This is a genomic window from Acidovorax sp. NPDC077693 (assembly GCF_044542805.1).
Taxonomy (GTDB): Bacteria; Pseudomonadota; Gammaproteobacteria; order Burkholderiales; family Burkholderiaceae_C; genus Acidovorax.
Genome location: NZ_JBITVD010000018.1, coordinates 57,672 through 113,898 on the forward strand (window position 1 = coordinate 57,672; position 56,227 = coordinate 113,898).

General features: G+C 67.3%; 49 protein-coding genes and 1 pseudogene (2 of these 50 only partly in view). 23 read left to right on the forward strand and 27 right to left on the reverse strand.

All coding sequences use genetic code 11. The features are described 5' to 3' along the window. From ACIGHN_RS22600 to ACIGHN_RS22615, 4 genes are all read right to left on the reverse strand, one after another. Positions 1-775, reverse strand: partial view of an efflux transporter outer membrane subunit gene (locus ACIGHN_RS22600; protein ID WP_396506217.1) — the 5' portion only. 749 nt of this gene lie to the left of the window's left edge; 775 of the gene's 1,524 nt are visible here — the first part of the coding sequence; it begins with the start codon at positions 773-775; its stop codon lies beyond the left edge, outside the window. Between the two features lie 76 nt (positions 776-851). Continuing rightward, positions 852-4,085 carry an efflux RND transporter permease subunit gene (locus tag ACIGHN_RS22605; RefSeq protein ID WP_396506219.1) on the reverse strand — a complete coding sequence of 1,078 codons (3,234 nt, stop codon included), beginning with the start codon at positions 4,083-4,085 and terminating at the stop codon, positions 852-854. Between the two features lie 34 nt (positions 4,086-4,119). Further along, positions 4,120-5,373, reverse strand: coding sequence for an efflux RND transporter periplasmic adaptor subunit (locus ACIGHN_RS22610; RefSeq protein WP_396506221.1), 1,254 nt, complete (start codon positions 5,371-5,373; stop codon positions 4,120-4,122). A 479-nt stretch (positions 5,374-5,852) separates the two neighbouring features. Then, positions 5,853-6,737: an alpha/beta hydrolase gene (locus ACIGHN_RS22615; RefSeq protein WP_082486161.1), complete on the reverse strand. Its 885-nt coding sequence runs from the start codon at positions 6,735-6,737 to the stop codon at positions 5,853-5,855. A 189-nt stretch (positions 6,738-6,926) separates the two neighbouring features. Here ACIGHN_RS22615 and ACIGHN_RS22620 point away from each other — a divergent pair, with 189 nt between their 5' ends. Both ACIGHN_RS22620 and ACIGHN_RS22625 read left to right on the forward strand, forming a co-directional pair. Continuing rightward, complete coding sequence (locus ACIGHN_RS22620; protein ID WP_056411800.1) at positions 6,927-7,844, forward strand: LysR family transcriptional regulator; 918 nt, start codon at positions 6,927-6,929, stop codon at positions 7,842-7,844. Positions 7,845-7,999: 155 nt separating this feature from the next. Next, the gene (locus tag ACIGHN_RS22625) at positions 8,000-8,314 is read left to right on the forward strand and encodes a VF530 family DNA-binding protein (RefSeq protein WP_082486162.1); all 315 of its coding nucleotides are present in this window, start codon (positions 8,000-8,002) and stop codon (positions 8,312-8,314) included. A gap of 72 nt (positions 8,315-8,386) precedes the next feature. Here the strand turns inward: ACIGHN_RS22625 and ACIGHN_RS22630 are convergent, their stop codons facing one another. The 3 genes and pseudogenes from ACIGHN_RS22630 to ACIGHN_RS22640 form a co-directional block, all read right to left on the reverse strand. After that, positions 8,387-9,346: an alpha-E domain-containing protein gene (locus ACIGHN_RS22630; RefSeq protein ID WP_056411801.1), complete on the reverse strand. Its 960-nt coding sequence runs from the start codon at positions 9,344-9,346 to the stop codon at positions 8,387-8,389. Position 9,347: 1 nt separating this feature from the next. Then, positions 9,348-10,901, reverse strand: coding sequence for a circularly permuted type 2 ATP-grasp protein (locus ACIGHN_RS22635; protein ID WP_396506224.1), 1,554 nt, complete (start codon positions 10,899-10,901; stop codon positions 9,348-9,350). Positions 10,902-10,992: 91 nt separating this feature from the next. Beyond that, positions 10,993-13,522 (reverse strand): annotated as a pseudogene (locus tag ACIGHN_RS22640) (DNA internalization-related competence protein ComEC/Rec2). Positions 13,523-13,754: 232 nt separating this feature from the next. On the opposite strand from ACIGHN_RS22640, the gene ACIGHN_RS22645 reads away from it, so the two are divergent. Further along, the gene (locus ACIGHN_RS22645) at positions 13,755-14,213 is read left to right on the forward strand and encodes a RidA family protein (RefSeq protein ID WP_056173733.1); all 459 of its coding nucleotides are present in this window, start codon (positions 13,755-13,757) and stop codon (positions 14,211-14,213) included. 53 nt (positions 14,214-14,266) lie between these two features. Here the strand turns inward: ACIGHN_RS22645 and ACIGHN_RS22650 are convergent, their stop codons facing one another. The 4 genes from ACIGHN_RS22650 to ACIGHN_RS22665 form a co-directional block, all read right to left on the reverse strand. Then, entirely contained in the window at positions 14,267-16,054 is a 1,788-nt protein-coding gene (locus tag ACIGHN_RS22650) for a methyl-accepting chemotaxis protein (protein WP_396506226.1), read from the reverse strand. 255 nt (positions 16,055-16,309) lie between these two features. Further along, positions 16,310-18,670 (reverse strand): DNA topoisomerase IV subunit A, encoded by a 2,361-nt coding sequence (gene parC / locus ACIGHN_RS22655; protein WP_396506228.1) that lies wholly within the window; start codon positions 18,668-18,670, stop codon positions 16,310-16,312. Next, positions 18,667-19,506: a lytic transglycosylase domain-containing protein gene (locus ACIGHN_RS22660; RefSeq protein WP_396506230.1), complete on the reverse strand. Its 840-nt coding sequence runs from the start codon at positions 19,504-19,506 to the stop codon at positions 18,667-18,669. Before ACIGHN_RS22660 ends, parC begins: the two co-directional genes overlap by 4 nt. After that, on the reverse strand, positions 19,484-21,469 hold the full coding sequence (locus ACIGHN_RS22665) for a DNA topoisomerase IV subunit B (RefSeq protein ID WP_396506232.1): 1,986 nt from the start codon (positions 21,467-21,469) through the stop codon (positions 19,484-19,486). Before ACIGHN_RS22665 ends, ACIGHN_RS22660 begins: the two co-directional genes overlap by 23 nt. A 261-nt stretch (positions 21,470-21,730) precedes the next feature. On the opposite strand from ACIGHN_RS22665, the gene ACIGHN_RS22670 reads away from it, so the two are divergent. The 6 genes from ACIGHN_RS22670 to ACIGHN_RS22695 all read left to right on the forward strand — a co-directional run bounded on the left by ACIGHN_RS22670 (position 21,731) and on the right by ACIGHN_RS22695 (position 26,752). Beyond that, positions 21,731-22,948, forward strand: a complete 1,218-nt coding sequence (locus ACIGHN_RS22670; RefSeq protein WP_056411813.1) for an MFS transporter — start codon at positions 21,731-21,733, stop codon at positions 22,946-22,948. A gap of 2 nt (positions 22,949-22,950) precedes the next feature. Further along, a complete protein-coding gene (locus ACIGHN_RS22675) occupies positions 22,951-23,130 on the forward strand; it encodes a hypothetical protein (RefSeq protein ID WP_396506234.1) in 180 nt (59 codons plus the stop codon). Between the two features lie 92 nt (positions 23,131-23,222). Further along, positions 23,223-23,777, forward strand: coding sequence for a class I SAM-dependent methyltransferase (locus tag ACIGHN_RS22680; protein ID WP_396506236.1), 555 nt, complete (start codon positions 23,223-23,225; stop codon positions 23,775-23,777). Between the two features lie 30 nt (positions 23,778-23,807). Continuing rightward, positions 23,808-24,704 (forward strand): 4-hydroxy-tetrahydrodipicolinate synthase, encoded by an 897-nt coding sequence (gene dapA, locus ACIGHN_RS22685; RefSeq protein WP_056411817.1) that lies wholly within the window; start codon positions 23,808-23,810, stop codon positions 24,702-24,704. Between the two features lie 40 nt (positions 24,705-24,744). Further along, positions 24,745-25,839, forward strand: coding sequence for an outer membrane protein assembly factor BamC (gene bamC / locus ACIGHN_RS22690; protein ID WP_082486169.1), 1,095 nt, complete (start codon positions 24,745-24,747; stop codon positions 25,837-25,839). Positions 25,840-25,951: 112 nt separating this feature from the next. Beyond that, positions 25,952-26,752, forward strand: coding sequence for an MBL fold metallo-hydrolase (locus ACIGHN_RS22695; protein ID WP_396506237.1), 801 nt, complete (start codon positions 25,952-25,954; stop codon positions 26,750-26,752). A 707-nt stretch (positions 26,753-27,459) separates the two neighbouring features. On the opposite strand, the gene ACIGHN_RS22700 is transcribed toward ACIGHN_RS22695, so the two are convergent. Further along, positions 27,460-27,987: a hypothetical protein gene (locus ACIGHN_RS22700; protein WP_396506239.1), complete on the reverse strand. Its 528-nt coding sequence runs from the start codon at positions 27,985-27,987 to the stop codon at positions 27,460-27,462. Positions 27,988-28,024: 37 nt separating this feature from the next. Continuing rightward, positions 28,025-29,161: a JmjC domain-containing protein gene (locus ACIGHN_RS22705; protein ID WP_396506241.1), complete on the reverse strand. Its 1,137-nt coding sequence runs from the start codon at positions 29,159-29,161 to the stop codon at positions 28,025-28,027. Positions 29,162-29,216: 55 nt separating this feature from the next. Here ACIGHN_RS22705 and ACIGHN_RS22710 point away from each other — a divergent pair, with 55 nt between their 5' ends. Beyond that, positions 29,217-29,741: a peptidylprolyl isomerase gene (locus ACIGHN_RS22710; protein WP_396506243.1), complete on the forward strand. Its 525-nt coding sequence runs from the start codon at positions 29,217-29,219 to the stop codon at positions 29,739-29,741. Positions 29,742-29,804: 63 nt separating this feature from the next. Here the strand turns inward: ACIGHN_RS22710 and ACIGHN_RS22715 are convergent, their stop codons facing one another. The 4 genes from ACIGHN_RS22715 to coaBC all read right to left on the reverse strand — a co-directional run bounded on the left by ACIGHN_RS22715 (position 29,805) and on the right by coaBC (position 32,710). After that, positions 29,805-30,311, reverse strand: a complete 507-nt coding sequence (locus ACIGHN_RS22715; RefSeq protein ID WP_056411827.1) for a glycine zipper 2TM domain-containing protein — start codon at positions 30,309-30,311, stop codon at positions 29,805-29,807. A gap of 195 nt (positions 30,312-30,506) precedes the next feature. Then, the gene (gene dut, locus ACIGHN_RS22720; RefSeq protein WP_056173698.1) at positions 30,507-30,953 is read right to left on the reverse strand and encodes a dUTP diphosphatase; all 447 of its coding nucleotides are present in this window, start codon (positions 30,951-30,953) and stop codon (positions 30,507-30,509) included. Beyond that, positions 30,950-31,447 carry a hypothetical protein gene (locus tag ACIGHN_RS22725; protein ID WP_396506245.1) on the reverse strand — a complete coding sequence of 166 codons (498 nt, stop codon included), beginning with the start codon at positions 31,445-31,447 and terminating at the stop codon, positions 30,950-30,952. The genes dut and ACIGHN_RS22725 overlap by 4 nt, the downstream gene beginning before the upstream one ends. A 39-nt stretch (positions 31,448-31,486) precedes the next feature. After that, entirely contained in the window at positions 31,487-32,710 is a 1,224-nt protein-coding gene (gene coaBC, locus ACIGHN_RS22730; protein WP_396506246.1) for a bifunctional phosphopantothenoylcysteine decarboxylase/phosphopantothenate--cysteine ligase CoaBC, read from the reverse strand. Between the two features lie 91 nt (positions 32,711-32,801). Here coaBC and ACIGHN_RS22735 point away from each other — a divergent pair, with 91 nt between their 5' ends. The 7 genes from ACIGHN_RS22735 to ACIGHN_RS22765 all read left to right on the forward strand — a co-directional run bounded on the left by ACIGHN_RS22735 (position 32,802) and on the right by ACIGHN_RS22765 (position 38,846). Beyond that, positions 32,802-34,460, forward strand: coding sequence for a CTP synthase (locus ACIGHN_RS22735; RefSeq protein WP_056411832.1), 1,659 nt, complete (start codon positions 32,802-32,804; stop codon positions 34,458-34,460). A 10-nt stretch (positions 34,461-34,470) separates the two neighbouring features. Further along, the gene (kdsA, locus tag ACIGHN_RS22740; protein WP_396506249.1) at positions 34,471-35,325 is read left to right on the forward strand and encodes a 3-deoxy-8-phosphooctulonate synthase; all 855 of its coding nucleotides are present in this window, start codon (positions 34,471-34,473) and stop codon (positions 35,323-35,325) included. A gap of 142 nt (positions 35,326-35,467) precedes the next feature. Continuing rightward, positions 35,468-35,791, forward strand: coding sequence for a hypothetical protein (locus tag ACIGHN_RS22745; RefSeq protein WP_396506251.1), 324 nt, complete (start codon positions 35,468-35,470; stop codon positions 35,789-35,791). Positions 35,792-35,894: 103 nt separating this feature from the next. Further along, on the forward strand, positions 35,895-36,185 hold the full coding sequence (locus ACIGHN_RS22750) for a DUF1330 domain-containing protein (RefSeq protein WP_056173684.1): 291 nt from the start codon (positions 35,895-35,897) through the stop codon (positions 36,183-36,185). 172 nt (positions 36,186-36,357) lie between these two features. Further along, positions 36,358-37,644, forward strand: a complete 1,287-nt coding sequence (eno, locus tag ACIGHN_RS22755) for a phosphopyruvate hydratase (protein ID WP_056411840.1) — start codon at positions 36,358-36,360, stop codon at positions 37,642-37,644. Positions 37,645-37,842: 198 nt separating this feature from the next. Beyond that, positions 37,843-38,121, forward strand: coding sequence for a septum formation initiator family protein (locus tag ACIGHN_RS22760; protein ID WP_056411842.1), 279 nt, complete (start codon positions 37,843-37,845; stop codon positions 38,119-38,121). Between the two features lie 212 nt (positions 38,122-38,333). Continuing rightward, entirely contained in the window at positions 38,334-38,846 is a 513-nt protein-coding gene (locus ACIGHN_RS22765; RefSeq protein ID WP_396506253.1) for a hypothetical protein, read from the forward strand. Positions 38,847-38,952: 106 nt separating this feature from the next. Here ACIGHN_RS22765 and ACIGHN_RS22770 read toward each other — a convergent pair whose 3' ends face one another. From ACIGHN_RS22770 to ACIGHN_RS22780, 3 genes are all read right to left on the reverse strand, one after another. Further along, on the reverse strand, positions 38,953-39,435 hold the full coding sequence (locus ACIGHN_RS22770) for a CZB domain-containing protein (protein WP_396506255.1): 483 nt from the start codon (positions 39,433-39,435) through the stop codon (positions 38,953-38,955). A gap of 254 nt (positions 39,436-39,689) precedes the next feature. After that, the gene (locus tag ACIGHN_RS22775; RefSeq protein WP_056411848.1) at positions 39,690-40,682 is read right to left on the reverse strand and encodes an Hsp33 family molecular chaperone HslO; all 993 of its coding nucleotides are present in this window, start codon (positions 40,680-40,682) and stop codon (positions 39,690-39,692) included. Positions 40,683-40,890: 208 nt separating this feature from the next. After that, positions 40,891-41,415: a gamma carbonic anhydrase family protein gene (locus tag ACIGHN_RS22780; RefSeq protein ID WP_056411851.1), complete on the reverse strand. Its 525-nt coding sequence runs from the start codon at positions 41,413-41,415 to the stop codon at positions 40,891-40,893. A gap of 117 nt (positions 41,416-41,532) precedes the next feature. On the opposite strand from ACIGHN_RS22780, the gene ACIGHN_RS22785 reads away from it, so the two are divergent. The 3 genes from ACIGHN_RS22785 to ACIGHN_RS22795 all read left to right on the forward strand — a co-directional run bounded on the left by ACIGHN_RS22785 (position 41,533) and on the right by ACIGHN_RS22795 (position 45,067). Beyond that, positions 41,533-42,336 (forward strand): ferritin-like domain-containing protein, encoded by an 804-nt coding sequence (locus tag ACIGHN_RS22785; protein ID WP_396506257.1) that lies wholly within the window; start codon positions 41,533-41,535, stop codon positions 42,334-42,336. An 89-nt stretch (positions 42,337-42,425) separates the two neighbouring features. Next, positions 42,426-43,694 (forward strand): EAL and HDOD domain-containing protein, encoded by a 1,269-nt coding sequence (locus ACIGHN_RS22790; protein ID WP_056411854.1) that lies wholly within the window; start codon positions 42,426-42,428, stop codon positions 43,692-43,694. A 92-nt stretch (positions 43,695-43,786) separates the two neighbouring features. Beyond that, positions 43,787-45,067, forward strand: a complete 1,281-nt coding sequence (locus ACIGHN_RS22795) for an EAL and HDOD domain-containing protein (RefSeq protein WP_056411855.1) — start codon at positions 43,787-43,789, stop codon at positions 45,065-45,067. 250 nt (positions 45,068-45,317) lie between these two features. Here the strand turns inward: ACIGHN_RS22795 and ACIGHN_RS22800 are convergent, their stop codons facing one another. The 4 genes from ACIGHN_RS22800 to ACIGHN_RS22815 form a co-directional block, all read right to left on the reverse strand. Next, on the reverse strand, positions 45,318-46,286 hold the full coding sequence (locus tag ACIGHN_RS22800) for a Bug family tripartite tricarboxylate transporter substrate binding protein (RefSeq protein ID WP_396506260.1): 969 nt from the start codon (positions 46,284-46,286) through the stop codon (positions 45,318-45,320). 85 nt (positions 46,287-46,371) lie between these two features. Continuing rightward, positions 46,372-47,295, reverse strand: coding sequence for a site-specific tyrosine recombinase XerD (gene xerD / locus ACIGHN_RS22805; RefSeq protein WP_396506262.1), 924 nt, complete (start codon positions 47,293-47,295; stop codon positions 46,372-46,374). Between the two features lie 278 nt (positions 47,296-47,573). After that, the gene (locus ACIGHN_RS22810; protein WP_396506264.1) at positions 47,574-49,106 is read right to left on the reverse strand and encodes an aldehyde dehydrogenase family protein; all 1,533 of its coding nucleotides are present in this window, start codon (positions 49,104-49,106) and stop codon (positions 47,574-47,576) included. A gap of 18 nt (positions 49,107-49,124) precedes the next feature. Further along, on the reverse strand, positions 49,125-50,120 hold the full coding sequence (locus ACIGHN_RS22815) for an NAD(P)-dependent oxidoreductase (RefSeq protein ID WP_396506266.1): 996 nt from the start codon (positions 50,118-50,120) through the stop codon (positions 49,125-49,127). Positions 50,121-50,126: 6 nt separating this feature from the next. On the opposite strand from ACIGHN_RS22815, the gene ACIGHN_RS22820 reads away from it, so the two are divergent. Continuing rightward, positions 50,127-51,071 carry a LysR family transcriptional regulator gene (locus ACIGHN_RS22820; protein ID WP_396506267.1) on the forward strand — a complete coding sequence of 315 codons (945 nt, stop codon included), beginning with the start codon at positions 50,127-50,129 and terminating at the stop codon, positions 51,069-51,071. Between the two features lie 79 nt (positions 51,072-51,150). On the opposite strand, the gene ACIGHN_RS22825 is transcribed toward ACIGHN_RS22820, so the two are convergent. Together ACIGHN_RS22825 and ACIGHN_RS22830 are read right to left on the reverse strand one after the other, a co-directional pair. Further along, positions 51,151-52,515 (reverse strand): DUF3100 domain-containing protein, encoded by a 1,365-nt coding sequence (locus ACIGHN_RS22825; RefSeq protein ID WP_396506269.1) that lies wholly within the window; start codon positions 52,513-52,515, stop codon positions 51,151-51,153. 244 nt (positions 52,516-52,759) lie between these two features. Next, on the reverse strand, positions 52,760-53,725 hold the full coding sequence (locus ACIGHN_RS22830; RefSeq protein ID WP_056173646.1) for a tripartite tricarboxylate transporter substrate binding protein BugE: 966 nt from the start codon (positions 53,723-53,725) through the stop codon (positions 52,760-52,762). Positions 53,726-53,856: 131 nt separating this feature from the next. On the opposite strand from ACIGHN_RS22830, the gene ACIGHN_RS22835 reads away from it, so the two are divergent. Both ACIGHN_RS22835 and ACIGHN_RS22840 read left to right on the forward strand, forming a co-directional pair. Beyond that, complete coding sequence (locus tag ACIGHN_RS22835) at positions 53,857-54,762, forward strand: AEC family transporter (protein ID WP_056173642.1); 906 nt, start codon at positions 53,857-53,859, stop codon at positions 54,760-54,762. Further along, entirely contained in the window at positions 54,759-55,460 is a 702-nt protein-coding gene (locus ACIGHN_RS22840) for a GDSL-type esterase/lipase family protein (RefSeq protein WP_396506271.1), read from the forward strand. The genes ACIGHN_RS22835 and ACIGHN_RS22840 overlap by 4 nt, the downstream gene beginning before the upstream one ends. Before the next feature lie 60 nt (positions 55,461-55,520). Here ACIGHN_RS22840 and queG read toward each other — a convergent pair whose 3' ends face one another. Then, positions 55,521-56,227 carry the 3' portion of a tRNA epoxyqueuosine(34) reductase QueG gene (gene queG / locus ACIGHN_RS22845; protein WP_396506272.1) on the reverse strand. Its footprint extends 385 nt past the window's final position, so the window shows 707 of its 1,092 coding nt (coding positions 386-1,092); its start codon lies off the right edge, out of view — the gene reads right to left on this strand; it ends in the stop codon at positions 55,521-55,523.

The window sequence follows — 56,227 nt, forward strand, 5'->3', positions numbered from 1 at the left end:
ACACCTCGGTCTGCACGCGGGCCACGTCCAGCTCGGCCACATCGCCGGCCTGCAGGCGGCGCTGCGTGAGGCGCAGCGTGTCCTGGTAGGCAGCCAGGCTCTCGTTCACCAGGATCTGCTCGGCCTGCACCGAGCGCAGTTGCAGGTACGTCTGCGCCACATCGGCCTGCACCAGGAGGCGCGTGCTCTGCAGCAGGGCGTCGCGGGCATCGGCATCCAGGCGCGCGGCATCGCTGGTCTGCGACAGGCGGCCGAACAGGTCCAGTTCATACGATGCGTTGAGGCCTGCCGTGCCCAGCGTGGACGGCGATGAGCTGCCCGTGCTGCTGGCACCGGCCTGGCGCGACACGCCCGCCGACGCGCCGATCTGCACGGACCGTGCTGCGTCGGCCGAGCGCAGCAGCGAGCGCGCTTCGGCCAGCCGCGCGGCCGCCTGCTGGATGCTGGTGTTGGCCGTGCCTGCGCGCTGCACCAGGTCGGCCAGCACGGGGTCCTGAAAGCCCAGCCACCATTCGCCGCGGGGCTGCGCCTCGGCGGGTGGGGCCACGGTCCAGGGTGCGACGGGCAGGGCTGCGCCGCCGGCGCTGAAGCTCTCGGGCACGGCCACGCCGGCATGGGGTGCGGGTGCCACGGGCTGGGTCATGCACCCGGCCAGCACCAGGGCTGCGGCCAGGGGGGCCAGCAGGCTGAGCCTGCGCGAAGGCGCTGGCGCTGGCGCTGGCGCCGTCACCGCGTTGGCGGCATCAGCGTTCTTGTTCGACAAAAAATCCATCATGGTCGGTCTCCTGCCCGCCCTGCTGCCAGGGGCAGCGCGGCGCGGGCGGTGGTATTGAAAATGGCCAGGGAGCCCATCACTCGTGCTCTTGGCGGGGCGCTGCCAGCACGGGGTGGGCGCTGCCGCCGCCGTGCGGGTTGTGCGAGATGGGCGCCACGTGCGTGCCGTGCTCCACCAGCGGGCGGTTGCCGGCCAGCTTGCGCAGCAGCACGTAGAAGACGGGCGTGAGGAACAGGCCGAAGGCCGTCACCCCGATCATTCCGGAGAACACGGCCACGCCCATGGCGCTGCGCATCTCGGCGCCGGCACCGCTGGAGAGCACCAGGGGCAGCACACCCATCACGAAGGCCAGCGAGGTCATCAGGATGGGGCGCAGCCGCAGGCGGCTGGCCTCGATGGCGGCCTGCACGGGGGTGCGCCCGGCAAACTCCAGCTCGCGCGCAAACTCCACGATCAGGATGGCGTTCTTGGCCGACAGACCCACCAGCACGATGAGCCCGATCTGCGTGAACACGTTGTTGTCGCCCTTGCTCAGCCACACCCCGGTCATGGCCGCCAGGATGCCCATGGGCACGATCAGGATGATGGCAATGGGCAGCGTCAGGCTTTCGTACTGCGCGGCCAGCACCAGGAACACCAGCAGGATGGCCAGCGGGAACACCAGCACGGCGGAGTTGCCGGCCAGGATTTCCTGGTAGGTGAGCTCGGTCCACTCGAAGGTGATGCCCTGGGGCAGCGTCTCTGCGGCAATGCGCTCGATGGCGGCCTGGGCCTGGCCCGACGAGTAGCCGGGTGCAGGGCCGCCGTTGATGTCCGCGGCCAGGTAGCCGTTGTAGCGCATGGCACGCTCGGGGCCGAAGCTCGGCTCCATCTTCATCAGCGCCGACAGGGGCACCATCTCGCCGGTGGCAGAGCGCACCTTGAGCAGGCCCACGTCTTCAGCCCGCGCGCGGTAGGCCGCATCGGCCTGCACACGCACGCTGTAGGTGCGGCCAAACTGGTTGAAGTCGTTGGCGTACAGGCTGCCCAGGTAGATCTGCAGCGTGTCGAAGATGTCCGTCACCGGCACACCCAGCTGGCGCGCCTTGGTGCGGTCGATGTTGGCGTACAGCTGCGGCACGTTGACCTGCCAGCTGGTGAACAGGCCGGCCAGCTCGGGCGTCTGGTAGGCCTTGGCCATGAAGGCCTTCACGGCGCTGTCCATGGCCTGGAAGCCCAGCGACGCGCGGTCTTCGATCTGCAGCTTGAAACCGCCGGTGGTGCCCAGGCCCGCCACGGGAGGTGGCGGGAACATGGCGATGAACGCATCCTGGATGCTGCCGAACGACTGGTTCAGCTGGCCTGCCACGGCGCCGCCGCTCTGGTCGGCGCGGGTGCGCTCGGCAAAGGGCTTGAGCGTGGCGAACACGATGCCCGAGTTGGAGCTGTTGGTGAAGCCGTTGATCGACAGGCCGGGGAAGGCGATCGCGTCTTCGACGTTCGGGTTCTCCTTCATGATCTCGCCCATGCGGCGGATCACGTTCTCGGTGCGGTCCAGCGTGGCGCCGTCAGGCAGCTGGGCAAAGCCGATCAGGTACTGCTTGTCCTGCGCGGGCACGAAGCCGCCGGGCACGATCTTGAACAGGCCCACCGTGGCACCCACCAGCGCAAGGTAGATCACGAACATCAGTGCCTTGCGGCCGATGACGCGCTTGACGCCGCCGCTGTAGGCCTCGGAGCCGCGGTGGAACAGGCGGTTGAAGCCGCGGAACAGGCCGCCGAACACCTTGTCCATGCCGCGCGTGAGCGCGTCCTTGGGCTCGTTGTGGCCCTTGAGCAGCAGCGCGCTGAGCGCGGGCGACAGCGTCAGCGAGTTGATCGCCGAGATCACCGTGGAGATCGCAATCGTGACCGCGAACTGCTTGTAGAACTGCCCCGTGAGCCCGCTGATGAAAGCCAGCGGTACGAACACCGCCACCAGCACCAGGGCGATGGCGATGATGGGGCCGGACACTTCCCGCATGGCGCGGTAGGTGGCCTCGCGCGGGGTCAGGCCCGCCTCGATGTTGCGCTCGACGTTCTCCACCACCACGATGGCGTCGTCCACCACGATGCCGATGGCCAGCACCAGGCCGAACAGGGAGAGCGCGTTGATCGAGAAACCCAGCAGGTGCAGCACCGCGAACGTGCCCACTACCGACACCGGCACAGCCAGCAGCGGGATGATGGATGCGCGCCAGGTCTGCAGGAACAGGATCACCACCAGCACCACGAGGGCGATGGCTTCGAGCAGCGTGTGGATGACCGACTGGATCGACGCCCGCACGAACTGCGTGGGGTCGTACGCAATGCGGTACTCCACGCCTTCGGGCATGTTCTTCTGGATCTCGTCCATGGTCTTGCGCACGTTGGACGAGATGTCCAGCGCGTTGGAGCCCGGCGCCTGGAACACGCCCATGCCCACGGCCGGGTCGTTGTTGAGCAGCGATCGCAGCGAGTAGTCGGCTGCGCCCAGCTCCAGGCGGGCGATGTCGCGCAGGCGCGTCACCGCGCCGTCGGCACCGGTCTTGACGATGATGTCGCCGAACTCTTCTTCGGTCTGCAGGCGGCCCTGGGCGTTGATGGACAGTTGCAGGTCCACGCCGGGCAGGCCGGGCGATGCGCCCACCACGCCGGCGGCGGCCTGCACGTTCTGGCCGCGGATGGCGGTCACCACGTCGCTGGCCGACAGGCCGCGCTGCGCGACCTTTTGCGGGTCGAGCCACACACGCATGGAGTAGTCGCCGCCGCCGAAGATCTGCACCTGGCCCACACCGCCGATGCGGGCGAGACGGTCCTTCACATTGAGCACCGCGTAGTTGCGCAGGTAGTCGATGTCGTAGCGGTTGTTGGGCGAGACCAGGTGGACCACCATGGTCAGGTCCGGCGCGCTCTTGACGGTGGTGACGCCCAGGCGGCGCACTTCCTCGGGCAGGCGCGGCTCGGCCTGCGACACGCGGTTTTGCACCAGCTGCTGGGCCTTGTCGGGGTCGGTGCCCAGGGCAAAGGTCACGGTCAGCGTCATGACGCCGTCGGTGGTGGCCTGGCTGCCCATGTAGAGCATGCCTTCCACGCCGTTGATGGATTCCTCCAGCGGCGTGGCCACGGTCTCGGCGATCACCTTGGGGTTGGCGCCCGGGTACTGTGCGCGCACCACCACGGAGGGCGGCGCGACTTCAGGGTATTCGGAGATGGGCAGACCGCGCAATGCGATGAGCCCCCCGAGGAAGATGAGCACCGACAGCACCCCGGCGAAGATGGGGCGGTCGATGAAGAAGCGGGATAGATTCATGGATGCAAATTCCTGGTGTCGCTCTGGCCCGTGCTCACGCGGCAGGCGACTTGGTGTTGTTCTTGGCTTCCTTGCGATCACCCGCAATCTCGGCCTTGGCGGTCATGGGGACGGACTGGGGCGCCACCACGGCACCGGGGCGCACGCGCTGCAGGCCGTTGACGACGATGTTCTCGCCCGCCTTCAGGCCCGACGTGACCACGCGCAGGCCGTCGATGGGCGCGCCCAGCGTGACTTCGCGGTACTCCGCCTTGTTGCCTTCGCCCACCACCATCACGAACTTCTTGTTCTGGTCGGTGCCTACGGCACGCTCGTTGATCAGCAGGGCCTGGGTGTCGCGCGCCTGGCCCATGCGGATGCGGGCGAACTGGCCGGGGATGAGTGCGCCGTCTTCGTTGTCGAACACGGCACGCACGCGCACCGTGCCGCTCTTGGCGTCCACCTGGTTGTCGATGAGCTGCAGGCGGCCGGTGTGCGGCGTGCTGCCCGCGGTGCCAGTGCCCATCTGCACAGGAATGCGCTCGATGAGTTGGCGCGCGCTGTGGCCCCGTTGGCTGCTTTGCAGGTCGGCCAGCGCCTTCACCACGATCTGCTCGTCGGTGTCGAAGCTGGCGTAGATGGGGCTCACCGACACCAGCGTGGTCAGCACCGGCGCGCCGGCACCGGCAGCCACCAGGTTGCCCACGGTGACTTCGATGCGGCCTACGCGGCCCGCCACGGGTGCACGCACCTGGGTGTAGCCAAGGTTCAGCTTGGCGGTCTGCAGCGCGGCCTGGGCGGCGCGCAGGTTGGCGTCGGCCTCCCTCTGGGCGTTCAGGCGCTCGTCGTGCTCACGCTGGGCAATGGCGCGTTCTTCGAGCAGGCGCGTGGCACGCTCCATCTCGCTGCGGGTGTAGGACACGCGGGCCTGGGCGGCGACCACCTGGGCTTCGGCGCGGTCGACTTCGGCCGCATACGGCGCGGGGTCCACGGTGACGAGCAGGTCACCCTGCTTGACCAGCGAGCCTTCGCGGAAGTGCACGGCCTGCACGGCGCCCGAGACGCGCGGTCGCACGTCCACACGCTGCACGGCCTCGAGGCGGCCGGAGAATTCATCCCACAGCGAGATGTCCTTTTGCACCACGGCAGCGACCGACACCGGCATGGCGGGCGGCGTGGCGCCTTCGCCGTTGGCCTGGGCCGTGGGCGCCTGGAAGACGAGGACCAATGCAGCCACGGCAGCGGTGACGGCGGTGGCGATGGTGGCCAGGCCCAGGGGGCGGTTCTTGGAGAGCGGGTTGGTGGTCATGGTCGTTTCAATCAATCGTTGAGGCGGGCGTTGCAGGCGCGCCAGGGAAGTTGTTGTCTGCGCCACGCGGTGCAGACGCGCAAGAGGCAAAGGTCACGGCGGGATGGACGGGCAGTCTCGGCAATGACACGGTGGAAAGGTCAAGGCCCCGGCCGGCACGCCCGGGGCGTCGGCCCGCCTGTGTCACAAGACGCTGCGGCGCAGCGTTCTGTGACCGGCGGGGTGGCTGCAGGCAGCCGTTGAAAAGTGCGTTGTGTTGTTCACGTTGTTATTTCCTCCGTATCGTTGACGTCAGTAGCTCCGCGCGCCGTCCAGCCCCTCACGGGCACGGCGTGCAGAAATGCGCGGGCAAAGCTGTTCCCTCCGGCACGGCGTGCCGGAAAAATCAGCGTTGAAAACCAGGGGGTCGGTAGAGAGACTGCAGTATCGGACCTCAACTTACGTTGAGGTCAACACCTTTTTGCAGCCGGGGGGTGCGGTCAGGAAGGCACCGGACATCGGGTGGCCTCGAAGAACTGGCGGAACTGCTCCTGCGCACCAGCGGCACAGGGGCATTCGTGCGGGCCTGTCTGCGTTTGCAGCAGGGCATCGGGCCACTGCGCGGCCTTGGCAAACACATGGCAGGTGACCTGGAGCCCGGCAGCTTCCAGCCGGGCGGCATAAGCCACCGCCTCATCGTGCATGGGGTCGGTGTCGCCCACCAGCACCAGCGTGGGCGGCAGGCCCGCCAGGCGGCGCGCTGCACCGGGCACGGCGTAGGGGTGGTCCGCATCGCGCGGGCAGCTCAGGAAATTGCGCCACCCCTCGGACCACTTGCAGCCGGTGGCGTCGCCCGTGGCTTCGCGCAGCGACGCCGTGCCCACGCAGGGGTCCAGCATGGGCGACAGCAGGATCTGTCCGGCCAGCGGCGGGTGCGACTGGTCGCGCGCCATCAGGCTCACGGCTGCGGCCAGGTTGCCGCCCGCCTCTTCACCGGCCAGGTACACCAGCGAGCCCTGCCCGCCCAGCTTGGTCCGGTTGCGGTGCACCCACTTGAGGACGCTGTAGCCGGTGTCCACCGGCTGGGGGAACGGGGTGAGCGGGTAGGCGACCGACACCACCACAGCGCCCACGCTCTCCAGCAGCGACGCCACGGTGCAGCCATTGTCCAGGTCGCCCGAGGTGAATGCGCCGCCGTGAAAATGCACCACCACCGGAGACACCTTGCCCGTTTTCTTGCGGCCATACATGCGCACGGCCACGTCCTGCCCCGCCGCCACCTCAATGGTGGAATCGGTGCACACGGACGCCGCCTTGGACACCTTGGCAGGTGCGGCGGTCGGCTGCGATGTAGAGGATGGCGAAGACGGTCTGTCGGGCTGCATGGCATGTACCCAGGGAATGGAGGATGGGATAAATGTAGTGGTTCAGGCCCACGGGATAAACAGGCCAAACACCACTGCACTGTTTCCAAAAGCTCAACAATCAAACGGCGGCTTGCGTGTGAGAATTCCTCAGCACCCACTGGTGGGTGCTGCAGTCCGGATTGCAGTTTCAGATTTCAAGGAGAAGCCATGGACCAGATACAGGCCATGCGCATATTCGTGCGGGTGGTGGAGGCCGGCACGTTCACCCGGGCAGCGGATTCGCTTTCGCTGCCCAAGGCCACGGTCACCAAGCATGTACAGGCGCTGGAGGAGCGCCTGCGCGTGAAACTGCTCAACCGCACCACCCGCCGCGTGACGGTGACGCCCGACGGCGCCGCCTACTACGACCGCACGGTGCGCCTGCTGACCGACCTGGACGACATCGAGGCCAGCATGACCAACGCGCGCGCCAATCCGCGCGGGCGCTTGCGCATCGACGTGGGGACGTCGGTGGCGCAGTTGCTGCTGATCCCGCACCTGGCGGAGTTCCATGAGCGCTACCCGGACATCCAGCTCGACCTGGGGGTGAGCGACCGCATCGTGGACCTGATCGGCGACAACGTGGACTGCGTGATCCGCGGCGGCGAGCTGAGCGACCAGTCGCTGGTGGCGCGGCGCATCGGCAACCTCGAATTCATCACCGTGGCATCGCCCGACTACCTGGCGCGCAAGGGCACGCCCGCGCACCCGCTGGAGATCGAGGAAAAGCACACCAGCCTGCTGTACTTCTCGCCGCACTCGGGGCGGCACTACCCGCTGGAGTTCCGCAAGGACGCCGAGTCCATCGACATCTCCGGCCCCTACCAGCTGAGCGTGAACGAAGCCAATGCGTATGTGACGTCGCTGGTGGCGGGGCTGGGCATCGGGCAGATCACGAGCTTTCAGGCCGAGAGCCACCTGCAGGGCGGCACGCTGGTGCAAGTGCTGCCCGAGTGGACGCAGCCCCTGCTGCCGGTGTATGTGGTGTACCCGCCCAACCGCCATTTGAGCGCCAAGGTGCGCGCCTTTGTCGACTGGGCGGCCGAGCTGTTCCAGCGCGAAGCCCAGATGCAGCGCAAGGGGTAGACCCGCCTGCGCCGGCCTGCGGGCTGGGTGCCGCATTACCCGGCGCCTGAAGGGGCTCCACCGGCCAGCGGGCCCGCCGGCTCCCATGCCGCGATGGCAGGCCACCAGCCCGCTCCCAGGCGCTGCGGGCATCTGCGGTCTGTATGCTTCAGGGGATGAGCATTTCTGAGACCCCACCGCCCGCCACGCCGGGAACCCCGGCACCCGACGAAGCCCCCGCCCCGGTTGCCAAGCCCGTCCAGCCCCGCAACCCGCTGCACGGCGTGACGCTGGAGGCCATGGTGGTGGCCCTGGCGGACTATTTTGGCTGGGATGAACTGGGCCAGCGCATTCCCATCCGCTGCTTCCAGAGCGACCCCAGCGTGGGATCGAGCCTCAAGTTCCTGCGCAAGACGCCCTGGGCGCGCGAAAAGGTCGAAAGCCTGTACCTCTTCATGCTGCGGGATCAAAAGCGCAACAACGAGGGCTGAGCCGGAGGGTTGCCGGCCTGCCGCGCCGGCAAAGCCACGGCGGCCAGCCCCTCCCCTGGCCTGCCTCGACCGTCAGTCGCCCGCCGCCACCAGGAAGTCGCGGCTGATGCCCCCGCCCAGGTCGTTGACCCGGTCGAGGAACTGCGTGAGGAACGCATGCAGGCCCGTCGACAGGATCTCGTCGATGCGCCCGTACTGCAGGTCGGCCAGCAGGCGGCCCGCGCGGCGCTGGGTTTCGGCCGACTGCTGGTTGGCCACCACGCTGAGGTTGTCCACCACCTCGCGCATGCAGGCGTGCAGGGACCTGGGCATGTCGCGGCGCAGCACCAGCAGGTCGGCCACACGGCCCGGGGTGATCACGTCGCGGTAGACCTTGCGGTACACCTCGAACGCCGAGACGCTGCGCAGGATGGAGCTCCAGTGGTAGAAGTCGGCCTCCTGGTTGCGCTCGCTTGCGCGGCCGAAGAAGTCGTTTTCCACCGCGTGGAACTTCACGTCCAGCAGCCGCGCCGTGTTGTCGGCGCGCTCGAGGAAGGTGCCCAGCCGCAGGAAGTGAAAGGCCTCGTCCTGCAGCATGGTGCCCAGCGTCACGCCGCGCGACAGGTGCGAGCGGTATTTCACCCACTCGAAGAACTGGCCGGGCTCACGCTCGAAGGCGCCGCTTTCCAGCACGCGGTGCAGCTCCAGCCAGGTCTGGTTCTGCGTCTCCCACACCTCGGTGGTGAGCGCCCCGCGCACGGCCCGCGCGTTTTCGCGCGCAGCGCGCAGGCACGACAGGATGGACGACGGGTTCTCGCCATCGCGCACCATGAATTCCAGCACGTTGTGGGGCGTGACTTTGCCATGTTTGGCGGTGTAGGCGGGAATCAGCTCGCTGATGGACAGCAGGCCTTCCCAACCCTCCTGCACCACGTCGGCAGACTGGGGCAGGAGCGAGGTCTCGTAGCTCACATTGAGCATCCGGGCGGTGTTCTCCGCCCGCTCGGTGTATCGAGACATCCAGAACAGGTGATCGGCAGTGCGGCTCAGCATCTCAAAATCCTCCCTGTGTTTGTGTCATCCCATCCATCGACTGCGACTGCGATTGCGACTGCGACTGCGATTGCGACTGGGTCTCCGGCCGCGGCGCTGCTGCGGCGGCGTGTTCGCCCAGCACCCAGGTGTCCTTGGTGCCGCCGCCCTGGGATGAATTGACGACCAGAGACCCCTCCTTCAGCGCCACGCGCGTGAGGCCGCCCGCGGCCATCTGCACCTCGCGGCCGCTGAGCACGAAGGGGCGCAGGTCGATATGGCGCGGCGCGATGCCGGCGTCCACATAGGTCGGGCAGCTCGACAGGCTGAGCGTGGGCTGCGCGATGTAGCCGGCCGGGTTGGCCAGCAGCGCGCGGCGAAAGTCCTCGATCTCGGCCTGCGTGGCCGCGGGGCCGATGAGCATGCCGTAGCCGCCGGCGCCGTGCACTTCCTTGACCACGAGGTCCTTCAGGTTGGCCAGCACGTGCTGCAGGTCGTCCTGCTTGCGGCACATCCAGGTGGGCACGTTCTTGAGGATGGGTTCCTCGCCCAGGTAGAAGCGGATCATCTCGGGCACGTAGGGGTAGACGGACTTGTCGTCGGCCACGCCGGTGCCCACTGCGTTGCAGATGCCCACGTTGCCGGCGCGGTACGCCTCCATCAGGCCGTAGCAGCCCAGCGTGGAGTTGCGGCGGAACACCTGCGGGTCGAGGAAGTCGTCGTCCACGCGGCGGTAGATCACGTCCACCCGCTGCAGGCCGCGCGTGGTGCGCATGTAGACGAACTTGTCCTTGACCACCAGGTCCTGCCCTTCGACCAGCTCCACGCCCATCTGCTGCGCCAGGAAGGCGTGTTCGAAGTACGCGCTGTTGTGCATGCCGGGCGTGAGCACCACCACCGTCGGCTCGTCGGCCGCCGCGGGCGCGCTGGCGCGCAGGGTCTCGAGCAGCATGTCGGGGTAGTGCGCCACCGGCGCGACCTTGTGCAGGCTGAACAGCTCGGGAAAGAGCCGCATCATCATCTTGCGGTTTTCGAGCATGTAGCTCACGCCGCTGGGCACGCGCAGGTTGTCTTCGAGCACGTAGTACTCGCCCTCGCCCTGCGCGTTGGGGGCGCGCACGATGTCGATGCCGGCGATGTGCGCGTAGATGTTCTGCGGCACGTGCAGCCCGGCCATCTCGGGCCGGTACTGGGCGTTGTTGACGATGAGGTCCTGGGGCACGATGCCGGCGCGGATGATGTCCTGGCCGTGGTACACGTCGTGGATGAACCGGTTGAGCGCGGTGACCCGCTGCACCAGCCCCAGCTGCATGCGGCTCCACTCGTGCGCCGGGATGATCCGCGGGATCAGGTCGAACGGGATCAGACGCTCGTTGCCGGCGCCGCCCTCGTCCTTGGCGCCGTAGACGGCGAAGGTGATGCCCACGCGGCGAAAGATCATCTCTGCCTCGGCCCGGCGGGCCTGCATCACGTCAGGGGGCTGTTTGCTCAACCACTGCGCATAGCGCTTGTAGTGTTCCCGCACATCGCTGCCCTCAAACGGCAGCATGGCGTACATCTCATCAAATTTCTGCATGAACGGGCCTCCTGCACGCAGGATAGCAAGTTGTGAGCCCACCTCCGGCCTGGTGGCCCCTTGGCGCGGCCTGCGCTTGCAAAAAGTCCGCTCAACCGGGTCGCGGCGCCATATCGTGCTGCCAGTAATGCCTGGCACCGTCGCGTTCGCAGCCGACTTCGTCCGGCCGCGCCGATGACCAGGTGGCGGCGCCGCACCGGGCGGACTCCACCACGCGGATGCCTCGCGCGCGGTAGCGCTCGAACACATCGGGCGCCGGGTGGCCGAAACGGTTGCGGTAGCCGGCCTGCACCAAAGCGGTGCGAGGCTGGACCGCCTCCAGAAACGCGGCGGTGGACGACGTCTTGCTGCCATGGTGCGGCACCAGCAGCACGTCCGCCCGCACCGGGGCGCCGCGCGCCAGCAGCGCCTGCTCCTGCGGCGCCTCGATGTCGCCGACGAGCAGGGCGACCGGCGGGTCTGGCCTTGCCCCCTGCCCCGCCGCCGTGACACGCAGCACGCAGCTCAGTGCATTGGGGCGGCGGGCCTGCGCGGCATCGCCGTCTTGCGGGTGCAGCACCTCGAAGGCCACGCCATCCCAGCTCCACTGCTGGCCCTGCAGGCAGGGCTTGACCGGGCGCAGCGCCTGCAGCGCGTTGTCGGCTTCGATGGAGCCGGTGAGCTCGGCCTGCGGCTGCTGCGCCAGCACGGCCGGTGCGCCACCTGTGTGGTCGATGTCGCGGTGGCTGAGCATGAGCACGTCCACCCGCTCGCCCAGCGCGCGCAGCAGGGGCACCAGCACGCGGTGGCCCGCATCGCTCTCACGGCTGAAGCGCGGGCCCGCGTCGTACAGCAGCGTGTGCGTGGCCGTGCGCACCAGCACCGCATTGCCCTGGCCGATGTCTGCCGCCAACAGCTCGAACTGGCCCGCCGCGGGCCGCGCCGGCTGCCACGCCAGCAGCGGCCACAGCAAAGGCAGCGCCAGCAACCGCAGCCGCCAGGGCAACCGGGTGGCCAGCAGCGCGCCGCCCGCCACGGCCGCCACGCCCGCCCAGAGAGGCGCCACAGGCAGAAAGACCACCGCCCAGGGCCACTGCGCCAGCCATTGCAGCAAGACGGCCAGCGGCTGCAAGGCCAGCGCCGCCAGGCTCCACAGCGGCGCCCACAGCACGCCGCCCAGCGCCAGCGGGGTGACCACCAGCGTGACCCAGGGGATGGCCACCAGATTGGCCGCAAAGCCGACCAGCGACACCTGGCCGAACAGCAGCACGCCCAGCGGTGTGAGGGCCAGCGTCACCACCCATTGCTCGCGCAACAACGAACGAAAATGCCCTCCACCGCTCGATCCATGAGCGCCACCAGCTATCGAATTAGTAGCAAACAGCACACCGACCGCCACGAAGCTCAGCCAGAAGCCCGCCTGCGCCAGCGCCCACGGGTCGGCCACCACCACGGCGGCGCAGGCCAGGAGCCACACCTGCGGCCACGGCCACCGCCGGCCGCTGAGCTGCAGCAGCGCGATGGCCGCCAGCATGATCACCGTGCGCTGGGCCGGCACGCCCCAGCCGCTGAACAGCGCGTAGCCAGCCGCCAGCAGCCAGCGCCACCGACTGCGCCGGGGCCCGCAGGCACAGCCGGGTGGAACGGCGCCACAGCGCACGCACGGCCAATGCCGCCAGCCACGCGAAGAGCGTGATGTGAAGCCCCGAGATGCTCATCAGGTGCGCCACGCCTGTGGCGCGGAACACGTCCCAGTCGGCGCGGTCGATGGCGCGCTGATCGCCTGTCACCAGTGCCGCCACCACCCCGGCGATGCGGGCACGGGTCGGGTCGTCGCTGTGCCCATCGTGCACCAGCCGCTCGATGATGGCGTCGCGCACCGCCTGCCGTGCGCGCTCCACGGGGTGCTGCCAGGTCGAACCGAGCAGCACCGGCGCCTCGTCCTTGGGACCGGCGCGCACATAGCCGGTGGCCTGCACGCCCTGCTCCCACATCCAGAGTTCGTAGTCAAACCCGTGGGGGTTGCGCAGGCCGTGCGGCGCTTTCATCCGCACGGTCAGGTCCCAGCGCTCGCCGGCACGCAGGGCGGGCGGCGGGCGCTGCAGGTCGGCCACGCCCGCCGCATCGCGAAACGCGCCGCCGTACCACGCGACCTCGATGCGCGGCGGCAACGGCACGGGCGCGCCCTGCAGCAGCGCGGTCTCCACATCCAGGCGCAGGCGGGTGCCTGCCTCATTGCTTTGGGGCATGGCGGCCACCATGCCGGTGACGCGGATGTCGCGCCCTTCCAGCTGCGGCGACAGCGCCTGGCCCAGGTAGTCGGCAGACCGCAGGCCGCTGCTGCCGAACAGGGCGAGCCCACCGGCCGCAGCGGCCAGTGCCATGGCGGCGATGGGCATCCACCCAAGGTCCGCGGCCCTTGTGCGGCCCACAGCCCATGCTGCCAGCGCAAGAACACACGCAGCCACCAGCAGGACGGCGTACGCGGTGGCGCGCCACAGCGCAGGTTGCTGCAGTTGCAGCGCAGCGCCCGCCACGGCGCCCAGCAGCAGGGCGGGCACCAGCCAGGGCCGGGGTGGGCGTGCAGCCTGTGCGGTGGGCCGTGCGGCCTGCTGTGCCCCCACGCCACCGTCTTGCGCCATGCCGCCGGCCCGGGGTGACGGCCGGGCCGGAACGGCATTAGAAGCGCTTATGTGGGGCATGGGCTGATGCTAATGCGCAGGCAGCGCGCCGCGCCGGTGGCAAGCGCAGTCGGCTGTGTAACACTCGCGGCCACCCGGGCGCTGTCTGCCGGCCGCAACGCCACGCAAGCGCATGCACCTGCGCTCGCACGCACGCCCCGACGTCCACCCCTTTGATCATCAAGGAACCACCATGAGCGTTTACGACAAGCTGACAGAACTCAACATCACCCTGCCACCGGTGTCGGTGCCCGCCGCAGCCTACGTGCCGTTCGTGCAGACCGGCAATCTGGTGTTCCTGTCGGGCCACATCGCCCGCAAGGACGGCAAGCCCTGGGCTGCGCAGTTCGGCCGCGACATCGGCACCGAAGAAGGCAAAACGGCCGCACGCGCAGTGGCCATCGACCTCATGGGCACGCTGCAGGCCGCCTGCGGCGGCGACCTGAACCGGGTCAAGCGCATCGTCAAGCTCATGAGCCTGGTGAACTCCACCGGCGACTTCACCGAGCAGCACCTGGTGACCAATGGCGCCAGCGAACTGCTGGGCCAGGTGTTTGGCGACAAGGGCGTGCACGCACGCAGCGCGTTCGGCGTGGCGCAGATCCCGATGGGTGCCTGCGTCGAGATCGAGCTGATCGCTGAATTGGCCTGATGACTGCCGAGGCCTCGGAGTTCAAGAGCCCCGGGAGCCCTGGAACCCCGCCTTCAGAAGGACTCCCAGTCCTCCTCGGCGCCCTGGGCCAGGGCGGGTGAGCGGGCCGGCGCCGTCTTTGCAGGCGTCTTTGCAGGCGCCTTGGCAGCGGGCTTGCCGGTGGCCTGCGCACCCTGCGTGATGCGCGGCGCGGCGGTCTTGGCCACCGCCATGGGTTGGGATGCGGCAGGCCTTGCGACTGGCTTAGCAGCCGGCGTATGCGCTGCCCGCATCGGCTCCACCGCACCGCCGTAAGCCGCTCCATTGACCTTGAACACCGAGACCACCTGCGCCAGGTGTTCCGCCTGCTCACGCAGGCTCTGGGCCGCTGCCGCACTTTCCTCCACCAGTGCCGCATTCTGCTGGGTCATCTGGTCGAGATTGCCCACGGATTGGTTCACCTGCGTGATGCCTGCGCTCTGCTCGGAAGACGCCGAGGTGATCTCGCCGATCATGTCGGTCACGCTTTGCACCGAGCGAACGATGTCGGTCATGGTGCTGCCTGCGTCGGCCACCAGGCGGGTGCCGGTCTCCACCTTCTCCACCGAGGCGCTGATCAGCACCTTGATCTCCTTGGCGGCTTCGGCGCTGCGCTGCGCGAGGCTGCGCACCTCGCTGGCCACCACCGCAAAGCCGCGGCCCTGCTCGCCGGCACGCGCGGCCTCCACCGCGGCGTTGAGCGCCAGGATGTTGGTCTGAAAAGCGATGCCGTCGATGGTGCCGATGATGTCCGAAATCTTGCGACTGCTCTGGTTGATGTCCTCCATGGTGGACACCACCTGCGTCACCACCGAGCCGCCGCGCTCGGCCACGCCCGTGGCGCTGGCGGCCAGGGTACTGGCCTGGCGGGCACTGGCCGCGCTCTGCGCGATGGTGCTGGTGAACTCCTCCATCGCTGCCGCGGTTTCCTGCAGGTTGCTCGATGTCTGTTCGGTGCGCGCCGACAGGTCATGGTTGCCGGTGGCGATTTCTGCGCTGGCGATGGCAATGCTGTCCGTGCTCTGGCGCACCTGGTGCACCATGCGTCCGAGCGAATCGCTCATCGCATACTGCGAACGCAGCAGGTCCCCGAACTCGTCACCGCGCGTGACCGCTGCCTGCTCGCTCAGGTCGCCCGCAGCGATCTTGGCCGCCAGGTCGTTGGCCTGCGCCAGCGGACGCTGGATGCTGCCAATCAGGTAGTACGCACCGGCGACGATGGCCGCCAGCAAGGCCGCCACTGCGACGGCCGCGATCTTGACGGTGAGCATGCGCGACTCGGCCATGTCGGCCAGGCGCGTTTGAGCGGTCTTTTGCTGCAGGTCCACAAAGTCGCGCAGCGCCGTCAGGTAGGTCGTCACGGCCGGGTTGTAGCTTTGCTTGACCAGCGTGACCGCGTCCTCGGCCTTGCCGTCGGCCTTGAGCTGGCGCGCCTTGCCGCGCAAGTCGATCATGGCCTTGCGTGCATCGGCGATCTTCGCCATCTGCGCCTTGTCTGCATCCGACAGTGTCATGGCCTCGAGCGACTTCTGCACTTCGGTGATCTGGGCCGACGTGGCGGTGATCGCGTCCTTGAATTCGGCCTCGACCGCCGGATCGCTGCTGACGATGAGCGCCTGGGTGCGTGCCGCATTGGTTTCGGTGAGCCCAGCCCAGCGGATGGCGGCCCCGACACGGGCCTGCATCTCGCGGGACACCTCGTCGGCTTCGGCCTGTACCTTGGCCGACCGATAGGCGGAAAAGCCCACCACACCGGCCAGCATGACCACGATGAAGAGGACGGCGAGCCACAGCTTCTGGGCTATTCGGATGCGTTGGAACATCATGTCTCCTCAAGTTGTGGGTTACTTCAGGCAAATCTGCCAATGTCAGCCTTTGATCCGGGAGACTGTTTGCACCGCCAGCCCGCACCTGCTCAGACATTTTTTTACATATGGTGCGCCTGTTCGGCCTTTTCTTCCAATCCGTAGCAACCCGTGATGTGCTGCGACGCAACAAAAAAGCCACCCGGCAGGGTGGCTTCAGGGTGGCTTGATTGGAGCGCCGGTGGCGGTGGGGCGCACGCTCCGCGGGTGGTGTCATTCCACGCGCGTGACGGCCGAGGGCTTGAAGCCCAGGTCCGCCGCCTTGCCCTTGCGCCCCCGCGCAGCGCGGGCGTTGTTCAATGAACGGATCTCCAGCGTCTCGTCGCGCTGCTTGCCACCGCGGCCGATGCCGTCGATGCGGATGCTGCGCGTGTACGCCGCGGCGCCCGCCAGGGTGTCCTTGTCTTCCAGGTCGATCAGCATCAGGCCCCGGCCGCCATTGGCCATGGTTTTCAGTTCGGCGATCTCGAACGTAAGGATGCGCCCGCCCGCCGAGGCGCAGGCCACGTGCGTCGCCGGCGCCAGGGCGGGAACGCTGGTGCTGGACGTCCCCGCGGCGTGGGAGGGCTGGCACAGCGTCTCGCCGTCGCCCAGGGTGATGAACGACTTGCCGCCCTTCTGGCGCGAGACCATGTTCTCGACCGACGCCAGAAAGCCGTAGCCGCCCGAGCCGGCCAGCAGCAGCGAGGCCTGCGCCGGTCCGGCAAAGTAGTACAGCAGCTGCGTGCCCGACTCCAGCTCGATCAGCGTGGTCACCGGCTGGCCGTCGCCCCGCGCGCCCGGCAGCGCCGACACCGGCACGGAATACACGCGCCCGTTGCTGCCGAAGGCCAGCAGCGTGTCGACCGTGCGGCATTCGAAGGTGTTGTACAGGCCGTCGCCGGCCTTGAAGGCAAAGCTGGCGGACTCGTGGCCATGGCCGGTGCGGGCGCGCACCCAGCCCTTTTGCGAGACGATCACCGTCACTGGTTCGTCCACCACCTTGACCTCGGCCACGGCCTTCTTCTCGGCCTGGATCAGCGTGCGGCGCGCGTCGGCAAAGGTCTTGGCATCGGCCTCGATCTCCTTGACCATCAGGCGGCGCAGCGAGCTGGGGTTGTTCAGGATGTCTTCGAGCTTGCCCTGGCTTTCGCGCAGCTCCTTGAGCTCCTGCTCGATCTTGATCGCCTCCAAGCGCGCCAATTGGCGCAGGCGGATTTCAAGGATGTCTTCGGCCTGCCGGTCGCTGAGGTTGAAGCGCGCGATCAGCGCGGCCTTCGGGTCTTCCGCTTGGCGGATGATGGCGATCACCTCGTCGATGTTGAGCAGAACGATCTGCCGCCCTTCGAGGATGTGGATGCGCTCCAGCACCTTGCCCAGGCGGTGCTGCGTGCGGCGGGTGATGGTGGCCTGGCGGAAGGCAATCCACTCTTCCAGCATCTGCCGCAGGGATTTTTGCGTGGGCTTGCCATCGAGCCCCACCATCGTGAGGTTGATAGGGGCCGACGACTCAAGGCTGGTGTGCGCCAGCAGCGCGGTGATGAGTTCCTGCTGCGGCGTCTTGCCGGTCTTGGGCTCGAACACGAGGCGCACGGGCGCGTCCTTGCTGGACTCGTCGCGCACGACGTCCAGCACGGCCAGCATGCTGGCCTTGAGCTGCGTCTGGTCCTGCGACAGCGCCTTCTTGCCGGTCTTGACCTTGGGGTTGGTGATCTCTTCGATCTCTTCCAGCACCTTCTGCGTGCTCACGCCCGGGGGCAGTTCGTTGACCACCAGTTGCCACTGGCCGCGCGCCAGGTCCTCGATCTTCCAACGTGCGCGCACCTTGAGGCTGCCGCGGCCGGTGCGGTAAGCGTCTGCAATGTCGGACGCCGCGCTGATGATCTGGCCGCCGCCCGGGTAGTCCGGGCCCGGCACCAGCGCCATCAGGTCTTCCTGGCTCAGGGCGGGGGTCTTGATGAGCGCAACGCAGGCATCAGCGATCTCGCGCAGGTTGTGGCTGGGGATTTCGGTGGCCAGGCCTACGGCGATGCCGCTGGCGCCGTTGAGCAGCGCGAACGGCAGGCGTGCTGGCAGCTGGCGCGGCTCCTGAACGCTGCCGTCGTAGTTGGGCATGAAGTCGACCGTGCCTTCGTCGATCTCGTCGAGCAGCAGGCCGGTGATGCGCGACAGGCGCGCCTCGGTGTAGCGCATGGCCGCAGCGCCATCGCCGTCGCGGCTGCCGAAGTTGCCCTGGCCGTCGATCAGCGGGTAGCGCTGGGCAAAGTCCTGCGCCATCCGCACGAGTGCGTCGTAGGCCGACTGGTCACCGTGCGGGTGGTACTTGCCCAGCACATCGCCGACCACGCGGGCGCTCTTGACCGGCTTGGCCGCCGTGTTGCGCGTGGGGCCGCTGTAGCCCAGGCCCATGCGGTCCATCGAGAACAAGATCCGCCGCTGCACGGGCTTGAGGCCATCGCACACATCGGGCAGCGCGCGGCCCTTGACGACCGAGAGCGCGTACTCCAGGTACGCGCGCTGGGCGTAGCTGGCCAGGCCCTGGGAATCGCCGCCGTCGTCGGAGGCCGGAAAATCGAGAGTGGGTTGGTCGCTCATTCGTTCTTGTTGGATTCAGATTCAATCGGTGGGGGCGTCTGCGCCACCCGCGTGGGTGGCAGGTTGCCCCGGTTCACGGCGCCGCCCGACAGCTCCATGCGCACGCGGCCCGGCGCGGCGCGCTGGGCCAGCACCGGAGCCGGCGGCTTGAGCTGGTGGTACAGGCCCATGACGGTGCGCACATAGTTTTGCGTTTCCTTGTATGCCGGCACCTTGTTGCCGGCGCGCTGCACCGCGCCCTCGCCCGCGTTGTAGGCCGCCAGCGCCAGGTCCAGCCGCTCGGGAAACATGTCGATCAGGTGGCGCAGGTAGCGCGTGCCCGCAGGCACGTTCACGGCCGGGTCGGCCAGTTTCTTCTCGACCGAGCGCTTGGCGTCGGCACTGACCCCGAAGCGCGTGGCGGTGGCCGGCATCACCTGCATGAGCCCCACCGCACCCTTGGGCGACACGGCGCCCGCGTCGAACCCGGACTCGGTGGCGATCAGGGCCTGGAGCAGTTCATAGTCGATGTCATGCCGGGCCGCTGCCGCGCGCAGATGGTGCTTCACCCGCTTGTAGTCCGGCGCGATGTCGAAAAAGGCCAGCAGCCGCGCGCCTGCCGGGGGCAGCGCGTTCGGCATGGGCGGCGCACCTGCGGGTACATCGCGCGTGGAGTCGAACTCGTTGCCCTTGAAGAACAGGTGGTAGTTGGCATCCACCTGCTCCGGCGCGAAGTGCGTCACGCCGCGCGCGTCGACAAACGCCCACAGGTCGGCCTGGGCCGCGCCATGCGCCAGGCACAGCAGCAGGCCCGCGCACGCCAGGCGCAGGCGGTCAGATGTCGATGTCGACCGCATCGCCATGCAGTTCCATCAGCTCGCGGCGCGAGGCGGCTTCACCCTTGCCCATGAGCTTGGTGATCAGTGCCTCGGTCGCGGCGAAGTCCATGTCGCCCAGCTGCACCGGCATCAGGCGGCGGGTGTCGGGGTTGAGCGTGGTTTCCCACAGGTGCTCGGCGTTCATCTCGCCCAGGCCCTTGAAGCGGCTGACCTGGCACTTCTCGCGCGCCACGCCGTCCTTGGCGCATTTGTCGAGGATGGCGGTGAGCTCGCCCTCGTCCAGCGCATACATCTTGGCTGCAGGCTTCTTGCCGCGCGCCGGCACGTCCACACGGAACAGCGGCGGGCGCGCCACATAGATGTGGCCGGCCTCGATGAGCTTGGGAAAGTGGCGAAAGAACAGCGTGAGCAGCAGCACCTGGATGTGCGAGCCGTCCACGTCGGCGTCACTCAAGATGCAGACCTTGCCGTAGCGCAGGCCCGAGAGGTCGGGCGTGTCGTTCGGCCCATGCGGGTCCACGCCGATGGCCACCGAGATGTCGTGGATTTCGTTGTTGGCGAACAGGCGGTCGCGCTCCACCTCCCAGGTGTTGAGCACCTTGCCGCGCAGCGGCAGGATGGCCTGGCTTTCCTTGTCGCGGCCCATCTTGGCGCTGCCGCCGGCCGAGTCGCCCTCCACCAGAAAGACTTCGTTGTGGGCCAGGTCGCGGCTTTCGCAATCAGTCAGCTTGCCGGGCAGCACGGCTACGCCGGAGCCCTTGCGCTTTTCGACCTTCTGGCCGGCCTTCTGGCGGGTCTGCGCGGCCTTGATGGCCAGTTCGGCCAGCTTCTTGCCGTAGTCGACGTGCTGGTTGAGCCACAGCTCGAGCGCCGGCCGCACGAAGCCCGACACCAGGCGCACCGCATCGCGCGAGTTGAGCCGCTCCTTGATCTGGCCCTGGAACTGCGGGTCCAGCACCTTGGCACTGAGCACGTAGCTCGCGCGGGCGAACACGTCTTCGGGCAGCAGCTTCACGCCCTTGGGCAGCAGGCTGTGCAGTTCGATGAAACTCTTGACCGCGTTGAACAAACCGTCGCGCAGGCCGCTTTCGTGCGTGCCGCCGGCGCTGGTGGGGATCAGGTTGACGTAGCTCTCGCGCATGGGCTGGCCGTCTTCGGTGAAGGCCACGCACCACGACGCGCCCTCGCCCTCGGCAAAGCTCTCGTTGTGGCGGTCGGCAAAGCCCTCGCCTTCGAACAGCGGGATCACCGGCTCGCCGTGCAGCGTCTGCATCAGGTAGTCGCGCAGGCCGCCCTTGTACTGCCAGGTTTGCGTGTCGCGCGTCTTCTCGTTGACGAGCTGCACCGTCACGCCCGGCATCAGCACGGCCTTGCTGCGCAGCAGGTGGGTGAGCTCGCCCATGGGCAGCGCGCTCGACTCGAAATACTTGGCGTCGGGCCACACGCGCACCGAGGTGCCCTGCTTGCGCTCGCCCACTTCCAGGGCGCGCGCCACCAGGGGTTCGATCACGTCGCCGGCAGAAAACACCAGGCGCGCCATCTTGCCTTCGCGGTAGCTGGTGGCTTCGAGCCGGGTGGCCAGCGCGTTGGTGACCGACACGCCCACGCCGTGCAGGCCACCGGAGAAGCTGTACGCGCCGCCCTTGCCCTTGTCGAACTTGCCGCCCGCATGCAGGCGGGTGAACACCAGCTCGATCACCGGCGCCTTTTCTTCGGGGTGCATGCCGAAGGGGATGCCGCGGCCGTCGTCTTCGACGCTCACCGAGCCGTCGGCGTGCAGCGTGACGCGGATCTTCTTGCCGTGGCCGGCCAGGGCCTCGTCGGCGGCGTTGTCCAGCACTTCCTGGATGATGTGCAGCGGGTTGTCGGTGCGGGTGTACATGCCCGGGCGCTGCTTGACGGGCTCCAGGCCCTTGAGCACACGGATGGACCCTTCGGAATATTCACTACTGGCGGACACGGAAGACGGTTTGGCAGACATAGCGGCGGATTGTAGTGCGGCAGCGGGCCAATAGCTGGATGAAAAACCAGTGACGGTAGCACTGTCAAAGACGGTGGTGACGGTCCACGCGGTGCCGGGCCGCGAGAACGGGCCTGCGTTGGATGAACAGTGGGGCCGTTGGGGCCAGTTGCAACACACGAGGGTACTGTCGTGCTGAAGGCGGGGCCGCAACCCCGCTGCCAACTGTATTGGTTACCGGTGTATCAGCGCGTTTCGCCCAATCTGGCTACATTCCTGCGCATGCATATGAATACTCCCAAACTGTCCATGCTCCAGGTGCTCGCCTGCGGCGCGGCCATCGTGACGCTGTCCATGGGTATCCGCCATGGGTTCGGGCTCTGGCTGCTGCCCATCACCCAGGAGATGGGCTGGACGCGCCAGTCGTTCGCGCTGGCCATCGCGATCCAGAACCTGTCCTGGGGCGTGATCGGCATCTTTGCGGGCATGGCGGCCGACCGGTTCGGGGCGTTCCGGGTGCTGATGGGCGGTGCAGTGCTGTACGGCCTGGGCCTGGCGGGCATGGCCCTGTCGCCCACGCCCACGCTGTTTGCGCTGACCGCTGGGGTGCTCATCGGCGCCGCGCAGGCCGGCACCACCTACGCCGTGATCTACGGCGTGCTGGGGCGGCAGATTGCGCCGGAGCGCCGGTCCTGGGCCATGGGCGTGGCAGCCGCGGCGGGATCGTTCGGACAGTTCCTCATGGTGCCGGTGGAGGGCTGGCTGATTGCGGGGCTGGGCTGGCAGCAGGCGCTGCTGGTGCTGTCGATGGCGGTGCTGCTCATCGTGCCGCTGGCCTTCGGCCTGCGCGAGCCGGGCTTCAAGGGAAGCGCACCAGTCAAGCGCGAGCAGACCATCGTGCAGGCGCTGGGCGAGGCGTTCCGCTACCCCAGCTTCAATTTGCTGATGGCCGGGTATTTCGTGTGCGGCTTCCAGGTGGTGTTCATCGGGGTGCACATGCCCAGCTACCTCAAGGACCACGGCCTGTCGCCGCAGGTGGCCAGCTACGCGCTGGCGCTGATCGGCCTGTTCAACGTGCTGGGCACCTACGTGGCCGGCACCCTGGGCCAGCGCATGCCCAAGCGCTACATCCTGGCCTTCATCTACTTCGCCCGTGCCGCGGTGATCACCGTGTTCCTGATCGTGCCGCTGTCGCCGATGTCGGTATATGTGTTCTCCGCCGTGATGGGCACGCTGTGGCTGTCGACCATTCCACCCACCAACGCCACCATCGCCCAGATCTTCGGCGTGCAGCATCTGTCGATGCTGGGCGGCTTCGTGTTCTTCAGCCACCAAATCGGCAGCTTTCTGGGCGTGTGGCTGGGTGGCTACCTCTATGACGCGACGGGCAGCTACGATATCGTCTGGTACATCGCCATCGGGCTCGGGGTGTTTGCCGGCCTGGTGAACCTGCCGGTCAAGGAAAGCCCCATCGCGCGCAGCACGCCCCAACCCGCCTGACCATGACACCTCAAGCCGCCGCCCCCAGACCCGCGTCCGCCGACGCACCGGCCAAGCCTGCGCGTGCGCTGCGCTGGCTGGCCGGTGCGGTGGCGGTGCTGGCCTGCCTGGCGGTGTTCGGCCTGTACACGGCGCCGGACTTCATGGTGATGCTGGCCGACCAGATGTGGGCCTGCTTCTGAGCTGCGCAGGCCGGGCCTGCCCCGGGGATTCAAGTCTTTTTGGCTGCTACCGCGCTTCTGACTAGCGCTAGCAGCTATTATTTTCATAGCATATGCACGGTCATGAACTGGCGTCCGAATGGGTGCGCCGCTGGAGCCACCTGATCGCCCCTGGCAGCACCGCCCTGGATGTGGCCTGCGGTGCGGGCCGCCACCTGCGCTGGCTGCGCGGCCTGGGCCACGCGGTGGTGGGCGTGGACCGCTCGGTTGAGGCCTTGGCAGCCTGCGAGGGGCTCGGCGAGTTGCTGCTGGCGGACATCGAAGCAGGGCCGTGGCCCTTGGCGGGGCGCCAGTTCGGCGCCGTGGTGGTCACCCACTATCTGTGGCGGCCGCTGCTGCCCGTCATCGTGCAGAGCGTGGCGCCGGGTGGCGTGCTGATCTACGAAACCTTTGCGCAGGGCAACGAAACCGTGGGGCGCCCTGCCCGGCCTGAATTCCTGCTGCAGCCGGGCGAATTGCTCGCGGCCTGCGCGCCGCTGCGCACTGTGGCGTACGAGGATGGCTTCCTGCAAGATCCCGGCCGTTTCGTGCAGCGCATCACATCGGTACGGGAACTCCCGCACGCGGGGAGTCCGCCCCGGCACCCTTTGGTCTCGCCGCCTAGTTAGAATGCTCTTTTACCGTTTTACAACGCGGACATGACCCTCCCCAGCGCCCCCCTTACCGGCAGCATCGTCGCCCTCGTCACCCCCATGCACGAGGACGGCAGCGTGGACTACCCCACCCTGCGCAAACTGATCGACTGGCACATCGCCGAAGGCACCGACTGCATCGGCGTGGTGGGCACCACGGGCGAGTCGCCCACGGTCAACGTTCAGGAGCATTGCGAGATCATCCGCGTCGCCGTGGAGCAGTCTGCCAAGCGCGTGCCCATCATGGCCGGCTGCGGCGCCAACTCCACCGCCGAAGCGATCGAGCTGGCCAAGTTCGCGCGCGGCGTGGGCGCCGACAGCCAGCTGCAGGTCGTGCCCTACTACAACAAGCCCACGCAAGAGGGCCAGTTCCAGCACTTCAAGGCGATTGCCGAAGCCACGGGCGACCTGCCCGTGGTGCTGTACAACGTACCCGGCCGCTCCGTGGCCGATATGCAGCACGACACCGTGCTGCGCCTGGCCGAAGTGCCCGGCATCATCGGCATCAAGGAAGCCACCGGCAACATCGAGCGCGCCCAGTGGCTCATCCGCGATGTGCCCGAAGGCTTTGCGGTGTACTCGGGCGACGACCCGACCGCCGTGGCCCTGATGCTGTGCGGCGGCCACGGCAACATCAGCGTGACGGCCAACGTGGCACCGCGCCTGATGCACGAACTGTGCGTGGCCGCGCTGGCAGGTGATGCCAAGCGCGCACTGCAGATCCAGTTCCAGCTGATGCCCGTGCACAAGAATCTGTTCGTCGAAGCCAACCCCATCCCGGTCAAGTGGGCCATGGCCCGCATGGGCCTGTGCGGTGGCACCATGCGCCTGCCCATGACTCCCTTGTCCAGCGGCAACGAAGCCATCGTCGAATCTGCGCTGCGCACGAGCGGCCTGATCTAATCCGGGCCGCGCCCGCACCTGACACTTCAAGGATTTCCGCGTGAATGCTGCTACCACCCGCCTGAGCCTGCTGGCCGTTGCCATGGCCCTGTCCGCCTGCGCCGCCCTCGAAGGCGACAAGATCGACTACAAGAGCGCCACCAAGGGCTCGACCCTCGAAGTCCCGCCCGACCTGACCCAGCTGTCGCGCGACTCGCGCTACGCCGTGCCCGGCGGCGCCGTGTCGGCCGCTGCCATGCAGGCGGGCCAGGCGGCGCAGCCGTCCGGCACCGCCAACGCCGCGGCCCTGCAACTGGGCGACGTGCGCATCGAGCGCGATGGCAACCAACGCTGGCTGGTGGTCAACCGCCCGGCCGACAAGCTCTGGGAACCGGTGCGCGACTTCTGGCAGGAAAGCGGCTTCAACCTGGAGCAGGCCGACGCCAACGTGGGCATCATGGAAACCGACTGGGCTGAAAACCGCGCCAAGCTGCCGCAGGACTTCATCCGCTCGACCCTGGGCAAGCTGCTCGACTCGCTGTATTCCACCGGCGAGCGCGACAAGTTCCGCACCCGCCTGGAGCGCAATGCCAACGGCGGCACCGAGATCTACATCACCCACCGCGGCATGATCGAGGTCTACGGCACTGCCACCAAGGACAACACGGTGTGGCAGCCCCGCCCCTCCGACCCGGAGCTGGAAACCGAATTCCTGCGCCGCCTGATGGTCAAGCTCGGCGTGAGCCAGGAGCAATCCAAGGCCGTGGTGGCCGCACCCGCACCGCGCGCGCAGTCTGCCCGCATGGCCACGGTGGACAACAAGCCCGTGGTCCAGCTGGACGAAGGCTTCGACCGCGCATGGCGCCGCGTGGGCCTGGCACTGGACCGCACCGGCTTCACCGTGGAAGACCGCAACCGCAACGAAGGCACGTACTTCGTGCGCTATGTCGCCCCCAACGCCGACAAGAAGGAACCCGGGTTCTTCGGCAAGCTGTTCAGCGGCTCGTCGTCGGCCACGCCACCGCTCAAGTTCCGCATCGTCGTGCGCAGCCAGGGCGAGTCCAGCACGGTGTCGGTGCTCAACGAAGCCGGCGTACCCGAATCGTCGGCCAACGCCGAGCGCATCGTGCGCGTGATCGCGGACGACCTCAAGTAACCACCAGCCGCATCGCCGTGGAGTCTGGGCGGGTCCCCGTGGCCCGCACCGCTCCACGGGCGCCTGACCGGGATGACCATCTCGTCCGGGCACCACACTTAAAACACTCCCCATGCTGCGCTTCAAGAACCTGGGGAGTGGCAGCACCGGCAATGCCACCGTGGTCGAAGGCCGCAGCGACACCCAGGTGCGCCGCCTCCTGATCGACTGCGGCTTCGGCATTCGCCAGTTACAGGGTCGCCTGGCACAGGCACAGCTGCAGATCGAAGACCTCCACGCTGTCTTCATCACCCACGAACACTCCGACCACATCGGCTGCGCGCAAACCGTGGCCCTGCGCTACCGCATCCCGGTGTGGATGAGCCAGGGGACCCACGCGGCGCTGGGTGCGCCGGACTTCGGCGACATGCTGCGCATTGCGCACGACATGGCGCCCATCGACCTGGGCACCTTCGAGGCGCGGCCCTTCACGGTGCCCCACGATGCCCGGGAGCCATTGCAGCTGCGCTGCTCCGATGGGGCAGCGCACCTGGGCGTGCTGACCGACCTGGGCCATGCCAGCGACCACGTGCTGCAGCAGCTGCAGGGCTGCCATGCGCTGATGATCGAAGCCAACCACGACCCCGCCATGCTGCAGGCGTCCCGCTACCCGCTGTTTCTCAAGCGCCGGGTGGGCGGCCCGTATGGCCACCTGGCCAATGGCGTCACGGCCGACATCCTGCGGGCAGTGCGACATACCGGCCTGCAGACCATCGTTGCCGCCCACCTGAGCTCCACGAACAACGCACCCGCCATCGCCCGCGAGGCATTGGCCCCCGCCCTCGACTGGCCCACGGAAGCCATCCAGGTGGCATGCCCCACGGCCGGCACGCCCTGGCTCGATGTCATCGCGACCCGCGCTGCGGCGGCGTGACCTGAAACCCGCGCAGGAGCTGCGGACGCGGTCGTGTCTTCCAACGGCCGCCCACAGGCCTTCACCAAGGCTTCGTGGCCACGGCAGGTGCAAGCGCCTGCGCTGGGCAGATCAACGACGGACCCACTCCGGATGAAAGCAGGCCGAGCCCCAAAAACAAAAAAGCCCCGACCTTGCGGTACGGGGCCTTGCAGCGATGGCCGGTTCTTCAACCAGCCAGCACCTGCAGCGAATTACTTGGCTGCGGAAGCGGCAGTTGCAGCAGCGGCGGCAGCGTCAGCAGCGGCCTTAGCAGCGTCAGCTGCAGGAGCGGCTGCGTCGGAAGCAGCAGGTGCTGCTTCAGAGGCAGCTGGAGCGGCAGGAACAGCCTCAGCAGCAGGAGCCACTGGTGCTGGAGCAGGAGCTTCCACAGGAGCTGGTGCTGGAGCAGGAGCGGGTTCTTCCTTCTTGCCGCAAGCGGCGAGGGCTGCAGCAGCGATCAGGGCGGCCAGAACGAGGGAGTTCTTCATTGGATTTTCCTAGTTGGACAAAGTATCTTGAAAAGCCACGGCGTCAGGCTCTTGGAAGCCGCTGTACGCGTTGGCACAATGCACTTGGCTTGCACCTTTTTGGCGCAGCCGCCGATTATATTGGTATTTAGTCAATACTGACTAACACTGACGAAAGCTTTACAAGCCATTGACATCCGCGACCCCTGGTCACGGCACTCACAAACCCAGCGTGGAAGCGGGGAAACCGGGCGTGCTTTTGCTGCGCAGCCACTCGTTGAGCGTCTCGCGCAGCAGCACGCGGCGTTCGGGCTCCGGGCCGGTCACCCCCACGCAGCGTTCAGGGTCGAGCCGGTGCATCACCCACTGCGGCGACCACAGCACGCTGGGGATGTCCAGCGGGTCCGCCGAGGCGCTGCGCCGGCAGGTGATGATGTGGTCCCAGGTACTGCGCCAACGGACAAACCGTGCGTGGCGGCGCACCACGTCGTCAAAATTGCCCGCGAGCATGGTGAACCGCCGGCTGCCATGGGCCCATTCCTGCAGCAGGTCGGCCACGCTGCGCTCACCCAGCGGCCAGTCGTGAAAGTTCGCATCGCTGATGACGATTTCCTGCCAGCCATCGCGCACGGCCGTGGCCAACGCGTCCCGCACCATTTGCCGAAAGTCCTCGCGGCTGCTGAACCGGCCTGCGGGCAGGATGGGCAGCACGGGGTGGGGCGAAGGGGATGAAGGCGTATCGCTCATGCAGGGTCTCCGGTGAATGGCTCGATCGACCGATCCGTCAGCCAGCTTGCTCCGTCCAGGCATGCGCCCATCCGTCATCGCACCAGGACGACAGCAGCTCGAGCGCGTCGTCGCTGGCCTTGGCCAGCTCGCGCGCCGTCAACTGGCGCTGGTCGGCCAGGCGGCGCATCAGGGTGGCATCGCGGCCTGCGGCGCGGTAGCTCTCGCCATTGATGAACACATGGTGCGCGTCGTACATCATGCGGCTCTTGCGGTCCAGGCGCACGCCTTCCAGCATCACGCGCGTGTCGCCGGGTTCGAACCACACGCTCGCCTTGGGCTCGGTCAGGTATTCGCCCAGCGCGCGCTCCAGCACCAGCGGCTCCGCCAAGGCCTTGGCCAGCGCCTCGCGGGCAAAGTCGGTCAGGCCTGCCGGGATGGCCGCAGGCTGTGCGACCGCCTCTTGCCCGGCATCGCGGTACAGCGATGGCGGGCCCTCCCCGTCGCCTGCATCCTCGGCCAGGCGCACCAGCAGCTCCTGGGCAAGCTCGGCACGCGCAGGCGCGCGGAAGCCGATGGAATAGGTCATGCACTCCCCTTCGGCAATGCCGTCGTGGGCGTAGCGGGGAGGCAAATACAGCATGTCACCCGGCTCCAGCACGAACTCTTCCTCGGGCTCGAACTGGGCCAGCACCTTGAGGGGAATGTCGTCGCGCAGGCTCAGATCCTTCTGGCGCCCGATGCGCCAGCGGCGTTTGCCGTGGGCCTGCAGCAAGAACACGTCGTAGCTGTCGAAATGCGGCCCCACGCCGCCGCCGTGGGAGGCATAACTGATCATGAGGTCGTCGAGCCGCGCCTCGGGCACGAAGCGGAACTGCTGCATCAGCGCATGCACGGCATCGTTGTGCAAATCCACGCCCTGCACCAGCAGGGTCCAGTCGGGCTGCTGCAGCGCAGGCAAGGCCCTGCGGCTGAAGGGCCCGTGGCGCAGCTTCCAGACGCCTTTGACCAACTGCACCAGGCGCGACTCCACCCCCTCCTGCGCAGCCAGCGAGAAAAGGTCGGCCCGCAGCACGGGCGCCTGAAACTGGGGAATGGCCTGGCGCACCAGCAACGGCTTTTTTTGCCAGTGGCGGCGCATGAACTGCGCAGGGGTCAGACCGCCGAGCAGGGAAAGGGGTTGCTGGATATCCATGGAAGCGGTCCGCCCCGAGCGACAGGGCCTTTGATCAAACTGCGACAATTCTCCTATGGAAATTACCCAACAATGCGTGGTCGCGCTGACCTGGACACTGAAAGACACCCTGGGCGAAGAACTTGACGTTCTGGACGAACCGGTGGAATTCTTGGTGGGCGGAGACGACCTTCTGCCCCGTATCGAAGAAGCACTGCAAGGCCACGGCCCCGGCGCTGCCCTGCAACTGCACCTGGAGCCAGAGGACGCCTTTGGCGACTTCGATGACCAGTTGCTCTTCCTGGAGCCGCGATCGCTCTTCCCGGCAGAGATCGAGGAAGGCATGACCTTTGAAGGCACCGCCCTGCCCGACGGTTGCAACCCCGACGCGCCGCGCAACGCGCTGTACACCGTGGCGGAAATCTACCCGGAGCACGTCGTGCTGGACGGCAACCATCCGCTGGCAGGGATTGCGCTGCGCCTGCAGCTCACGGTTCAGGCCGTGCGGGAGGCGAGCGAAGAGGAAATTGGACGGGGCACGGCAGGCACCGGCTTCTTCCGCGTGCAGCCGCAGGCGCCGGGCGGCTCGATGCTGCACTGATGGCTGTCAGGTGCTGGAAGGTGAGGCCCCTTCAAGCACCCGACACCCAGAGGTATGTGCAGGTCAGACGCGCGAGATCTGGCCGTTGTACAGGCGAACGCGGTCGCCAATGCGCAGGTCGCCGGGGTTCGCGACGTCGTAGACACGGTAGCCGCCCTGATCCAGTTGGACGGACAGGCGGTAGCCCTGGGCTTCCTGGTTGTTGTAGTTGCGGCCTTCGATGGCGTTGCCGGCTACGGCACCACCGATGATGCCCACACCCGTCGCGGCAGCGCGACCGGAGCCCTTGCCGATCTGGTTACCCAGCACGCCACCCACCACCGCACCGATCACGGCGCCAGCGCCGGACGTCTGGCCTTGACCGCGGCTCTGCAGGACTTCGATGTTGGAGACACGGCCGTACTCGGTGCCTTGCGGGTTGTTGGGGTAGGACGGCGCGGTCTGATAGCCGCCAGAGTACCCGCCGGAGTATTGGGGCGCAGGAGCGGATTGGTTGTGGCCACACGCTGTGAGGGAAGCAGCCAGCACGACGGCACCGGCAACAGCGAAGGAACGGGTCATTTGCAACATATTCATCTCCTAAGGTCAGATTCAGGGCAAGCAAGGTATCAAGCACGGTACGCAGGCATCACGCCTTGCAACACACCATCATTGGAACAACGCCCCAAGCCTACCCAGCGTAGACGCAGAGACCACGCTCCTGTGCGTAACAGACCCTTAGAAAAGTAAGCGCCGTCTTACATCTTCACCTGTCCTGCATCGCTTTCAGGACTTGCCCGTGGAGCCGTAGCCACCCTCGCCGCGTTCCGTGGCTGCGAACTCCGTCACCACATTGAACTGCGCCTGCACCACCGGCACGATGACCAGTTGCGCCAGGCGTTCCATGGGCTCCAGGGTGAAGGCCGTGCTGCTGCGGTTCCACGCACTCACCATGAGCTGCCCCTGGTAATCGCTGTCGATCAGGCCCACCAAGTTGCCCAGCACGATGCCGTGCTTGTGGCCCAGGCCGGAGCGCGGAAGGATGAGCGCCGCGTAGCCGGGGTCCTTGAGGTACACCGAGATGCCCGTGGGCACCAGTTGCCACGCGTTGGGCTGCAGGGTGAGCGGTGCATCCAGGCAGGCCCGCAGGTCCAGCCCTGCGCTGCCGGGCGTGGCGTAGGTGGGCAACTGGTCCGCCATGCGCGGGTCGAGAATCTTGACATCAATCTTCACTGCGGTTTCTTCTTTCCTGTTTGCTTGCGTTGCTGGGCGACCCGCCGCAGTCGGTCTTGCAATGCGTCTGTGCCAAAGCCCGCCGCATCTTGACTGGTGGCGATGATCTTCGGCGCCGACTCGATCAACCAGCCGAGCCCCCACCAGATGCTCGCCATGACCACGAGGCCGGGCAGTGAGCCCTGGCTGAAAATGAACAGCGCAATGCCGTGGATCACGATCAAAAGCAGCAGCACGGGCCGAACGATACGCAGCAGACCGAGGAACGGCAGCATCGCCTGGGCCAGGTCCGGGGGCACGATCTGCCCCGCTGCGCGTGCGGCGTCCGATGCCTGGGATTTGCTCGCGGCGGTGCTTCGGATGGACGCCACAGGCACCGCTCTCGCCGCCCTGGCGGCATTCGCCGCGGCCGGTGCGGTCAAGCGCTCCACGTAGCTTGCAAAATCGCCATCGGGCGGCGTGTCCCACTCGGGCTTGGTGGCACCAGTCTTCATGTGGCCTCCTGGATGGCTGTGTCAGAACGTGTTCGCGTCTCAGGCCCGCGCAGGCGGCAGGCGTGCCGCGATGTCCTGGATGAGCTGCTGGGCCAGCACGCGCTTGGAGGCGCGGGGCAGCTCCCGGTGCCCCTTCTGGTCGACCAGCAGCAAGGCATTGTCATCCTGCCCGAAGGTTGCCGGGCCGATGTTGCCCACCAGCAGCGGCACGCCCTTGCGTGCGCGCTTGGCCGTGGCATGGGCCAGCAGGTCGTGGCTTTCTGCCGCGAACCCCACGCAGAACAGGCTGCCGTCCACAGCGCGTGCAGACTGCGCCACGCGGGCCAGGATGTCGGCGTTCTCGACGAAGCCGAGGGTCGGCGTCTGGCCGGAACCATCCTTCTTGATCTTCTGGGCCGACGGCGCAGCGGGGCGCCAGTCGGCCACGGCGGCAGTTGCTATGAAAACCGAAGCATCCTGCGCCCGCTGCTCCACCGCCACCAGCATGTCCTGGGCCGACTGCACATCCAAACGGCCCACGCCGCGCGGCGTGGGCAGGTGCACCGGGCCGGCCACCAGGGTGACATCCGCACCCGCTTCGCGCGCAGCCCGCGCGATGGCAAACCCCATCTTGCCGCTCGACAGGTTGGTGATGCCCCGCACCGGGTCGATGGCTTCGAAGGTGGGGCCCGCCGTGACCAGCACCTTGCGGCCCGCCAGCACCTTGGGGGCGAAGAACGCGATCACTTCTTCGAGCAATTCGGCCGGCTCCAGCATCCGGCCGTCGCCCGTCTCGCCGCAGGCCTGGTCGCCATTGCCCACGCCCAGCACCACGGCGCCGTCCTGCGCCACCTGGGCCAGGTTGCGCTGTGTGGCGGGGTGGGCCCACATTTCGCGGTTCATGGCGGGCGCCACCAGCAGCGGCACGCGCTGCACCGGGCGCGCCAGGCACATCAAGCTGAGCAGCTCGTCCGCCCTGCCCTGCACCAGGCGGGCGATGAAGTCCGCGCTGCACGGCGCAATCAGGATCGCGTCGGCCTCGCGGCTCAGGTTGATGTGGGGCATGTTGTTGGGCTCGCGCGCATCCCACTGCGAGCCATACACCGTGCGGCCGGACAGCGCCTGCATGGTCACCGGGGTGATGAACTGCTCTGCCGCCTCGGTCATCACCACCTGCACGGTGGCCCCTGCCTTGATGAGCTGGCGGCACAGATCGGCCGACTTGTAGCAAGCCACGCCTCCACTCAGACCCAGAACCATGTGTTTGCCAGCGAGCTCATTCATGCGGCGAATTTAGCAGACGGTATGCCCCCCTGCCGGCGGGGGGCTGGCGGGGGGGCATCTATAATCCCAATTTCCCACCACCAAAAAAGACATGACCAAATTTGTCTTCGTCACCGGCGGTGTGGTGTCTTCCCTGGGCAAGGGAATCGCCTCAGCCTCCCTTGCCGCGATTCTCGAATCGCGCGGACTCAAAGTCACCCTCATCAAGCTTGACCCCTACATCAACGTAGATCCGGGCACCATGTCGCCGTTCCAGCACGGCGAGGTTTTCGTGACCGACGACGGCGCAGAAACCGACCTCGACCTGGGCCACTATGAGCGTTTCATCGAAACGCGCATGAAGAAAACCAACAACTTCACCACGGGCAAGATCTACCAGTCCGTGCTGGAGAAAGAGCGTCGCGGCGACTACCTGGGCAAGACCGTTCAGGTCATCCCGCACGTGACCAACGAAATCCAGGAGTTCATCAAGCGCGGCGCCGGCATCGGCACGCCCGATGCCGTGGATGTGGCCATCGTCGAGATCGGCGGCACTGTGGGCGACATCGAATCGCTGCCGTTCCTGGAAGCCGTGCGCCAGATGAGCCTGCGCATGGGCCCCAACAATGCGGCGTTCGTGCACCTGACCTACCTGCCCTGGATCGCCGCGGCCGGTGAGCTCAAGACCAAGCCCACCCAGCACACCGTGCAGAAGCTGCGCGAGATCGGCATCCAGGCCGACGCCCTCTTGTGCCGCGCAGACCGCCGCATTCCCGAGGAAGAGCGCGCCAAGATCTCGCTGTTCACCAACGTGCCCGAATGGGGCGTGATCAGCATGTGGGACGTGGACACCATCTACAAGGTGCCCCGCATGCTGCACGAACAGGGGCTCGATGGCCTCATCTGCGACAAGCTGCGCCTGAACACGCCGCCCACCAGCCTCAAGCGCTGGGACGACCTGGTGCACGAAACCGAGCATCCGCAGGGCGAAGTCACCATCGCCATGGTGGGCAAGTATGTGGATCTGTCGGACAGCTACAAGTCTGTCAACGAAGCACTGCGCCACGCCGGCATGCGCAACCATGTGCGCGTGAAGATCGACCACGTCGACTCCGAGACCATCGAGAGCGCCGACGCTGCCGCCAAGCTCGCAAAGTACGACGCCATCCTGGTGCCGGGCGGCTTCGGCGCCCGCGGTGTGGAAGGCAAGATCGCCACCGCCCAGTTCGCACGCGAGCACAAGGTCCCTTACCTGGGTATCTGCCTGGGCATGCAGGTCGCGACCATTGAGTACGCACGCCACGTGGCCGGCCTGGCCAACGCCAACAGCACCGAGTTCGATGCCACCACCCCGCACCCCGTGATCGCGCTGATCACCGAGTGGAAGGATGCCGACGGCACCATCAAGACCCGCAACGAGAACTCCGACCTGGGCGGCACCATGCGCCTGGGCGCGCAGAGCTCCGACGTGTCGGCCGACACCCTGGCGCACACGATCTACGGCGACGTGGTGACCGAGCGTCACCGCCACCGCTACGAAGCCAACGTGAACTATCTCGACCAGCTGCGCGAAGCCGGCCTCGTGATCTCGGCGCTGACCCAGCGCGAGCAGTTGACCGAGATCGTCGAGCTGCCCCAGGCCGTGCACCCCTGGTTCATCGGCGTGCAGTTCCACCCCGAATTCAAGTCGACGCCATGGAACGGCCACCCGCTGTTCAATGCCTTCATCAAGGCAGCCGTCGAACACCACCAAGCGGCTGTCAAAGCCTGATGGGAGACCTATGCAGCTGTGCGGATTCAACGTCGGCCTGGACCAGCGCTTCTTCCTGATCGCGGGTACCTGTTCCATCGAAGGCCTGGACATGTCGCTCGACGTGGCCGGCCAACTCAAGGAAGCCTGCGCACCGCTGGGCATTCCGCTGATCTACAAGGGCTCGTTCGACAAGGCCAACCGCTCGTCCGGCTCCAGCAAGCGCGGCGTGGGGCTGGACGCGGGCCTGAAGATCCTCGATGAAGTGCGCCGCCAGCTGCAGCTACCCATCCTGACCGACGTGCACGACACCTCGCACGTGGCCGAGGTGGCCAGCGTGGTCGATGTGCTGCAGACCCCGGCCTTCCTGTGCCGCCAGACGGACTTCATCCGCGCGGTGGCCCAGTCCGGCAAGCCGGTGAACATCAAGAAGGGCCAGTTCCTCGCGCCCTGGGACATGAAGAACGTCATCGACAAGGCCCGCGCTGCTGCTAGCGAAGCGGGCCTGTCGGAAGACCGCTTCCTGGCCTGCGAACGCGGCGTGAGCTTTGGCTACAACAACCTGGTGGCCGACATGACCAGCCTGGCCGAGATGCGCAACTCCGGCGCGCCGGTGGTGTTCGACGTGACCCACTCGGTGCAAAAGCCCGGCGGCCTGGGCGCCGTCAGCGGCGGCGCGCGGGACATGGTGCCGGTGCTGGCCCGCGCCGGCGTGGCCGTGGGCGTGGCGGGGCTGTTCATGGAAACCCATCCCCGTCCCGCAGAGGCGTGGTCGGACGGACCGAACGCCGTGCCTTTGAAGCACATGAAGGCGTTGCTGGAGACGCTGGTGGCCCTGGACCGCGTTGTGAAGGCACAGCCTCTGCTTGAAACTGATTTCGAGTGAGCTCATTTTTCAGCGTGCACTTCACAGATCTGTCGCCAGCGTAGCCATACAGCAGCACCTAGAAGCTATGAGTGCACCTCAGTTCGACCTGTCTGCACGAGACCAGAAGGCAACTTCGAACATGGCAAACGGGAGCGCCGTCATGCGCACTGCCGGACAAAAAACGCCGATGCGGCCGCTATGGAGAATCGTGCTGTTTGGCATGTATGCGGCGGGCCTGTTCCTGCTGGTGCTGTTTGGCGGAAACGAACACGACTGGATGCTGCAGATGGACCCGAGCCTTGAGGAAGGCTCCATCGAGAGCAACGGCAACCGGCAATTATTTACCGGACTGGTCTTCGCCTCCATTTGCGTCACGCAAGGTTTAGCCATCGCCACAGCGGCATCGACGGGCCAAAAAATTCTTTCTGGATCATTGATCGTTCTCGCATGCGCAATTTGGTTTGTTTTGTCGTTCAACGCTTGAGATGAATCAGAGCGCCCTGATGGACTGCGGCAGAATGCTGCGCTTGCTACTCGCAGGTCCTGTCACCCGTATTTCTCCCACAAGCAACTTTGGAGCCTGAGACATGAGCAGTGGTTACGTCATCGCATCCGTCACCGTCACCAACCCCACGCAGTACGAGGAGTACCGCAAGTGGAGCACGCTGGCCATGCAGGCCCACGGCGCCGAAGTGTGCGTGCGCGGCGGCAAGGTCGAAGTGCTGGAAGGCGACTGGAACCCCGGCCGTACCGTGATCCTCAAGTTCGCGAGCTTCGACGCGGCCCGCGCGTTCTACGACACGCCCGAGTACCAGAAAGCCAAGGCCGCGCGCGAAGGCGCGGCCATCATGCGCATGGTCTGCGTGGAAGGCGTCTGAGCGCACTGGCGTCCCGTCGCCGGTCGGGTTGTACCCTGTTCGTACCTGCCCGGCCAGACCACTATCAAATCAGTAGCATAGAATGACCACAGACGTGCCGCAGCGGCCATCCAGCGCCTGAAGAAGCCCGTCTTGCCCGTCTGAACGAATTTCAAAAACCTCAAGGAAAATCATGAGTGCCATTGTTGACATCGTAGGCCGCGAAGTGCTGGACAGCCGCGGCAACCCCACCGTCGAATGCGACGTGTTGCTGGAGTCGGGCGTGATGGGCCGCGCAGCCGTGCCCTCGGGCGCATCCACCGGCAGCCGCGAAGCCATTGAAATGCGCGACGGTGACAAGGGCCGCTACCTGGGCAAGGGCGTGCTCAAGGCTGTGGAGCACATCAACACCGAGATCTCCGAAGCCGTGCTGGGCCTGGATGCCTCCGAGCAGGCTTTCCTGGACAAGACGCTGATCGACCTCGATGGCACCGAGAACAAGGGCCGCCTGGGCGCCAACGCCATGCTGGCCGTTTCCATGGCCGTGGCCCGCGCCGCGGCTGAAGAGTCCGGCCTGCCGCTGTACCGCTACCTGGGCGGCATGGGCGCCGTGCAGTTGCCCGTGCCGATGATGAACGTGATCAACGGCGGCGCGCACGCCAACAACAGCCTGGACCTGCAGGAGTTCATGATCATCCCCGTGGGCGCCCCCACCTTCCGCGAAGCCGTGCGCTGGGGCGCCGAAGTGTTCCACGCCCTCAAGAAGATCCTGCACGACAAGGGCATCAGCACCGCCGTGGGCGACGAAGGCGGCTTCGCCCCCAGCGTCGAGAACCACGAAGCGGCCATCCGCCTCATCCTGCAGGCCATCGAAGCCGCAGGCTACACGGCCGGCGAGCAGATCGCCCTGGGCCTCGATTGCGCGGCCAGCGAGTTCTACAAGGACGGCCACTACGTGCTGGAAGGCGAAGGGGGCCTGAAGCTCACCGCCCAGCAATGGACGGACATGCTGGCAGCCTGGGTCGACAAGTACCCGATCATCAGCATCGAAGACGGCATGCACGAAGGCGACTGGGACGGCTGGAAGCACCTGACCGAACGCCTGGGCGACAAGGTGCAGCTGGTGGGCGACGACCTGTTCGTGACCAACACCAAGATCCTCAAGGAAGGCATCGACAAGGGCATCGCCAACTCGATCCTGATCAAGATCAACCAGATCGGCACGCTGACCGAGACGTTCGCCGCCATCGAAATGGCCAAGCGCGCCGGCTACACCGCCGTGATCTCGCACCGCTCGGGCGAAACCGAAGACAGCACCATTGCCGACATCGCCGTGGGCACCAACGCCGGGCAGATCAAGACCGGCTCGCTGTCGCGCTCGGACCGCATCGCCAAGTACAACCAGCTGCTGCGCATCGAAGAAGACCTGGGCGAAATCGCGTACTACCCTGGCCGCGCCGCGTTCTACAACCTGAAATGACGCTTGCCCTGAGCCGCTTCGCGTCTTCCCCCTCTCCTGCGGGAGGGGGACGCACCCCCTGGCCCGGCCAAGCCGGCTCCACGGGTGCGCTGATGTGGAGCGCGCCCAGGGCGTGCGTTGCGCCCCTGCGCGCAACGAGTGGGCTGTGCCGCCCTGGCGGCCCGGCAGCGCCACACTGACCCACCCACCGCCTGAGTCATGGGTTCACGTATCGTGCCTGTCATCCTGCTGGCCTTGCTGGCAGCGCTGCACGCCCAGCTCTGGCTGGGGCGTGGCAGCGTGCCGCGCGTCAACGAGATGCAGCGGCAGATCGATGTGCAAAAGGCCGCCAACGACCAGGCGCGGCAGGCCAACGAGCGCTTGTCCTCCGAGGTGCACGACCTGAAGGAGGGCCTGGACATGGTGGAAGAAAAAGCACGCAGCGAGCTGGGCATGGTCAAGCCCAACGAGGTGTATGTGCAGTTCACGCCGCGCTGAGCCCACGCTGCGCCCTCTGTGGTGCCGGTGATGCCGGTGGTGCCTGTGTGGGTGGTTGGAGCTGTTACCTGCAGAGGGGCGCGCACTGCAGACCTCGCGTGCACCGCTCAAGAATTGTCTGCGCACGCTCCCCCTGACCGTGTTTATTCTTCCCGCTCAATGCCCCAAAGCTGCCGCATGACGGGCGGCATCCACCCCAGGCCCATTGCACCGTGACTTCTCCGCCTTCCGTCATCCTGCTGGGCGCGCCCGGTACCGGCGTGCAGACGCTCTGTGCAGCGCTGGAGCGGCACCCAGCCACCACATCGGTGCGCCTGGCGTGGGGCCACATGCTGGATGCCACGGCAGACCCGGCGGCGACCGCCGACGCGGCGGGCACCACGGTGTTGCTGATGGGCCTGGATCAACCCTGCCCGGACAGCGACCGGCGCGCCCAGGAGGCCGCCGACGCGGAGCTGCGATCAGCACTCGCACGCGCGGGCATCAGCTACCGGGTGGTGTATGGACAGGGTGCACATAGACTCACCAGTGCACTCAACGCTATAAAAAGCATAGCGACAAGCGCTTATCCATCAAGCGGTAGCGGCCATTTTGAACCCGATACGGACCCATCCGCCACCCGCACGGCAAGGCTGCGGGCGTGGAACTGCGAGAAATGCAGCGATCCGGAGTGCGAGCACCGCCTTTTCACCGCGCTGACCGGGCGCGACAGCCAGCGCGGCTGACGACGGCCACCCCGTCTTGCACACAGGCGGCTCGCCGGTTCAGCGGTGCTGCAGCGCCTGCAGGGCGCACAGCCCCGGACGGCCATCGACGACGCCGGCCCCTCACTCAGGCCTGCGTTTGCTGCACCAGCCCCCGCTTGAGCTCCTTGAGCAGCAGCACCACCTGGCCGGAGCCGTAGCGGTAGCCGCCGTTGAGCACCTGCACCGCCTTGTCCCACTCGCCCTGCTGGGCCAGTTCCACCAGCAGCGCCGCCTGTTCATGAAAATACTGGTGGCGCGCCATCAGCACGGCGTAGGCGGGCTGGTCGCTCAGCAGCTCACCACCCAGCCCATGCAGCCAGCGCCCCAGGGTGCCGCGGTCGCTGCGGCGCACCTCGGCGGGGTCCAGGCCGTGGGTCGTGCGGCCTTCCAGGTAGTCCATGAGGTGCGCCTTCCAGCGCTCGTGGGCGTTGATCGCGGCATCGATATCCAGGGCTGCCAACAGGGTGTCGGCGCGCAGGGAGTCCCGCCCCGAGGCGCCGTCACCCAGTTCCAGCGACGGCGCCGCAGCGCGTCGTGACCCACCCCATACCCGACGAAGAATACCCATAGCCCCTCTTGCAGCACCGCCCGCAGTTCCCACCCACCCGAGAAGATGCCCGGGGTTACGCCCTCAAAGCGGGGCAGCGCCGAAGACGCCCGCCACCCCGCGCGAAGAAGGCCGATGTTAGGTGCCCACCAGCGGGCCGTGCAAGAAAAAAAGGCGCGCCATTGTCAACGATGGTCAATGCGGGCGGCCGTGGCGGCCCCGCACGCCAGCCCGGCGCGCCGGGGGCGCCGGGCACCGCCGACGGCCAGGGCGCGCTACTGGATGCCGCTGGGCCCGGGCGGCTGGCTGGCTGCGGGCGACACGAAGATCTGCGCGGCATCCACAGCATCGAAGCGGTACTGCTGGCCGCAGAATTCGCAGCCCACCTCGATGTCCTCGCGCTCGGCCAGGATGCTCTCGGCCTCCTCGGGGCCCAGGCTGCGCAGCATGCTGCTCACGCGTTCGCGACTGCAGGTGCATGCGAATCGCGGGCCCTGGTCTCCCTGCTGCGGCTCGAAGCGCAGCAGTTTTTCTTCCCAGAACAGGCGGCGCAGGATGGTGTTGACGTCCAGCGTGAGCAGCTCTTCACGCGTCAGGCTGGACGCCAGGTGCGCGATGCGGTTGTAGTCCTCGTTGTGGCCGATCTGGTCTTCGTTCTCGCTGTGGGTGAGGCTGGTGGCCAGGTTGCCTTCGCCCTTGATAGGCATGCGCTGGATCAACAGGCCGGCAGCCACCTGATCGTTGGCGGCCAGCACCAGCACGGTGTCGAGCTGCTCCGACTGCAGCATGTAGTGCTGCAGCACGTCCGACAGGCGATCGAGCTTTTCGCGCTGGTCGCCGTGCAAGGGGACCACGCCCTGGTAGGGCTGCTGGCCGGGGTGGCGGTCCTTGGGGTCCAGCGTGATGGCGCAGCGCCCGCCACCGCCCACGTTGACCATGTGGCTCAGGCGTGCGCCGTCGGGCAGCTCGCCGTTCACCGTGGCCGTGGCACGCAGGCTCAGATCGGACTGCACCTCGGCCACCGCCAGCTTCACCGGGCCGTCGCCGAAGATCTGCAGCACCAGCGCGCCGTTGAACTTGATGTTGGACTGCATCAGCACGCCGGCGGCAGCCATCTCGCCCAGCAGCTCGCTCACCGGTGCCGGGTAGGCGCCGGTGCTGGTGTTGTTGGCGCGGCGGCGCAGGATTTCGGTCCACGCATCGGTCAGGCGCACGATCATGCCGCGCACCGGCAGGCCGTCAAAAAGAAACTTGTGAAGTTCAGACACGCAAAAAATTCCCAGAAAATTACCGGCACTCAGGCGGTGCCATCCATCGCATTGCACACCGCCAGCCACCCGCAAAGCCGGCCCGGCACTGCGAGCGCCCCGGTGTGACGGGCTGCGCCCACCCACCAGGTGCATCCCCCTCCCGCAGCGCGCAGCACGGCGAGACCGTGCGAAGGCGGGAAGCGGCGCAGGGAGCGTTTCAAAGTCTTCAACCGATTTTATGCAGCCCGTTCTGGAACCGGCGCGCGTTGTCGATGTAGTGCTGGGCGCTTTGGCGCAGGCCCTCGATCTGCTCGGGCGTGAGTTCGCGCACCGCCTTGGCGGGGCTGCCGATGATCATGGAGCCATCGGGAAACTCCTTGCCCTCGGTGACCAGGGCGCCCGCCCCCACCAGGCAATGCTTGCCGATCTTCGCGCCGTTGAGCACCACCGCACCGATGCCGATCAGCGTCTCGTCGCCGATGGTGCAGCCGTGCAGCATGACCTGGTGGCCCACGGTCACGCGTTCGCCCACCACCAGCGGCTTGCCGATGTCGGCATGCAGCACGCTCGCATCCTGGATGTTGGAGCCCGCGCCGATGGTGATGGTCTCCGTGTCGCCCCGGATCACCGTGCCGAACCACACGCTGGTGTCTTCGCCCAGCACAACGTGGCCCATCACCTGGGCACTGTCGGCCACCCAGGCCGATGCCGCCAGCTGGGGCACCATGCCATCGAGTTCGTAAATCGCCATGCAATAGTCTCCGAAAGGGTGGGCCCGCCGGGCGACCCGTGTTGGTATCCATGCGCCGCGGGCCAGCGTTACAAACGCGTGCACGGTGCGCCAATGGCAAGGCCTAGAATTGTAAGGATGGAGCTTCGCCACCGTGCACTGCAGGTCTTGTGCCTTGCAGACCCCGAACAAAAAGCGGCTGCGGCGCTGGACCTGCATGCGCAAGCAGCTACGCTTTCGATAGCAGAAGACACCCCTACCCTGCCGGACGGCGCTGGCGACCTGCCCGGGCGCCCCGCGCGGCCCGAACTGCGGCGCCACACCGACATGGCGCGGCGCTCGCCCGCCACTGCAGAGGGCCGCGCCGTATTGGTCCATGCGATTGCGCACATCGAATTCAACGCCATCAACCTGGCCCTGGACGCCGTCTGGCGCTTTGGCGGCATGCCGCGTGCGTACTACCTGGACTGGATGCTGGTGGCGGCCGAGGAAGCGCGGCACTTCAGGCTGCTGCGCGACCACCTGCGCAGGCAGGGGCACGACTACGGCGACTTTCCGGCCCACCAGGGCCTGTGGACGATGTGCGAGAAGACCGGCCACGACATCCTGGCGCGCATGGCGCTGGTGCCGCGCACGCTGGAGGCCCGGGGGCTGGACGCCACGCCGCAGATCCAGGCCAAGCTGCGCCAGGTGGGCGCGCCGGACGCCCTGGAGGCCGTGGCCATCCTGGACATCATCCTGCGGGACGAGGTCGGCCATGTGGCCATCGGCAACCACTGGTACCGCTGGCTGTGCGAGCGTGCGGGGCACGACCCCGAAACCCTCTATGGCACCCTGGTCACCCAGTACGAAGCCCCGCGCCTGAAACCCCCCTTCAACGAAACCGCGCGCCGCAAGGCAGGCTTTACCGACAACGAATTGCGCTGGCTGCAGCAGATCTGACCCCGGCCACGACGGGCCCGGCGATCGCTCCTACAATGCGCCGCGCCCGCGCCGCTGACACCCGCCTCTCTTTCTTTCATACTCTACCCATGACTTCACCCACTGCTCCCGGCGCCCCTCCCTCCCCTCCGCCACCCGGCAGCCAGGCTTCGGTCGCGATGATCGCGCGGCAGGCCATCGTGAATGCGCAGCAGGTCGTGGTGGGCTACGAACTGTTCAACCGCTCGCGCACCGGCGCCGCGCACACTGCGGCCACCGACGTGATCCTGGTGTTCACCGCGCTCTCGCACGCGGGCACCGAAGAGCTGGTGGGCAAGAAGCTGATCTTCGTCAATTGCACGCACGAAAGCCTCTCGGGCGGCCACCTCGAGCTGCTGGACCCGGACAAGGTGGTGCTGGAGATACCGCCCCTGGGCCACGCTGCAGCGGACGAAGTCGCCACGCGCATGCCGATCCTGGCCGAGCTGCGCGAGCGTGGCTTTCACCTCGCGTTCAACCACACGGTGCTGCAGTCGGCCTACGCCCCCTGGCTGCCGCTGGCCGACTACATCAAGCTCGACCTCTCCGTGCTGGCCCATGACCAGCTGGCCGTGCTCATCAGCTATGCAGGACGCAACTCCAAGGCCGAGCTGATCGCCGAGAAGGTCGAAACCGCCCAGCAGTACGACATGGTGTCCAGCCAGGGCGTGCAGCTGTTCCAGGGCTACTGGTTCGCGCGCCCGGCGCTGGTCGAGGCCAAGCTGCTCGCGCCCTCGCAGGCCGCCATCATCGAACTCATCAACCAGGTGCGCAAGCAGGCCAGCACGGACGACATCGAGGAGACGCTCAAGAAGGACGCGGGCCTGGCCTTCAACCTCATGCGCCTGATCAACTCGGCCGGTTTCGGCCTGTCGCGCGAGGTCACGTCCTTCCGCCAGGCGGTGATGCTCATGGGCCTCAAAAAGCTGTTCCGCTGGGCGGCCCTGCTGCTGACGGCCTCGCGCGCCGGCGGCACGCCGTCGTCCGTGGGCCAGACCGCCGTGGAGCGCGGCCGCCTGATGGAGCTGCTGGCGCTGGAGACGCTGCCGCCGGAAGAAGCCGACCAGGCCTTCGTCGTGGGCATCTTCTCGCTGCTGGATGTGATGCTGTCCATGCCCATGGAGTCGGCGCTCGGCCTGCTCAACGTGCCGGAGCCCGTGGCGGCGGCCTTGCTGCGCCGCGAAGGCTTTCTGGGCGACCTGCTCACGCTGGCCGAGGCGTGCGAGTCGAGCGACGACGCCGCCTTCGACCGCACCGCCGGCCTGCTGCACCTGACCAGCCAGCAGATCAACTTCGCCCACCTGCAGGCCCTGGCCTGGGCAGACCAGGTCACGGCATGACGCAGCGCCCGCACCCCTGCAAACCAGTGCTGGGCTGCGGCGGCTGTGGGGTCTAGAATCAACGCAGCCCCGAAAACCCTACCGCAGACCCCATGTCCAGCTCACCCGAACAAGACGCCCCCGAAGCAGTTGCTCCTGCGGTCGAACCCGTCGACGAGAACATTGCCATCATTGCGCGTCAGGCCATCGTGGACGAGACCCGCGCGGTCTACGGCTACGAGCTGTTCGACCGCTCCACCGCCTCCGATGCGCACACCGCCGCCAGCGATGCGGCCCTGCTCTTCAACGCCCTGTCGTACGCGGGCACCGAAGCGCTGGTGGGCAAGAAGACGGTGTTCATCAATTGCACGCACGACAGCCTCTCGGGCGGCCACCTGGAGCTGATCCACCCCGAAAAGGTGGTGCTGGAAGTGCCCCCGCTGCCCGACGGCGCCACGCCGGAAGAAATCGAAGGCCGCCTGCCCACGCTCGAAGCCCTGCGCACCCGCGGCTTTCGCCTGGCGTTCGACCAGCAGGCCCTGCGCCGCGCCTACACCAGCTGGCTGCCGCTGGCGGCGTTCATCAAGCTGGACATGATGGCCTTCAAGCCCGAACTGGCCACACCGCTGGTCAAGTTCGCCACCACCCACAGCAAGGCCACCCTGGTCGCTGAAAAGGTGGAAACCGCCGAGCAGTACGAACTGATGCGCGGCCTGGGTGTAAAGCTGTTCCAGGGCTTCTGGTTCGCCAAGCCCTCGCTGGTCAAGGCCACCACCATCCGTCCGTCGCAGGCCACCATCATCCAGCTGATCAACCTGGTGCGCAAACAGGCCACGACGGCCGAGATCGAAGACCTGCTCAAGAAAGACCCCACGCTGTCTTTCAACCTGCTGCGTTTCATCAATTCATCGGGGTTCGGCCTGTCGTGCGAGATCACCTCGTTCCGCCACGCAGTGATGATCCTGGGGCTCAAGAAGCTGTTCCGCTGGGCGGCCCTGCTGATGACCACCACCCGTGCGGGCGGTGCGCCGCCGGCCGTGGGCCAGACCGCCGTGGTGCGCGGCCGCCTGATGGAGCTGCTGGCCGCCGAACTGCTGCCGCCCGAAGAATGCGACAACGCCTTCGTGGTGGGCGTGTTCTCGCTGCTGGACACCATGCTGGGCGTCCCCCTGGAAAAGGCCCTGGAGTCCGTCGCCCTGCCCGAACCCGTGATGGACGCGCTGCTGCGCCGCACGGGCGTGTTCGCGCCGTTCCTGGAGCTGACCATTGCCTGCGAAAGCGGCGACGAAGTGGCGTTTGCCAAGAACGCCGATGCACTGCACCTGTCCAACCGCCAGGTCAACTGGGCCCACCTGCAGGCGCTGACCTGGGCCGAGGGCTTGAACGACGAGTAGGCCTATCAAGCGCAGCGTGAGCGCTTCGGCGCCGTGGCAAGCGCTTGCCCCCCTCTGCAAAAAGCCCTGCTCGCCAGGGCTTTTTGCATTTTGCTTTCTGCTTTTTGCGATGTCTTCCAGTGCATCTGGCTGCGTGGCGCGTGGCAGTTGCTGCCGCGCTGCCACGTGACCCACCCGCAAGCACCGCCGCCGGTCCGGCGGCGGTGCTTGCCAGTGCATCCACTCATCAATGCATCAATCCATCAATCCATCAATCGAGTTCCAGCTTGCGCTCGCGGATGAGCCGGGCCCATTTCTCGTTCTCGCCCTTCACGAAGCTGAAGAACTCCACCGGGCCCAGCGAATGCACTTCGGAGCCCGTGGCCGCGAACTTGGCCTTGATGTCCGATTGCGCCAGCACCTTGGCAAGCTCGGCGCTGAGTCTGTCCACCACCTCCTTGGGCAGGCCCGCAGGACCGACCAGGCCCTGGAAGCCCACCGACTCCATCGCCCCCAGGCCCAGCTCGCCCACCGTGGGCACATCGGGCAGTTGCGGGTCGCGCCGGGGCCCGGTCACGGCCAGCGCCTTGAGCTTGCCGCCCTTGATCTGCGGCAGCAGCACCGGCCCCGCATCGATGAGCAGCTGCGTCTGCCCGCCGATCAGGTCCTGCACCGCCGGCGCGCTGCCCTTGTAGGGCACATGCGTCACATCGAGGCCGGTGGCCTGGTTCATGAGCTCGCCGTTCAGGTGGGTGGACGTGCCCGCGCCGCCCGACGCGAAGTTCACCTTGCCGGCGTTGGCCTTGGCCCAGGCCACCCAGTCCTTGAGGTCCTTGGCGGGGTGGTCCAGGCGCGCCACGGCGATGTAGCTTCCCTGGCTGATCTGCCCGATGTAGCTGAACTGCTTGAGCGGCTCGTAAGGCATCTTGCGCTGCAGGTAGGGCGCGATGGCGAACGGCCCGGTGTTTGCCAGCAGGATGGTGTAGCCGTCCGGCGCTGCGCGCGTGAGCTCGGTCGCGGCCAGCATGCCGCCCGCGCCCGGCTTGTAGTCGACCACGATCTGCTGCTTGAGCGCCTCCTGCAGCGGCACCTGCACCGTGCGGGCGGCAAAGTCGATGCCGCCGCCCGGCGGGTAGCCCACGATGAGGCGGATGGGCTTGGCCGAGGGCCAGCCCTGGGCCATGGACAGGGTGGCCAACCCCAGCAGCAGCGCGCCAGCCATCAGTTTCTTCTTCTTCATGGTTTTGTCTCCTTGTGTTGTTGTGTGAAATCAGACCTGGCACTGCAATGCCCCGCAACGCAACGCAACGTAACGCAGCGCTGCGTCACCCGCGCGGATGGTGCTCCGAATGCAGCACCTTGAGCCGCTCCCGCGCTACGTGGGTGTAGATGGTGGTCGTGGAGATATCGGCGTGCCCCAGCAGCAGCTGCACCACACGCAGGTCGGCGCCGTGGTTGAGCAGGTGGGTGGCAAAGGCATGGCGCAGCGTGTGGGGCGACAGCGGCACAGTGATGCCCGCCACAGCCGCCCATTTCTTGACGATGACCCAGAACATCGCCCGCGTCATGCCGCTGCCGCGCTGCGTCACGAAGAGGTCGTCCGTCTGCTGGCCCGAGAGGATGGCGCCGCGCGCCTCCTGCAGGTATTGGTTCAGCCACTGGCGGGCCACCTCGCCAAAGGGCACCAGGCGCTCCTTGCCGCCCTTGCCCATCACGCGCAGCACGCCTTCGGCCAGGCCCAGCTGAAAGGTCTTGAGCGTCACGAGTTCGGTCACGCGCAGGCCGCTGGCGTACATCAGCTCCAGCATGGTGCGGTCGCGCACGCCCAGCGGGTTGCCCAGGTCGGGCGCGTTCAGCAGCGCCTCCACCTGCGCCTGCGACAGGGTCTTGGGCACGCGCAGGGGCTGGCGGGCGGCCGTGAGCCGCACCGTGGGGTCGGCCGTGATGCGGCGCTCGCGCAGCGCCCAGTGGAAGTAGCGGCGCAGCACCGTGAGCCGCCGGTTGGCGGTGGTGGCCCGGGTCTTTGCGTGCCGCGCTGCAAAGTAGCCGTTCAGGTGGCGTTCGGCCGTCTCGTCCAGCGCCACGGCGGGCTGCTGCGCGGCCAGCCACTGCGCGTACAGGGTCAGGTCGCGCCGGTAGGCCGCCAGGGTGTTGCGCGACAGGCCGTCCTCCAGCCACAACGCGTCGATGAATGCATCGATGGCGGAGTCGCCCGCACGACCCTGCCCGATGGCGGCGAGGGCCGTCATGGAGCCCACGCGTACCCCCCGCGCGGCGGGGTGAGGTCACCCAGGACGGGGCAGATGCTGTGGTGGTGCGAACGGTGGTCCGCTGCGAAATCGGGGGTGGTCATGGTCAGGCTCTGGGGCTTGGCCATGATAGCGATGCAGCGGCCGCCTTGGCCAAAGTGCATGCCACTGGCACGCCCTGCCAGGTGCGACGCCGGGCCCAAGTTGTTCAGGGGTGCCGGTTCAGGCGGGCCGCACCCCTGCATTGGGCGGGGGCTGGGCTGTTGCAGGCGTTTCCATCATCTCGCCGCATCGAGGCTGGGCGCGTAGCCGAAGGCCTGCACCGGCTTTTCGGCGGTTTCCACCCAGACGCTTTTGACCTGGGTGTATTCGTGCAGCGCCTCGATGCCGGACGATCGGCCGTACCCGCTCGCGCCATAGCCGCCGAAAGGGGCCGCGACGTTGATGACCTTGTACATGTTGACCCAGAAGGTGCCTGCGTTGACCTTCGACGCAACGCGGTAGGCGCGGCCGATGTCCTGCGTCCAGACGGCTCCGGCCAGCCCGAAGTCGCTGTCGTTGGCGATGGCGATCGCCTCTTCCTCGGTGTCGAACGGGATCGCCACCAGCACCGGCCCGAAGATTTCGGTCTGCGCCACGTCCATCCGGTTGTGCACGTTCTTCAGCACCGTGGGACGCACCCAGTAGCCGCCTTCGGCGGGCTGGCCGTCGCAGCCTTGCGCAACTTCGGCGCCGTCCCGAAGGCCCGAGCGGATCATGTCCAGCACATGCTGGTACTGCCGGGCGTTGTGGATCGGACCGATGTCGGTCGCGGCAGAGGCCGGGTCGCCCATCTGGATCTGCGCGGCGCCGTCGGCCACCATTTTCACGAAGCGTTCGTAGATGCTGCGCTGAACCAGCAAGCGCGAGCCCGCGACGCAGCTTTGGCCCGCGTTGCCAAAGATGGCCGCCTGGGCGCCGATGGCTGCGCGCTCCAGGTGGGCGTCCTCGAACACGATGTTGGCCGATTTGCCGCCCAGCTCCAGCACGCAGGGAATGCCGCGCTGCGCCGCTGCCGCGGCGACCTTGCCACCGGTCGCTGGCGAACCGACGAACACCACCTTCTTCACCGCACGGTTCATCAACGCGTGCTGACCGGTGGTGTGGCCAAAGCCGGCCAGTACCGACAGCACACCCCGGGGAACGCCCGCCTTTTCGATCAGCGATGCAAGGGCCAAAGAACTGAGGGGCGTGAGCTCCGAGGGCTTGAGGATCACCGCATTGCCCATGCAGATGGCAGGCGCCACGTTCCAGCCGCAGGTGAACAGCGGTGCATTCCACGGCGTGATCTGCAGCAGCACGCCGCAGGGCTCGCGGCGGGTAAAGCTCAGGTGGCCGCTGGGCACGGGGATCACGTGGCCATGGACCTTGTCGGCCCAGCCAGCGTAGTACTCGAACATTTCGGCCACGCGCAGTGCCTCGCCGCGGCAGTCGCGGATGGGCTTGCCGGCAGACATGCACTCCAGCTGCGCCAGCGGCTCGATGTGCTCGCGCAGCAGCCGGCCCGCCGCATGCATGGTGCGACCGCGCTGCGCATGGCTCAGCGCAGCCCATGTGCGCTGCCCCTCCAGTGCGGCCTGCGCGGCGGCGGCGGTCACCTGCTCGCCAGCGTCCTGGTAGGACAGGAAGCGCTGGCCCGTGGCGGGGTCGATCAGCGCGATGTCCGCGCCATCACCCGGCAGGATGGCGCCGCCCACATAGGACCCGATCTGCGTGTCGGGGAAGAAGGCGGCAAAGGCAGCCAGCAGTTGCTCGGTGGCGTGGGTGTTCATGCAATGGCTCCTGGGGTGTCAGGCCGCAGCCAGGGCGTTGCGGGTGCCGAGTTCGACGATGCGGTTGAAGTCTTCGGCGTCGCCGATGGAGTCGGCGCTCTGCGCCCACAGCTCGGCCACGCGCCGCGTCAGCGGCAGGTCCAGCCCCACGCCTGCGGTGAGCTCCTGGGCCAGCCGCACGTCCTTGCGCATGAGCTGCATGGTGAAGCCGGAGTCGAACTTGCCGTTCATCACCCACGTCGGAAAGTTGTGCTCGGTCACGAAGCTTCGGCCCGAGCCTGCGTTGACGCCCTGCAGCACCTGCTCTACCGGCACGCCGGCGGCAGCGGCCAGGCGGGTGACCTCGCCCGCGACCAGCAGGTGGGCCGCAGCCAACAGGTTGTTGGCGATCTTGGCGACGTGCCCGGCACCCACCGGGCCGACATGCACGCGCTTGGCGCTCATGGCCTGCAGCACGGGCTGCGCCTGGGCAAAGTCTTCGTCGGAAGCGCCGATCACCATGGTCATGGTGGCGTTGATGGCGCCCCTGGGGCCGCCGCTCACGGGCGCATCGATGATGCGCATCCCCGCCGCCTGCAGCCTGGCTGCCAGGTCGCGCGTGGTGTCGGGGTGGGAGGTCGAGGTGTCCACGACGATCAGCCCGGGCTTGGCATGGTCGATGATGCCGCCCGCACCGGCCACGACCTCCGAGACGATCGCGGCTGTGGGCAGCGACAGGACGACCATTTCGGCCGCTGCCACCACCTCCCCGATGGAATCGACCACGCGGATGCCGTCGGCCGCCAGCTGGGCGCGAACGGCGCTCGCGGCATCGGTGCCCACCACCTCGTAGCCGCCGCGCTGCAGCGACAGGGCCATGCCGCGCCCCATGTTGCCCAGTCCAATGATGCCGATGGTTTTCATGCCGTATCTCCGTGTGAATGGCCTTGCGTGCCGATGGCAGGAATCTTCGCGCCGGCCCTTGAGTTCATCAATGTCAACACCAGTAGAATTTCGTTGACTACAAGGCAACAAAATCCCATGACCACGATGGCTGATCTGGCGGCGGGCTTCATCGACGACCGCCGCGTGCGCTACCTGTACGAGGCGTCGGTCTCCGGTTCGGTCCGGGCTGCGGCCGACAAGATGGACATGAACCCGTCGGTGGTCAGCCGGCAGATCGCGCAGCTGGAGGCCGAGCTGGCGGTCACGCTGATCGAGCGCCTGGGCCGTGGCGTGCGACCCACCGAGGCCGGGCAGATGGTGTGCGACTACTACCGCCAGCATCGGGCGCATCAGGACGACCTGATCGTCAAGCTGCAGGAACTGCGCGGACTTGCGCGCGGCCACATCGACCTGGTGCTGGGGGAAGGCTTCGTCAGCGACCTCATGGACGAGCCGCTGCAGGACTTCTGGCGGCGCCATCCGCGCCTGACGGTCAACCTCAGTCTGGCCGGCACCAACGACGTTCTGCGCCGCGTCAGCGAGGATGCTGCACACATCGGGCTGGTCTACAACCCGCCACCCACGCCAGGCATCCGCTCGCGCGCGGCGGTGCGCCAGCCGATGTGCGCCATCGTGGTGCCGGACCATCCACTGACCCGGCTGCAGCGCCAGCCCCTTTTCAAGCAGCTGGCAGAGCATCCGCTGGCCCTGATGCACGGCTCTTACGGCACGCGCCAGATCGTGGCGCTGGCAGAGCAGATGGAAACGCTGAGGCTGGTGCCAAAGCTCACCACCGATTCGATCTCGGTGGTCAAGCATTTCTGCAAGGCGCAGCTGGGGGTGGGGCTGCTGCCTGCCTTCGCCGTGTCGCAGGAAACGCAGGCCGGCGACCTGGTGGCCATTCCGATCGATCAGGCGGTGCTGGCCAGCGCCGAAGCCCACATCGTCACGCGGCTGGGTCGCAGCCTGCCGGCCGCCGCCAACCAGCTGCTGCTGCAGCTCATTGCCACCATGCGGGCCTTTCGCAAGACCAGGACCTGAGCGCCGGCTGCGCAGCGCCGGGAGGCAGAGCGATCAGGCCCGATCCGTGCCACCGACCGACCTGCGGCAGCGATGCGGTTCAGCCTCCGAAGTACTGGGCGATGACAGCCCCTGCCAGGAAGGCACCTGCTGTGGCGATCAGCGAAGTGACCACGATGCGCCAGCCCAGGGCCCTGAGCACCGGCAGGTCCTTGGCCAGCGAGAGGCCGGCATAGGCCAGCACCGGGGTCACCACGGTCAGCAGGTTGACCTTTTCCACCATTGGATTGACCAGCGGGGCCAGGGGAGACACCGGTACGCTGACCAGCACGCCCATGATGGACACCCAGATGATGGCCGGGATGCGCAAGCGCGGTGCGAGCCGCGACATCACCAGACCCGCCAGCGCACAGGCCACGAGCACCAGCATGCCCGGCAGGGCGAGCACCAGGGACTTGCCGCCGGTGAACTGATTGCCCACCAGCGCGATCGCCGCCGTGCCCACGACCGCGGCCAGCATGCCGCCCCACGGCAGGCGCGCCTGCTGGTGCATCTCGCCCATGGCCTCGCGCATTGCGGCGTCGTGCTCGACGATGATGGCCTTGCGATTCTTGCCGAGGATGGGCTCCAGACGCGCGTACAGCCAGTTGGCCATGGGCAGGGAGAACACGACCAGTATGTAGGTGCCGACGACGGTGGTGATGAGATTGCTCGCGGCGGCCAAGGCGGCGATGGTGTCCTTCTCGGCCGGGTACTGGACCGAGATCGCACCGACGGCCGCCGCCGTCATGCTGCCCGAGCCAATGCCCGCCGCCATGCCCAGAGCCTCGGGGCTGAAGATGCCCGTGTGCGCCACCATGCTCGCGAAGAAGGCCATGAAGGCCGCGCCGATGACCGAGCCCGTCACATACTCGGCCAGGACGCCCCGGCCCTCCGCCGAGTTCATGCCGTAGCGCTCGGCGATCAGCGCGACACCGGGTTCGCGACCCACGGAGAACGTGGCGCCGATGGCCTCGCGCTTGATCCCCAGCAAGAGCGCCACGGGCAGCGCCAGCACGATGGTGCCCAGGAAGTTGCCCGCCTCCTGCAGCAGCAGGACCGGGCCTGCGGCGATCACCTTCTGCAGGTTGATGCCCACCGTGAAACCCAGCTTGGCGATGAACAGCATGATGCCGATCTGCACGAAGTCCGACGCGATGGTCTGCGTGCGGATGTATTCGCGCCCCGACGCATCCGCCCTTTTCATGGCGATGCTGCACAGAACGCAGGCAAGCAGCGCCCACAGGAACGGAAACAGCGTTACCTTCGTGAAGCCGACCGGGAACGTGGCGGTGCCAGCCCATTCCGACGCGATGGTCAGCACACCGGCGATCCCCAGCACCAGGGCAATCTGATGGATTTTCAGGGATCGCACCGGGCTGGCCTCAGGTGCCGTCGCAGGGGAAGAAGGGGAAATGGTGGACATGTGGGCCTCCGGCTTGGGTTGACGACGTCCGGCGCTCTCGTTGTGGCTCGGCCGATCCGTTCGTGCAGGCAAGATTCTTTGAATTGCCCTGGTGTTGCAATGTCACCCTCGGTAGATTTGCGTTGACTACCGAGCAACACCCAATCGCGCCGCACAGGCCATGGCCGACAGGGCCCCGTGCGCCCACAAAAAAGCCGCCCGAAGGCGGCCTGGAAACGGTGGTGCGGAAGCACCGGGCCCGGTTTCACTCCAGCGTCAGCTTCTGCTTGACGACCACTTCCTTGTACACGGCAAACTCGGCCTTGATCTGCTCGGCAAACTGCTCGGGCGTGTTGCCCAGCACGATGGAGCCGGTCTCTTCGATGCGCTTTTTCACGGCCGGATCTTCCAGCGCCTTGCGCACGCCGGCGTTGATCTTGTCCACGATGTCCTTGGGCAGGCCCTTGGGGCCGACGATGCCGTAGTAGGCCATGCGGTTCACAGGCTCCAGGCCCAGTTCCTTGAACGTGGGCACGTTGGGCAGGGCTGCCACGCGCTGGGGGGCCGCCACCACGATGGGCACCAGGCGGTTGTCCTTGATGAACGGCAGGGCCGAGGGCAGGTTGTCGAAGATCATCGGCACCTGGCCGGCCACGGTGTCGTTCAGCGCGGGGCCCGCACCGCGGTAGGGGATGTGCGTGACGAAGGTGTTCGACAGGCTCTTGTACAGCTCCATCTGCAGGTGGCCGATGCCGCCCGTGCCCGACGACGAGTACGAGTACTTGCCGGGAGACTTCTTGAGCTCCGCCACGAAGGCCTTGTAGTCCTTGGCGGGGAAGTTGGGGTTCACCGCGATGATGTTGGGCGTGGCCGCGATGTTGATGACGGGCGTGAAGTCCGTCAGCGGGTTGTACGGCGTCTTGGGGTTGATGGCGGGGTTGGCCGCCGTGGTGGAGACGGTGGCGATGCCCAGCGTGTAGCCGTCCGGTGCCGAGCGGGCGGTTTCAGACGCGCCCACGATGCCGCCGCCACCGGCCTTGTTCTCCACGATCACGCTCTGGCCCAGGGCGCGGCCCAGGGGGTCGGCGATCACGCGCGCAATGATGTCGGTGGTGCCGCCGGGTGCAAACGGCACCTGCAGCTTGATCACCTTGTTGGGGTAGCCCTGGGCGGCGGCCGATCCGGCGGCCGCGGCCAGTACAGTCAGAGCAAGCCATTGACGACGATGCATTCGAGTTCTCCTTCGTGCGGGGGTACAGACAGACAGCGCCGATGGTATGCGCAACGCACGCTGCGGCAGCCTGCGGATTCCACATAAGGGCTAACCCCAGGTCCTGGCCCGGCATCAAGTATTCTCAGGCGGTGAACTACGCCCAGCTCCTGCTCCCCGACTTCTCCCTCATCCTGTGCGGCTACCTCATCTGCCGGTACACCGCGCTGAACCGGTCGGTGTGGCAACCGGTGGAGAGCCTGGTGTACTACCTGCTCTTTCCGGTGCTGCTGTTCCAGTCCATCGTCAAGAGCCCGGTGGACATCGGCGCCGCCTCGGGGCTGATCGCGGCGGGGCTGTTGTCGGGGCTGATCGGCATTGCGCTCGCCTACAGCCTGCCGCACTGGCCCTGGGTCGGCAAGCGCATCGATGTGCGCGACCATGCGGCCAGCGCGCAGGTGGCGTTTCGCTTCAACTCCTTCATTGGCCTGGCGATTGCCGAGCGCCTGGCGGGCACCGAGGGGCTGCTCATGATCGCCGTGCTGATCGGCGTGTGCGTGCCGCTGTTCAACGTGGCCGCCGTGTGGCCCATGGCGCGCAATGGCAAGCACAGCTTTCTGCGCGAACTGGCGCGCAACCCGCTCATCGTGGCCACGCTGTCGGGGCTGGTGGCCAACCTGCTCGGTTTTCAGATTCCCGATTGGGCGGCGCCCACCGTGGGCCGCATCAGCGCGGCGTCGCTGGCGCTGGGGCTCATGGCCGCGGGCGCGGGGCTGGAATTCGGCCTGCTCACCCGGGGCAAGACGCTCAGCGTGGCCGTGCTGTCCATCCGCCATCTGGTGCAACCACTGATCGCCTTCGGCATGGCGCGCCTGTTCGGGCTGAACCCGGTGCAGACCACGATGCTGCTGGCGTTCTCGGCCCTGCCCACGGCCTCCACCTGCTATGTGCTGGCGGCCCGCATGGGCTACAACGGGCCGTATGTGGCCGGCCTGGTGACGATGTCCACCTTGCTCGGCATGGTGAGCCTGCCGTTTGCCCTGGGGTTCCTGCGATGACCGATGCCTGCCTTGCCAGACCTGCCGCACCCGGCACTGCTGCCACCCGCACCCTGGCGCGCCGCCGCGCGCTGATGGCGGGCCTGGCCCTGGTCGCTGCTGCGCCCCTGGCGGCCTGCGGCCGCAAGGCCCCGCGCGGCCAGGTGGTGCCGCCCGATGCCACCGTGCTGGCGCTGGGCGACTCGCTGACCTCCGGCGTGGGCGCATCGGCCGATACGGCCTACCCCGCCGTGCTGCAGCGCCTGACGGGCTGGAAGGTGGTCAACGGCGGCGTGTCGGGCGACACCTCGGCCCAGGCGCTGGAGCGCCTGCCCGCGCTGCTGCAAAAACACCAGCCAGCGCTTGTGATCGTGAGCATCGGCGGCAACGACTTCCTGCGCCGCCAGAGCGCCACCGCCACCCGCACCCACATCCGCAGCATCTGCACGCAGGCCCGCGCCAGCGGCGCCCAGGTGGTGCTGGTGGCCGTGCCCGAACTGACGTTCCTGGCGGCGTCGGCCGGCCTGCTGAGCGACCATGCGATGTACGAAGAGATTGCCAGCGAGCTGAAGATCCCCCTGCACAGCAAGGGCTGGTCCACGGTGCTGGCCGACGCGAGCCTGCGGTCCGACCAGATCCACGCCAACGCGACAGGCTACGAGCGGTTCGCGCAGGGGCTGGTGGAGACGCTCAAAAGCACGGGGCTGCTGATGCGCTGATGCGCCAACTATCATTTTGATAGCTTCTAGCGCACGCCCATCAAGCGGCAGAGGCCATTTTCATTCAAACTCCCGACCCAGCGCCCACGCCACGTGCTCGCGCACCAGGGCGCTTTCATGGTCCGCCCGCGACTGCAGCGCAACCCGCAAGGCGCCATCCCCCGTGGCCCTGAGCGCATTGCCCAGCGCCACCGCCACGTTGCGCAGCCAGCGTTCGTGCCCGATGCGCCGGATGGGCCCGCCCTCGGTCATGCGCAAAAAGGTGGGCTCGTCCCACGCGAACAGGTGCACCAGCTGCTGGCCCGACAGCCCCTGGCGCTCGTCGAAGTCGGGCAGCGTGCTGACCTGCGCGAACTTGTTCCAGGGGCAGATGAGCTGGCAGTCGTCGCAGCCATAGATGCGGTTGCCCAGCAGCGGCCGCAGCTCCAGCGGTATGGCCCCCGCATGCTCGATGGTGAGGTACGAGATGCAGCGCCGCGCATCGATGCGGTGCGGCGCGATGATGGCCTGCGTGGGGCACACGTCGATGCAGGCACTGCAGCTGCCGCAGTGCGCGGTGACAGGCGCGCTCTCGGGCAGCGCCATGTCGACATAGATCTCGCCCAGGAAGAACATCGACCCCGCCTCGCGGTTGAGCACCAGCGTGTGCTTGCCGCGCCAGCCCTGCCCGCTGCGCGCGGCCAGCTCGGCCTCCAGCACCGGGGCCGAGTCGGTGAACACGCGGTGGCCGAACGGGCCGATGGCCTCGGCAATGCGGTCGCTCAGCT

Bases quoted from the DNA above. Each gene is read 5' to 3' on its own strand.
- ACIGHN_RS22605 (WP_396506219.1), bottom strand. From the start codon at position 4,085: ATGAATCTATCCCGCTTCTTCATCGACCGCCCCATCTTCGCCGGGGTG.
- ACIGHN_RS22610 (WP_396506221.1), bottom strand. From the start codon at position 5,373: ATGACCACCAACCCGCTCTCCAAGAACCGCCCCCTGGGCCTGGCCACC.
- ACIGHN_RS22615 (WP_082486161.1), bottom strand. From the start codon at position 6,737: ATGCAGCCCGACAGACCGTCTTCGCCATCCTCTACATCGCAGCCGACC.
- ACIGHN_RS22620 (WP_056411800.1), top strand. From the start codon at position 6,927: ATGGACCAGATACAGGCCATGCGCATATTCGTGCGGGTGGTGGAGGCC.
- ACIGHN_RS22625 (WP_082486162.1), top strand. From the start codon at position 8,000: ATGAGCATTTCTGAGACCCCACCGCCCGCCACGCCGGGAACCCCGGCA.
- ACIGHN_RS22630 (WP_056411801.1), bottom strand. From the start codon at position 9,346: ATGCTGAGCCGCACTGCCGATCACCTGTTCTGGATGTCTCGATACACC.
- ACIGHN_RS22635 (WP_396506224.1), bottom strand. From the start codon at position 10,901: ATGCAGAAATTTGATGAGATGTACGCCATGCTGCCGTTTGAGGGCAGC.
- ACIGHN_RS22645 (WP_056173733.1), top strand. From the start codon at position 13,755: ATGAGCGTTTACGACAAGCTGACAGAACTCAACATCACCCTGCCACCG.
- ACIGHN_RS22650 (WP_396506226.1), bottom strand. From the start codon at position 16,054: ATGTTCCAACGCATCCGAATAGCCCAGAAGCTGTGGCTCGCCGTCCTC.
- parC (WP_396506228.1), bottom strand. From the start codon at position 18,670: ATGAGCGACCAACCCACTCTCGATTTTCCGGCCTCCGACGACGGCGGC.
- ACIGHN_RS22660 (WP_396506230.1), bottom strand. From the start codon at position 19,506: ATGCGGTCGACATCGACATCTGACCGCCTGCGCCTGGCGTGCGCGGGC.
- ACIGHN_RS22665 (WP_396506232.1), bottom strand. From the start codon at position 21,469: ATGTCTGCCAAACCGTCTTCCGTGTCCGCCAGTAGTGAATATTCCGAA.
- ACIGHN_RS22670 (WP_056411813.1), top strand. From the start codon at position 21,731: ATGCATATGAATACTCCCAAACTGTCCATGCTCCAGGTGCTCGCCTGC.
- ACIGHN_RS22675 (WP_396506234.1), top strand. From the start codon at position 22,951: ATGACACCTCAAGCCGCCGCCCCCAGACCCGCGTCCGCCGACGCACCG.
- ACIGHN_RS22680 (WP_396506236.1), top strand. From the start codon at position 23,223: ATGCACGGTCATGAACTGGCGTCCGAATGGGTGCGCCGCTGGAGCCAC.
- dapA (WP_056411817.1), top strand. From the start codon at position 23,808: ATGACCCTCCCCAGCGCCCCCCTTACCGGCAGCATCGTCGCCCTCGTC.
- ACIGHN_RS22695 (WP_396506237.1), top strand. From the start codon at position 25,952: ATGCTGCGCTTCAAGAACCTGGGGAGTGGCAGCACCGGCAATGCCACC.
- ACIGHN_RS22700 (WP_396506239.1), bottom strand. From the start codon at position 27,987: ATGAGCGATACGCCTTCATCCCCTTCGCCCCACCCCGTGCTGCCCATC.
- ACIGHN_RS22705 (WP_396506241.1), bottom strand. From the start codon at position 29,161: ATGGATATCCAGCAACCCCTTTCCCTGCTCGGCGGTCTGACCCCTGCG.
- ACIGHN_RS22710 (WP_396506243.1), top strand. From the start codon at position 29,217: ATGGAAATTACCCAACAATGCGTGGTCGCGCTGACCTGGACACTGAAA.
- ACIGHN_RS22715 (WP_056411827.1), bottom strand. From the start codon at position 30,311: ATGTTGCAAATGACCCGTTCCTTCGCTGTTGCCGGTGCCGTCGTGCTG.
- ACIGHN_RS22725 (WP_396506245.1), bottom strand. From the start codon at position 31,447: ATGAAGACTGGTGCCACCAAGCCCGAGTGGGACACGCCGCCCGATGGC.
- coaBC (WP_396506246.1), bottom strand. From the start codon at position 32,710: ATGAATGAGCTCGCTGGCAAACACATGGTTCTGGGTCTGAGTGGAGGC.
- ACIGHN_RS22735 (WP_056411832.1), top strand. From the start codon at position 32,802: ATGACCAAATTTGTCTTCGTCACCGGCGGTGTGGTGTCTTCCCTGGGC.
- kdsA (WP_396506249.1), top strand. From the start codon at position 34,471: ATGCAGCTGTGCGGATTCAACGTCGGCCTGGACCAGCGCTTCTTCCTG.
- ACIGHN_RS22745 (WP_396506251.1), top strand. From the start codon at position 35,468: ATGCGCACTGCCGGACAAAAAACGCCGATGCGGCCGCTATGGAGAATC.
- ACIGHN_RS22750 (WP_056173684.1), top strand. From the start codon at position 35,895: ATGAGCAGTGGTTACGTCATCGCATCCGTCACCGTCACCAACCCCACG.
- eno (WP_056411840.1), top strand. From the start codon at position 36,358: ATGAGTGCCATTGTTGACATCGTAGGCCGCGAAGTGCTGGACAGCCGC.
- ACIGHN_RS22760 (WP_056411842.1), top strand. From the start codon at position 37,843: ATGGGTTCACGTATCGTGCCTGTCATCCTGCTGGCCTTGCTGGCAGCG.
- ACIGHN_RS22770 (WP_396506255.1), bottom strand. From the start codon at position 39,435: ATGGGTATTCTTCGTCGGGTATGGGGTGGGTCACGACGCGCTGCGGCG.
- ACIGHN_RS22780 (WP_056411851.1), bottom strand. From the start codon at position 41,415: ATGGCGATTTACGAACTCGATGGCATGGTGCCCCAGCTGGCGGCATCG.
- ACIGHN_RS22785 (WP_396506257.1), top strand. From the start codon at position 41,533: ATGGAGCTTCGCCACCGTGCACTGCAGGTCTTGTGCCTTGCAGACCCC.
- ACIGHN_RS22790 (WP_056411854.1), top strand. From the start codon at position 42,426: ATGACTTCACCCACTGCTCCCGGCGCCCCTCCCTCCCCTCCGCCACCC.
- ACIGHN_RS22795 (WP_056411855.1), top strand. From the start codon at position 43,787: ATGTCCAGCTCACCCGAACAAGACGCCCCCGAAGCAGTTGCTCCTGCG.
- ACIGHN_RS22800 (WP_396506260.1), bottom strand. From the start codon at position 46,286: ATGAAGAAGAAGAAACTGATGGCTGGCGCGCTGCTGCTGGGGTTGGCC.
- xerD (WP_396506262.1), bottom strand. From the start codon at position 47,295: ATGACGGCCCTCGCCGCCATCGGGCAGGGTCGTGCGGGCGACTCCGCC.
- ACIGHN_RS22810 (WP_396506264.1), bottom strand. From the start codon at position 49,106: ATGAACACCCACGCCACCGAGCAACTGCTGGCTGCCTTTGCCGCCTTC.
- ACIGHN_RS22820 (WP_396506267.1), top strand. From the start codon at position 50,127: ATGACCACGATGGCTGATCTGGCGGCGGGCTTCATCGACGACCGCCGC.
- ACIGHN_RS22825 (WP_396506269.1), bottom strand. From the start codon at position 52,515: ATGTCCACCATTTCCCCTTCTTCCCCTGCGACGGCACCTGAGGCCAGC.
- ACIGHN_RS22830 (WP_056173646.1), bottom strand. From the start codon at position 53,725: ATGCATCGTCGTCAATGGCTTGCTCTGACTGTACTGGCCGCGGCCGCC.
- ACIGHN_RS22840 (WP_396506271.1), top strand. From the start codon at position 54,759: ATGACCGATGCCTGCCTTGCCAGACCTGCCGCACCCGGCACTGCTGCC.